The sequence below is a fragment of the Desulfoluna sp. genome (genome assembly GCF_030145185.1).
Classification (GTDB): Bacteria; Desulfobacterota; Desulfobacteria; order Desulfobacterales; family Desulfolunaceae; genus Desulfoluna.
On the sequence record NZ_JAQYWB010000021.1, the window covers coordinates 1 to 57,671 of the forward strand.

Genomic DNA, 57,671 nt, shown 5'->3' on the forward strand with positions numbered 1-57,671 from the left:
GATCCTTGAGTTTGCCCCCTTTGGTGTGTTTGCGCTTATCGCTGTGGTCTTCGGCAAGCAGGGAGCCCAGGCCTTCGGCCCGCTGGCCATGGTTACCCTCACGGTGTATGTCGCCTTTCTTTGCCATGCGGTCTTTATTTATGGCGGTCTCCTCACTTTTTACGGCATTAATTTCTTCGAGTTCATGTCACGGGCCCGTGCCGCGATCGTCACCGCTTTTGTCACACGAAGCAGCGGCGGCACCCTTCCTGTCTCCATGGAAGTGGCTGAAAAGAACCTCGGTGTGTCCCGCGGTGTTTACTCTTTCACTCTTCCCCTGGGAGCCACCATCAACATGGATGGTAACGCCATCTATCAGGGGGTCTGCGCGATCTTCGTCAGTCTTGCCATCGGGGCGCCCCTCGGTATTGACATGCAGCTCACCGTCATTGCGACGGCTGTTCTTATCTCCATCGGTTCTGCGGGAGTCCCCGGTGCCGGTGCGATCATGTTGCTGATGGTCCTCGATTCTGTGGGCCTTAAAGTGGAGCCGGGTTCTGCCGTGGCCGCCGCTTATGCCATGATCTTCGGGATTGATGCCCTTCTCGATATGGGCCGTACCGCTTTGAACGTGACCGGTGACCTGGCCGTCACCTGTTGTGTCGCCAAGTCCGAAGGGGAACTGGACCAGGACACCTGGGATAATTTCACAGGGGCCGTGGTTGAGATGTAAGACGTTATGGATTATGACGGGGCGGCTTGCCGCCCCGGAGTGACCCGTACGGGCCGGGAGGTCTTTCTCCGTTGGGGGGAGGGTTTGTCGGCCCGTTTTTTTATGGCAGCGGCGTGGGGCCGGGTTGTTTCAGTTTCGAGAAATGTCTCGGGTTCCCTGGCGTGCCCGGGGTTTTGGAGACGTTTTGATCCCCCCTGGATATTGACAGATCTCTCCGCCGGGGTCATAACGATGGGGACGAGAACACCAATGGTCAGGGACCGGAATGGATTGGGTATGATCGACTCTGGATGTATTGATTTTGCTGTTTCAGGCCTCACCCCCTCTCGGAAGATGCGGTGGGACGGCAGGCGGCCTGCGTCTGTCATCGCCTGTCTTCTGGCTTTTCTTATTTTCTCTCTGTTTTCCCCCCATCTCTCTTTTGCCCTCACCCCCGTCGACTCCAATCGGACCTATATCGTTGGGGGTGATTATTATTACCCCCCGTATGAGTTTCTGGATGAAGAGGGCAACCCCAGGGGCTATAACGTGGAGCTTACCCGGGCCATTGCTGAGGTGATGGGCCTGAAAATCGAGATTCGACTCGGCAACTGGAGTGAGATGCGAGCCGCCCTTGAAACAGGGGAGGTCGATGTGTTGCCCGGCACGGTGTTTACCGAGGAGCGACAGGCCGTCTTTGATTTTGTCCCCCACGCCATTATTCATCAGTCCATTTTTTACCGTAAAGGGTCGCCCCGTGCCCTGAGTATCGAGGATCTGGTCGGCTCTGAAGTGATCGTCCAGGAGGCCGGTACCATGCATGAGAACCTGGTCAGGCATGGGGGGATTACGGTCATTTTGACCGACACCCACGCCAACGCCTTGAGGCTTTTGGCGTCCGGTAAGCATGACTACGCGGCGGTGGCTAACCTTCCTGGGCTTTACCTGGGGCGAAAGCACCGGCTGTCAAATATTGTGACCTCCGGGAAGACGGCGGTGGGCTTCAAGTATTGCTATGCGGTGAAGAAGGGCGATGCCGAGCTTCAGGCCCGCCTCAACGAGGGGCTATCCATCTTGAAGAACACGGGTCGCTATGAGGAGATCTATGATAAATGGCTCGGGGTGCTTGAGCCGCGGACCCCTCCCTGGACCCGTATCGTCAAGCTCAGCATGATCGTGGTGATTCCCCTGCTTCTGATGATGGGGGGTATTTTGATGTGGAATCGGACCCTGAAGCGAGAGGTCGCCCATCGCACCCGGGAGCTTCACCTCCAGCAGCAGCAGCTGATCCAGGCGGATAAGATGGCTTCTTTGGGCATCCTCGTCTCGGGCGTCGCCCACGAGATCAACAACCCCAACAGCCTGGTCCTTCTCAACACACCCATGATCATGGACTCCTTTGAAGATCTGTGGCCCATTCTGGAATCGTATTATCGCGAGCATGGAGATTTTTTGGTGGGGGGGCTTGATTACACTCGGATGCGTGAAGAGATTCCCCATATGCTTACCGAAATGCATGCCGGGGGCAAGCGGATTAAGCATATCGTTGAGGATTTAAAAGACTTTTCCCGTATCGACAACTCTCGTCAGATGGAGTCCGTGGACTTAAATGAGGTGGTGCGAGCTGCCATCCGACTGGTGGACAACTCTATCAAAAAGGCGACCCATTGTTTCAAGGTCTCCTGTTCCGAATACGTCCGTCAGGTGTATGGCAATCCCCAGCGTATCGAGCAGGTGGTGGTGAATCTGATTTTAAACGCCTGCCAGGCCCTTTCGGCTCCGGAACAGTGCATCAGCGTCAGGATCTACAACCGTTTTGATCATCAGGCGGTGGTGCTGGAGGTGCGCGATGAAGGGACCGGGATAGACCCGGATCACCTGCCGCACCTCACCGATCCCTTTTTTACCACCAAACGGGACTCCGGTGGGACAGGGCTGGGCCTTTCGGTTTCAGCGAACATCATCAAGGAGCATGGCGGGCTGCTGACATTTGACTCCAAACCCGGAGTCGGAACCACTGTTTCCCTGGAACTCCCCATCTTGAAAAGGACGCGTGCGTGATGCCTCAGAAATTCTTGTACCCCTCGTTTAAGGTTCTGATTGTTGATGATGAGGAGCCCTTTATCCGAAGTCTTTCCATCGCCCTGGAGCGGTCGGCGGGGATCAATAATATCACGCGTTGCCAGGACAGCCGAGAGGTCATGGGGCTCCTGGCCGAAGGTGGGTTTGGGCTGGTGCTCCTGGATCTGAACATGCCCTGGGTGTCCGGGGATGTGCTTCTGGAGAAGATCATTGAAGAGTATCCCGAGGTGGGGGTCATTATCATCAGCGGCATTAACCAGATTGAGCCGGCAGTCCGGTGCATGAAGCTTGGGGCCTACGACTATTTCGTCAAAACCAACGAGGAAGACCGTCTGGTTTTGGGGGTGAATCGAGCCATTCAGATGGTGGAGATGTCCAAGGAGCACAAGGAGATCCGAAGCCGGCTTCTCCATGACCGCCTGGAAAACCCCGACGCCTTTGAATCCATTCTCACCTGTGACAAGGCCATGCGCGCCATTTTTCAATATCTCGAGTCTGTGTCCAAAAGTGCCATGCCCATTCTTATCACCGGGGAGAGCGGGGTGGGAAAAGATCTCATCGCCCACACGGCCCATTGTCTCAGTGGTGCCGAGGGGCCTCTGGTCTCCATCAACGTGGCAGGGCTCGATGACAACGTTTTTTCCGATACCCTCTTCGGGCACGCCCCCGGCGCCTTTACCAGCGCCCATGAGGTGCGCAAAGGGATGATTGAACAGGCGGCCCACGGCACCCTGTTTCTGGATGAGATCGGGGACTTGAGCGTCACCTCCCAGGTGAAGCTGCTTCGCCTGATTCAAAATGGCGAGTACTACCCCCTGGGCAGTGATCGGCCCAAGCGGATGAACGCCCGGATTGTGGTGGCCACCAACCAGGATCTTGATCGAAAGCAGGCGAAGGGAGAGTTCCGAAAGGATCTCTACTACCGCCTCTGCGCTCACCACGTTCACATTCCCCCCTTGCGGGAGCGAAAAGACGACATTGCTCTGCTGCTCAACCATTTTCTGGGTGAAGCGGCCGAGTCCCTGGGTAAAAAGCGGCCCACCTACCCCCGTGAGCTGGAGGTCCTTCTGGCCAATTACGCGTTTCCCGGCAATATCCGGGAGCTGCAGGCCATGGTGTATGACGCCGTGAGCACCCACAAATCAAAAATGCTTTCTCTGGATGCCTTTAAACGGAAGATTGGCGCCATGACCCTTTCACCCGAGCCAAGCGAGCCCAGCGATACGCATGAGGACGAGAGCATTTTCGTCACCTCCAAATCCCTTCCCTCTATCCATGACGTGACGGATCTTCTGGTGGGCGAAGCCATGAAGCGCGCCGATGGCAATCAGTCCATCGCCAGCCGTCTCATCGGGATCTCCCAGCCCGCCTTAAGCAAACGACTCAAAAAATTGAAACTGAATGAGTAAAGCATGCCTCCGGCGGCCAGGGGATGATCCCCTGGACCCCAGGTAGCAAAGGCTCCCGACCTTCGTCCTCCAGGGACGTCACCTTTGTTGACGGGCTTGGCCCGTGGGATGGATAAACGTCAACCGGCCGTGTGCCATCCGATGGGATGATACACGGCCGGTTGTGTTTTTCGCTGTATTGGTTTTGCCTGCTCTCGCCGTTGGAGGTGCCTCGATTAAAACCAATTTCGATAAAGTGACGACACCGCTTTCATATCTTTACGGAGCTTGCGGACGCATTTCAGCACGGAGTTTCGCCTTCCGAAGCGCATTCGCAAACCCGCTTTCAAGGTGGCGCCACCTTGCCGCCGGAGGCATGCTTTATTCTTTGTCTTAAAACACGCTGAGCAGCATGCGGGTGGCCACCACGAAGAGGAGGATGGCGAAGATGCGTTTGAGCTTGTCCACGGGGAGGCTGTGGGCGAGTCGGGCGCCCAAAGGGGCGGTCAGTACGCTGAAGCAGATGATGCCGAGAAGGGCCGGAAGGTAAACGTAGCCGACGGAGAGCTCGGGGAGGTTCGGCGTGTTCAGGCCGTTGACGATGTAGCCGAAGGCACCGGCCAGGGCGATGGGGAGACCGATGGCCGATGAGGTCCCGATGGCGTGGTGGACAGGGATGTTGCACCAGGTGAGGAAGGGGACGGAGAGGGTGCCGCCTCCAATGCCCACGAGGCTGGAGAAGGATCCAATGATGCCCCCGGCACCGAAGATTCCCGTGGTTCCCGGAATTTGTCGTGTGGCGGGGGGCTTTTTGCCGAGGATCATCTGGGTGGCCACGTAGTAGAGGAAGGCCACAAAAATCCCTTTGAGGATGTGGGTGGGGAGCTGTGAGGCCACGCAGGAGCCTGCGAAGGTGCCCACGAGAATCCCGGGGGTGATCCGCTTGAAGATATCCCAGCGTACGGCACCGCGCTTGTGATGGGCCCGGAAGCTGGAGATGGAGGTGAAGATGATGCTTGCCAGGGAGGTGCCCAGGGCCAGGTGCATCATGAGCTCCTGGGGAATGTTTTGAAGCGTGAAGCTGAAGACGAGCATGGGCACGATCACCAGGCCGCCTCCGATTCCGAGGAGTCCTGCCAGAATGCCTGCAATGGCACCCACCGCAGCGTAAATCATAAACGATGTCAACATATCTTGATTCCATCCTTATTTTGAATTCAAACGCGTCTCCGGCGTCCTGCCGGAGCCCATATATGAAAACGGGACAAACAGAAGGGTGGGACGGCCGACGGCCCCTTATTCCATCTTTTCCCCAAACACGGTCTTTTCCACGGATTCAAGGTGAGTGCGCATGGCGGTCTCGGCGGCCAGGCTGTCTCGTCGCTCCAGGGCATCGATGATCGCCACGTGGGTGATGACGGAGAGACGGCTCCGCTCCGGGGTCTGGAGGGCCTGAGTCCGTGATTCCGTGAGAATGGTGGTGAGGTTTTTGACCACGTTTAACAAGAGGGTGTTTCCTGAGGCTTCGGCGAGGCAGAGGTGGAAGGCCTGGTCAATATCCTCGGTGGTCTCCCCGGCCAGGGCCCTTTTCTCCTGCTCATACACCAGAAGTTTCAGGCGGATGAGCTGCTCTTCGGTGATGTGGCGTGCCGCCCGGGCGGCGAGCTGCGGCTCGATGATGCATCGGACATCAAAGATCTCGACAAGGCGCTCCGTTTGCAAAGGAATCACCCGGGCGAGATGGGCCGAGAGGGCCGAGTCATCCGGTTCGGACACATAGGTGCCGGCCCCTCTGCGTGTCTCCACGATCTGTTGTTCGGAGAGGGTGCGGATGGCCTCCCGGATGCAGCTTCGCGAGACGGCAAAGTGCTCGGCAAGGGTGCGCTCAGAGGGGAGCCGGGTGCCCGGTGGCCACTCTTTTTGGTGGACACGTTTTCCGATCTCTCGGGCCACCGTTTCAAAGAGGCGAGTCTCTGATTCCATTTTGGTCATACCAATTCTCCATATAGTAAAATTTGGTAAGACCAATATCACGGTGAGAGACAGAGCGCAAACGGTAAAAATGAGGAGATAGGGAGACGGCTGGGGGAAAGTTATGAACAATGGGCATGGTTTGGCATTGTATAGACGAAAAAAAATCATTATGTGTGCGTTTATGGTGAGAAAGATGGCTTTATGATTTTAATGGGGTATGTTATCTGGGGATAATCAAGGGGATAATAGCCTTGAATTGGAAGAGTATGCGAAGTTTGATGCGTTTTATCTGACGCCCTCACGTGGTTTTGGCCTAAAATCAAGCGCGAGGAGAATTTGGTCGCCTGGGGGGTCTCCAGTGGGCCGCCGGGGGCACTCACTGAATCGCTGCTTTTATTTTTGTTCCGGCTCGGACTCGTTGTCGGTTGGGTTTGAGAGGTCGATTCCCGGGTAAAGACGCTTTGCGCAGTCGTTGCAGATGCCGTGGGTGAAGTCCAGGTCCGAGTGGGAGGAGATGTATTTTTCGATCTGGTGCCAGTATCCGCCGTCATCACGTACTTTTTTGCAGGAGGCACAGATGGGGAGGAGACCTCTCAGCGTTTTGACCAGGGTGAGGGCGTTCTGGAGCTCTTCGATGAGTTTTGTCTGGGTACGAATCAACTGGCGTATGCGGATATGGGTGCGAATGCGGGAGAGGACCTCTTCTTTTCGGAAGGGCTTGGGGATGTAGTCTATACCACCGCATTGAAAGCCTTTCACAATGGCTTTGGTTTCATTTTTTGCGGTGACAAAGACCACGGGGATGTCGGCGGTGGCGGGGTCGCTTTTGAGGCGGGCGCAGGCTTCAAATCCGTCAATGCCGGGGGGCATCATCACATCCATGAGGATCAGGTCGGGTTGGAAATGCCGGGTAGACTCGATGGCCTTTTCTCCGTTGGCTGCCGTGGCGAAGGTGTACCCTTCCGACGCCAGGAGTTTCATGGCGAGCGCGAGATTTTCCGGTCTGTCATCGACGATGAGGACTTTGGCAGCACGTTCGGGAGTCTCTTCGGGGGATTTCATGGGGAATCTCCTGTGTGGGGCGTTCTGTCTCCAGGTGAGGATGGTGTCCCGGGTGTTGTGCTGGGGGAGGGATGCTTTCAGTGAGGGGTATGTCTTTTAAAATTATCATACCCCCTTTGAAAGGTCAATTTACCCCGAGGGGCGAGGGGGTGGGCGTGCGTTGCTGAGGCGGTTGCCTTTTTGTACAGAACACCCGGAAAGTTATGAACAATTGGGGCCTTTGAGTACAGTGCGAGGGGGGACGGGGTGTTTTTTTTCCATCGATTAAGGGTTGGTGGGCGGAATGTGTATTTTTTTTGAGTGTTTTGGGCTGTTATTGAATGGCTTTCGTGCTGTTTAGAAGGTCTTGGGGCTGTTTAGGCGCGGTATTGGCTTTTTTTGACCGATAAAGGGGGCGGATGAGATCCTGAGCCTGGAGCCAGCTCATCCTGCGGTGGTTTTTCGTCTCTGCTGTGATATAAACGGCCCATGGAAATGAAACTAACCGCTGTAAATTATCATATTGCCGGTGATGCCTGGCTTCGAGATATCGATTTGACCCTGTCCCGTGGGGAGGTCTGGGCGATTATCGGAGCCAATGGCTCCGGTAAATCGGCCCTGGGAAAACTTCTGGCCGGTCAGGCCGCCCCCTCCTCTGGAAGATTGACCGGTCGGCCGGAAACCGTGGGGCACCTCTCCTTTGAGGAGCACCTGGCCACCATTGAACGGGAACTCCGGGACGACGACACCGATTTTATGGATCGTATCGATCCGGGGCGTTCTGCCCTGGGTTTTATCATGGAGGCGGTTCGGGATGAGCCGAAGGCCCGTCAGCTCGGTGAGTCTTTTGGTCTGGCCCCTTTGTTTGATCGGGGCCTGCGTTTTCTCTCCACCGGGGAGATTCGAAAGACACTCATGTGCCGGGCGCTGATGAAGGACCCCGTCCTTTTTGTGTTGGATGACCCCTTTTCCGGGCTCGACAAGGGGGCGGTGGCCTCCCTTGGGGAGCGGATTCACGGCCTCTCCCGGACCGGGATCACCCCGGTGTTGATCCTGGGGCGTCAAGGGGAGGTGGCTCCCTGGGTGACCCATGTGGCGGAGATGGACGAAGGGCGCCTTGTTTTCTGCGGGACCCAAAGTGCGTGGAGGACGAAAGTCCAAGGGGGGCAGCCACTTCGCTCGAGCCGAATAGAGCTTCCCGATGCCTGTTTTGTCCCGGGCAGTGAGGGCCGGACCTTTTCTTCCGGGGAGTCCCTGGTCTGTTTTCAAGAGGTCTCGGTGGCCTACAACGGCCGCTGCGTGCTGGATAACATCAGCTTTATCCTTCGGCAGGGGGACCATCTGATGATCACCGGTCCCAACGGTTCAGGAAAATCCACCCTGCTCTCCATGATCAACGGCGATAATCCCAAAGCCTACGGCAACGATATCTCGCTTTTTGGTCAACAACGCGGGACAGGGGAGAGCATCTGGGACATCAAAAAACAGATCGGCTACCTCTCCGCTGAATTTCAGATCGGCTATCGCGCCGCTGCCACACCCTTTTCCACGATTCTTTCCGGCCTCTCCGATTCCATCGGGACCTACCGTAAATTCTCGACCCAAGAAAAAGAGGCGGCCCTCGCCTGGCTTGGGGTGATCGGCCTCTCCGACAAAGCGGAGCGACCCCTTCGCCGGCTCTCCTCGGGGGAGCAGCGCATGGTCCTCATCGCCCGGGCCATGATCAAGGCCCCACCTCTGTTGATTCTGGATGAACCCTGCCAGGGCCTGGACGACGCCAACAGCCGCTTCGTTTTAGGCCTGGCCGATAAGGTGGGTTACAGCGGAAAAACCACGTTGATCTATGTCACCCATACCGAGGCCGATACCCTCTCCTGCATCACCCATCACCTGCAGCTCACCCCCAACCGGGAGACCGGGAGCAAGGCAAGGTTAAAAACCGTGCCTCCGGCGGCCCTGCCGGGGGCTAAACTTTTGCCTGATTTTATAAAGACGGGTTTAACAAACAGGTCTTAAATATATATTTCAGATTTACATCGGCCGGAGGCTTTTTTTGGAGCTGAATATTTAATCAGCCGCCAAAAACGTGTCCCCAAGATGGGTTTTGAGGGTGGTGGTGAGGTGCTGCACCTCGGCCTTTGTGTAGGGGGTGCCACCGGGGGCGCCCCAGACGGGGGCCGGCCAGCAGTAGTCGGTGGTGAAGCGGCCCACCACATGGATGTGGAGCTGAGAGACCAGATTGCCGATGGCGGCGACGTTTATTTTTTCTGCGTTTAAGGTCTCTTTTGTGACTCGCGAGAGGGCGCAGACGGCCTGGCCTGTCGCTTTTTGCAGGGAGGGCGACAGCGCGAAGAGTTCTGTCTCGCTGGTTTCCGGCACGAGGATGAACCAGGGGATCTGGTTGTTGTTCATCAGAAGAAGACGAAGTCCGCAGAGGGTGCCCAGGGTGAAGCAGTCGTGGGCAAGGCGAGGGTCGAGGGTGAAATCGGTCATGGGAGGCTCCCGGGTGTGAGGGTGAACAGATGTGCAAAAGGTAGATCAGCTTGCATCAAAGCGCAACCGCGGCCTGTGGGGTGAGTAAAAAACCATGAAAGGGAACAAGGCGGTTTCCACTGGCCGTCCCTTGTCTATGAAGGGTAAGGTGGGGAACGTCGTCCAAAAAGTGAGGTGACCCCTGTCGGGTTGTCAGATGTTTTTTTGGAGGGCGACGGATCGTAATCACGTGGTGAGGGAGAGATGCAATGGCACGACCCGGGTGGACCTGGCTTCGGTGGGGATTTTTTCTTGTTGGAACAACTTTTTTGATGTCCTGTATGGCGCGTGTTGAACCGGTGGACCGAAGGGCCCTTTATGCCCGAGCCTACAAGGCCCCGAGGGAGGAACAGCTCGTGGATGTTCGTCCTTACCTGTCCCAGTTTGGCGACATCCCCATTCCCGGTGAGCTCTATGAGGTCGCCGAGCACACCATGATCATGGAGACCCGGGGAGAGCGGACCGGGTTTATTGTGTATTCAGGCCGGGTGCTGAAAACATCTTTAGAAATTTTTTTCCGGGGGGAGCTTAAGAAAAAAGGGTGGGAGATGGTCACGGCCTTTGCGTCTGAGGCCTCAACAGTTCTTCTTTTTAACAAGACCTCCCGCTGGTGCGTGATCATCCTCGACGCACGGGGCCCCGCCACCGATGTGCGTCTCGGCGTCTCCCAGGACCTCGGCCTTGCCGCGAGGCTCCTGGGGCACTAAAGGGGGTTTGCGCTATCGGTAATCTTTGTAGTGGACGTCGTATTTCTGAGCCTTGTAGGAAAATTTTCTGACCGTGGTGCCCAGCATCTGCGCGGCAAAAGTGATGTTGCCCCGGGTGTTTTTCAGGGTGTCGATGATCATCTCCCGTTCCAGATTGGCTGTGGCCTCCTCCAGGGTTTTGGCGGGCAGGGTGCCGGATTCGGTGCCCGTCTGAAGGGTCGGCGGAAGGTGGTATCCGTGGATCACCCCTTCGTTGCAGAGGAGGACGGCCCGCTCGATGCTGTTCTCTAACTCCCGGACGTTTCCGGGCCAGTGGTAGCTCATCAGCATATCGATCCCCGGGGTGGAGATGCGCCGGATCTCTTTGTCGTTTTCTTTGGCGTATTTTTCCAGGAAATAGTCGGCGAGAAGAAGAATATCGGTTTTTCGTTCTTTCAAGGGAGGCAAAAAGATGGGGAAGACGTTGAGCCGGTAGTACAGGTCGCCGCGAAAGCTCCCATCATCCACGGCCTGCTCCAGGTTTTTGTTGGTGGCCGTGATGATTCGGACGTCGCTTTTGAAGGTGCGATGTCCCCCCACCCGCTCAAATTCTTTTTCCTGCAAGGCCCGCAGCAATTTCACCTGAACGTCCAGGCTGATGGAGCCGATCTCGTCTAAAAAGAGGGTGCCCTTGTGGGCCAGCTCGAATTTTCCATGCTTCTGGTTGATCGCCCCGGTAAAGGACCCCTTTTCGTGGCCGAAGAGCTCGCTTTCAATGAGGTTTTCCGGCAGGGCCGCGCAGTTGACTTTGATAAAAGGGTGTTTGGCACGGTTGGAGTTGTAGTGGATGGAGTTGGCCACCAGCTCTTTGCCCGTGCCGCTTTGTCCCCTCACCAGGACGGTGGCGTTGCTTTTGCACACCTGGGAGATCATCTGGTACACCTCCCGCATTTTGTTGGAGTTGCCGATGATGTTGGTGAACCGGTATTTGTTCTCCAGCTCGGTGCGCAGGCGGCTGTTTTCCTCTTTGAGTTTCTCTTTTTCCCGGTTGATCTTCTCTAAATTAATCACGTGGGTGGCGATCATGGTGGCCACCACCGAGAGGATCTCGGTTCCCTCCGTGAGGGAAAACCCCTCTTCAAACGGACGGTCCACGCTTAAGGCCCCGATGACGTTTTTGCCCTTGATTACCGGGACACAGAAGAAGGAGTACTCGACCCCGTTGTACTTGCGGGAGGCGGTGCGATCCAGAAAGAGGGGTTCTTCACTGATCTTGGGGATGGCCACGGGTTCGCCTTTTTCAAAGACGCTGCCGGTAATGCCCTCGCCTGGCCTGTACTTGCCTTTGCGCATGGCCGTCTTGGAGAGGCCGTGGGCCACCTCGATGCTGATTTCATTTCGTCTGAGGTTTAAAAGCGTGATGGTGCCTCGTTCCATCTCCATCCCCTCTTCGAGGATGTTCAGGACATTGTAGAGGGCATTTTTCAGGTCAAGGTGTGCGTGAAGGGCTTTGCTGATTTCGAAGAAGAGTCTCGTCTCGTTCAGGCGTTTCATGCCATCTCCCACAGGCTCTGAAAGGGCACCGAAATCCTGGGATTTGTCAGGAGGTCTGCCTTTTTAATAAAGAAGTTCGGGTGTCTGCCGGACGGTGAATCCTGTTCACGGATGTCGCCTTGGCTAAGTGATAAGGAAAAACCGAGGTGAAGGCAACAAATTTGTAATATTTGCTGCCTAAAATAAAAAAAGCATGTTCGCGTCTTTGCATCATTTTCTGGCTGTTGGATCTGTGGCGAAAGAATGTCGTGTAATTATAGCCTGTTTGGTGCGTGAGACCTCCTTTTGCAGGTCCATCAGCCTGTCAGTCAAGGGCTCCGGTTTGAGGGAATGCCTGAATTGTTAGAGGATGAAAACGCCCTTCGTGATGATTTTGGTTCCTTTTTGGTGGCAGATATAAAGTATCTGATATATTAAATATCACAGACGAACAGGGCTCTCTTTCGTGCCCGTTGAAAAGAGCGCAGGCCGGTGTTACCCTGCGTTCGGTACGTCTTTTTTTTAATCGTCGAATTCTCCATAAGGTTGCCATGATTCTTCATCTTGATATGGATGCCTTTTTTGCTGCCGTTGAACAGCTGGACAACCCCGCACTCCGAGGGAAGCCAGTGGTGGTCTCCGGCCACTCGGCGCGGTCGGTGGTTTCCACGGCCAGCTATGAGGCCCGGCAGTACGGGGTGCATTCGGCGATGCCTCTCTTCCAGGCCTTGAAACTCTGTCCCCACGCCTGCGTGGTGCCGGGGAACCGGAGGCGATACCAAGAGATCTCAGCCCAGGTTTTTGCCATCTGCCGGGAGTATTCTCCCTTGGTGGAGCAGGTCTCCATTGACGAGGGCTACCTTGACGTCACGGGGTGCGAAGGCCTTTTTGGCTCTCCGGTGGACATGGCCCAGACCCTTCGGCAGCGGGTAGCAAAGGAGACGGGGCTCACCTGCAGTGTGGGGGTGGCCCCGGTGAAATTCGTGGCCAAGGTCGCTTCGGATCTCAACAAGCCCAACGGGGTGTATGTGGTGACCCCGGAATCTCTGGACGCCTTTCTGGTGGCGCTGCCTGTTAAAAAAGTACCGGGCGCCGGCAAACGGACCGTGGCTCTGCTTGACGAGCTGGGGATCCGGACCTTAGGCGACATGAGGCGTTTTCCCCTGTCCACCTTTACCCAGAAGCTGGGGCAGGCCGGAGAGCGCCTTTATGCCCTTGCCTATGGTCGGGATGCCGCCGGGGTCTCCGGAGAACCCGAGGAGGCCAAGAGTATCAGCTGTGAGTCCACCCTCGAAAAAGACACCACCGATCCCGCCTTTGTGTACGCCCGGCTTCTGGCCCAGGCCGACGAAGTCGCCGGTGAGCTCCGGCGCAAAGGGCTCTTTGCAAAGCGGGTGACCCTGAAGCTGACCTTTGCCGATTTTCGTCGCATCACCCGACAAACCACCCTGACCCGTCCCACCCATCTTTCCGGGCACCTCTACGCGGAAGCCGTGACCCTCTTTGACAGGGAGTGGACCGGCCAGCGCATTCGCCTCGTGGGCTTGGGGTGTTCCCAAATCAGCCATGATGAGGCAACGCCCCCCAGCCAGCTGGATCTCTTTGGCCAGGTGGCGCGCCAAGAGGTCCGCGACGAGGGGTGGGAAAAAGTGGAACAAAGTGTCGATGCCATTCGTGAAAAATTCGGAAAATATGCCGTGACCCGCGCCCGGGTGAAAAAATAAAGGGAAAATGGCAAGGCCTCCGGCGGCGAGGTGTGCCACCTCGAAAGCGGGTTTGCGAATGCGCATCGGGTGTCGTCACTCCGGGTTGAAATGCGTCCGCATTCGCGTGACGTGTAAGGAAACGTCCAGGGCGTCGTCAATACATGAGCGGTAGGTGGGCAGAATCCACCCCAGCCCTTGACTTTAGCCGGAATCACTCCGGCGGGGGCCGCATTTTTTCTTGGTCCTTTTCTTTTACCTATCGTACAAATAGTGGGTACGCGGTGTGATCCATATTTTTTAACACAGGTGGAATTTATGAGACGGTATATTCGATTCGTCATTGCCCATCCCCTGATTGTCCTGGGGATTCTTGCTGCCATTACGGCCTACCTGGCCCCCGGGCTGGGGCTGCTTACCTTTAATAACGCCCTCGACGCCTTCATGCCCCGGGATGACCCTGATTACCTTCAAAACGAGGTGGCCAAGGAGATCTACGGAGACAACAGCCGGTTTTTTATTATTGAGGTGTCGGGAGAGTCCATGTCCCCCGATTTTTTTCGTCGCGTGGAGACGCTGGTTCAGGATCTTGAGGTGTATCGGGATTACCCGGCCGATGAGATGGACGCCGGCATGGCTCGTTTGAAAGCCTTTTCAACGGAGCCGCTTCCTTCGAAGGCGCAGCTTTTGGATGGACTGTCCCCATGGCCCCGGTTTCAGCGTCTGGTGGGGCGTGCTTTATCCACGGCGGCCTTAGATGCCGAGGGTCTGACAGCCCTTGAAGAGGCCGTGAAAGAGAAGCTTGAGTTGATGGCTTCGGCCCCGGTGAAGCGTGTGGTGTCCCCCATGAGTGTCTCGGATATCCGGGCCGAGGGCGATGATATCTTTACCGGAAAACTGCTGGAAGAAGACGATGACGGCAGGCGGGTGATACCGACCACCGATGGGGAGGTCGCCACCATTCTGGAACGATTGCGGGCCAATCCGGCCTTTCGGCATGGGATCTATGCCGAAGGTGAGGACGGCGCGATTTCGGATTTCGGCCTCCTGGTGACCTTCAGCAAGCGGCCCCGGGTGGATCGGATCTCCCGGGAAGTGATCGCCATCTGTGAGAGCCGGGACGACCTGAACATTCTGCCCCAGGGCTCGCCAGTGGTCAATGTCCGGTTCAACGACTACATGCAAAAAGACCTCCGCCATTTTTTGCCCCTGGTGATCTTCGTCATGGGGGTGACCTTTTTTCTTAACTTCCGCTCTCCTCTGGGGCTTTTGCTGCCCTTGTCTTCCCTGATTCTTTCCACGGTGTGGATCATGGGGTTCATGGGGCGTTTCGGGTATTCCATCACCCCGCTGGGGATCTCCCTGCCGCCGTTGATGGTCTCGGTGGGCAGCTCCTACGCCATTCATATTTACAACCAGTTTCTCTCGGACTCCCGGCTGATGCGAGAGAAGGGGTTTGCCACCGGCTTGGCCCTGGCCATGGAGCAGATCAGTCACACGGTAATCTTTGCCGGGGCCACCACCATGATCGCCTTCGCCACCCTGGCCACGAGTCGTTTGTCTGCCGTTCGGGAGTGGGGGCTTCTCTCGGCCCTTGGGGTGATTTTTTCCATGGTCCTGGCCTCTTCGTTGATTCCGGCTGTTCTGGTTCTGGTGGGACATATGCCCAAGGACGTGCCGCATAAACAGGGGCGCCATCCCGTGGATCGGTGTATCCATCTTTTTTCCTGGCTGGTGACCCGTCACGCCTGGGGGGTGGTGGTCGCGACCGGGTTGCTGATCGGGTTTTGTGTCGTGGGCATGTGCCGCCTTCAAGTGGAGTCCGATTTTCTCCTTTATTTCAAGAAAACCGATGATATCCGCATCAGCGCGCGGGTGGTGGGAGAAAAGTTCAAAGGGCGATCCGGGTTTAACCTGCTCATCGACAGCGGCACACCAGGCGGGGTCCTGGAGCCCTCCTTCCTTCGCAGGATGGAATCGATTCGCCGGGAGCTGACCCGGGAGGACCGAAAGGGATGGTGTATCGGTCGGACCGATGCCATCACCGACTTTCTCATGGTGATGCACCGGGCCATGAATGAAGACGACCCCTCGTTTTATGCCCTTCCAGAGACCCGTGAGGAGGTGGTGGATTATTTCGAGATCTATGGAGGGGAAGACGACAACGACGATGGACGCCCCGACGAGTTCGAGTCCTATGTGGACCCGCAGTGGCGGGTGATGAACCTGATTTGCCGGTTGCACACGGGGGATGGGGCCTCGGTGGGGACCACCCGGACCGGCCGGATCATGAACGAGATCGAGGTCTGGCTTGCCCGCACCCTTCCGGAAGGGGTCACCGCCCAGATCACCGGGTTTCCGAAAATTGACGTGAAAGTCACTGACTATATTGTTCGGGGCCAGCTCTCCAGCCTGGCCCTGAGCCTGGCCGTTATTTTTGGGATCGTCCTCGTGCGGTTTCGCTCCTTTCACGCCGCCCTTCTCTCCATGGTGCCCATGGTCACGGCGGTGGTGATTAACTTCGGGGTGATGGGGTGGTTCGGCATTCACCTCGACATGCTCACCAGTATCATTGCCTCCATCACCATTGGGATTGGGGTGGACGACACCATCCATTTCCTCCTGGCCTACCGGCACCATGCCCGGAGCCATCTCCCCCAGGAAGAGGCCGTGCTGCGCACCCTGGCCGTCTCAGGGCGGGCCATCAGTTATACCTCCCTGGCCCTGATCGTCGGGTTCCTCGTGCTGACGACCTCCAATTTTGTGGCCGTGGATCTCTTTGGGATGCTCATGGCCCTCACCATGACCGCCACCACCATTGGCGCCCTGTTGGTGCTGCCGTCCATGATTCTTTTGACCGGGTTTTATCCGCAGGCCGCAGGCCAGGCCCCTCTCCAAGAAGGCATGGCACCCAGCCGGGTGGCGGCCCTGGTCGCCCTGTTTCGATCCCTTGAAAACCGTCCCCAAAACAAGATGAGGGAAGAGCCCCGCCACCTCGCCGACCAAACCGAAGAGGCGTACCAGAAAGACCAGGCCGAGTGGCTGGCCGAAGTGAAAAAAAAACAGGGGAAAAAAAGGCAGGGGAAAAAGACGCAGGGGAAAAAGACGCAGGGGGAAAAGACGCAGGGCAAAAAAGGGACATAGCCTCCGGCGGCAAGGTGGCGCCACCTTGAAAGCGGGTATGCGAATGCGCATTGGGCGTCGTTACTTCGGGCTGACATGCGTCCGCATTCGCGCGGGAGTGCAAGAAAATGCACCGTGCGTCGCAAGTGCATGAGTTGCAGGTGGATAGCATTCAACTCAGCCGTTGACTTTAACCTGAGGCGGGGCGTCATTTTATTAAAACGCCCCTTTTAAAAAAACAAAAAGGGCGCATCGAAAACTCGATGCACCCTTTTTTTATTCAGGTCTTAAGAGCGGGGGAAAACCCCGCGACTCTCTTAGAGGTCGTTGACCGCTTCGGTGAGTTCGGGAAGGAACTCAAGGATGTCGGCAACAATCCCTACGTCCGCCACCTGGAAGATGGGGGCGTTTTCATTTTTGTTGATGGCGATCATGAAGCCACCCTTGATGCCGCCCAGGTGCTGGAAGGAGCCGCTGATGCCGCAGGCCATGTAGACCTTGGGCTTGACGGTGCACCCGGAGGTACCCACCTGACGTGAAGGCTCGAGCCATTTGGCGTCGACGATGGGGCGGGAGCAGGAAACTTCAGCACCTGCGCCAAGGGCCTCAGCCAGCTCATGAGCGATTTCAATGTTGTCTTCGTCTTCGATACCGCGACCGATGGAGACGAGCAGGTCGGCTTTGGTGATGTCTACATCACCTGCTTCGGGCTCAACAATCTCGATGAACGTGCGCTTGGCAGAGATATCGCCAGCGGCTGCGGCTTCAACGCTGCCGCCCGCAGACTTGGACTCGTCCGCTGCGAAGGTTCCGGGACGAAGGGCAATCACCGCACCGTTTGATGCGTCCACGTTGACGTGGGTGTTGACCTCGCCGCCGAATTCCTGGCGTACGGTCTTGAGGGTGGTGCCGTCGACTTCAAGGGAGATGATGTCGGAGACGTAAGCGGCGTCCATCTTAATGGAGAGGCCGGGGGCGCAATCCATGGCGAAGGTGTTGTTGGTGAAAAGAACAACAGAGCCTGCGGGGATGACGTTGATCAGAGCTTTTCTGACCACTTCCGCGTTGGGATAGGCCAGGCCTGCGTCATCAATTTTGATGACTTTCGGGAAAATCTTGGCGGCGTCGTCGGCCACGGCATCAATGCCGGATCCGGTGACGATGGCGGTGACGTCATCGCCAACGGCCTTTGCAGCCACAACCAGTTCCATCGCGGAATCATCAAGAACGCCATCGTTATGTACCAAATATGCAAATACCTGTGCCATTACTGCAGCCCTCCATTCGCTTTAAGGATTTCGATGAGTTTTTCGATGATCTGGTCGTTGCTTCCTTCGAGCATTTCAGCGCCGTCACCAGACTCGGGAACGAAGTAGTCGACCTTCTTGACTTTGGCACCGGCTTCGCCAACGGCGGCGGCGTCAAGGCCCAGATCGGCTGCGCCGAGCTCGGGGATTTCAACACCAGAGACCTGACGAATACCACGGATACCCACGTAGCGGGGCTCATTGATACCGGTCTGGATGGAAAGCACGCAGGGAAGATCGATTTCGTTCATCTCCTGGTTGCCGCCTTCGATTTCACGACCGATGGTGAGCTTGCCGTCACCGGCTTCAATTTTATTGACCAGAGAGGCGTAGGGGTAGTCCATCATGGCAGCAAGCATGCCGCCGACAGCGCCGGCCCCTTCATCGGCCTGAGCACCGGTGAAGATCAGGTCGTAGTTGCCTTTGTCCACGCAGCCTTTGAGGATCGTGGCCACGCCTTTGCAGTCGGAGCCTTCGAAGGCGTCGTCGGTCAGGAGGATGCCTTTGGCGGCGCCCATGGCCATTTCACGACGGAGCACTTCGTCAGACTCGTCATCGCCTACGGTCACAACAGTGACGGTGCCGCCGACGTTGTCAACAATCTGAATCGCTTCTTCGACAGCGTAGTTGTCCCATTCGTTCACGGAAAAAACCAGATCGTCACGCTCGATGTCGTTGCCTTCGGCGTTCATTTCGATCTCGTTTTCAGCCGAGTCGGGAACTCTTTTGACACATACTAAGATTTCCATGTTATTCCTCCCAAAAAGTTAATATACACCCGGATCCTAAATCTTGTATCTGACGCGCCGGCCGGGGTTATGGCAGGTCCTGCCGGCGGATAGAGGCACACGATTCACAGGAATATACATGGGGCCGCACATGCGGCCCCATTTTGGTTGACTACTTTTCCATGTGTTGTTCGATGAGCTCGGTCAGCTCAATAGCTTCCAACTGATCGTCAAGGCCGGCGACCTTGATGGCGTCTTCCATATTGACCATACAGAAGGGGCAGGCGCAGACGATGACGTTGGCGCCGGCGTCATGGGCCATCTGGACGCGAAGAACAGCCATGCGCTCATTCTCTTCGGGCTCGTAGAAGAGGTTGAGGCCGCCGCCGCTGCAGCAGAGAGCCCGGTCACGGTTCTTTTCCATCTCGACCAGTTTCAGGCCGGGGATGGCGGTCATGGCGTTACGGGGTGCCTCGTAGAGGCCGTTGTGGCGACCGAGGTAGCAGGGGTCGTGGTAGGTGTAGACCTTGGTGGGATCTTCCACCGACTTGAGCTTGAGGGTGCCGTCCTTGACCTTTTTGACGATGACCTCGGAGATGTGCTCCACGGGGAGCTCCAGTTCGGGATAATCGTTTTTCAGGGCGTTGTAGGCGTGGGGGTCGGAGGTGACGACCTTCTTGGCACCGGACTCATTGATGGCGTCAATGTTTTCGGATTTCAGCTGCTGGAAGAGCATCTCTTCACCGAAACGCACCACCTCGTTGCCACTGTCTTTTTCCTGTTTGCCGAGGATGCAGAAGTCTTCCTGGACGGTATCCAGAATTTTAGAGGTGCATCTGGCGATGTTGATCATGCGGTCGTCGTAGCTGGTGATGGAGTCGACAAAGTAGAGGGTGTCGGAGGTGTCCCCGTTCTCCACAATTTTTACGTTGCACTCGGCGGCGAACTCTTTGTCCTTGGCCCAGTCTGCACGTTTTTTCTCGACTTTACCCCAGGGGTTGCCTCGTTTGCCGAGGGCCTTCAAGGGTTTCTGGAGGGTCTGGGGCACTTCGCCTTCGTCCACCAGGCCGCGACGCAAGTCGACAATTTTGTCGATGTATTCAATGCCCAGGGGGCACTCCTGCTCACAGGCACCGCAGGTGGTGCAGGACCAGATCTCTTCCGCAGTAAAGATGGAGCCGATGAGGGGCTCGCTTTTCTTCATCTCGCCCCGGAGGGGATAGTTCTTGAACATGAGGTCCCTGGCTTTAATGGTAATAAAGCGCGGGGAGAGGGGACGACCCACCAGGTTGGCGGGGCACTGGTCAGAACACCGGCCACAGTCGGCACAGGTGTAAAAGTCCAGCATGTGCTTCCAGGTGAAGTCCTCTATTTTCTTGACACCAAAGGATTTCAAGTCGTCCAGGCCTTCGGCCGTGATGCCGTAAACCATGGGCTTGATATTTCCGCGCTGCACCCGCATGAAAGCCACGTTAAACAGCGAGGTGATGACGTGGAAATGTTTCCCCATAGGCAGGAAGCAGAGGAAGAAAAAGAAGAGCGTGTCGTGGCAGTAGTAGGACACGATGTGAAGCACCTGAAGCAGGCCATGGGGAGCACCGGCGAAGAGGTGTGCGAAGGCCCAGGCCAAGGTCAGGGGAGGCAGGAAGGCGTCGTGGCCGGCGGCGACGAGGACGGCTTCAAAAAGGCTCTCCGTGACCATCAGACCCATGATGATGCAGCAGACGAAGACCGCCTCGGCGGTGTGGTCATGGCCCAACTCTTTGGGCACCGCGTAGCGGGCGGGTTTAAAAACACCCCTGCGGATGGCGGCCACCAGACAGGCGAAGAACACGATGGTGGCTGCGTAGTCTTTCAGCACGTTGTAGACAGCGCCGACGGGTTGATCCGCGGCCAGGCCGGGAAGGGCAAAATCCGGAAACATGCCGATGACCACCAGGGAACAGGTCCGAAGCGCCAGGGTCAGGAAGCCGAAAAAGATCATCATGTGGAGCACACCGGCAAACATGTAACGGGGCTGCTTGATCTGGCCCAGCCAGACGACGGCTATGTTCTTAAGTCGTGCTGGAATGTTAGCAAATCGGCTGTTGTCCGGCGCCGCTTTGACGAGGGGGGCCAGACGTTTTGCGATAATGTAAGCAAAAAGACCCACACCGACAACCACATAGAGAAACGAAATCAGCCATCCCGGGATAAATCCCAAAATCATTGAATGGGCAGGTGAAATAAGATGTTCCATACTTAGCTTTCCCTCTCTCCCTTAGTTGAAATGATACAATATCCTCAAACAGCACGTAGTAATAGTGCCATTTTACTCCATAATTAAAATGAATAACCCTTCAAATGTAAATGACAAACGCAGTTCCGTCAAGTAAAAAAGCTTTATCACTCCCAATCGTGAGTCTTATTGGATGATTATGACCATTGCTGTCAGCGTTTTATGGTGCACCTCCTTTCACTTTTTAAGTGTAGGAGAGTGAGGCAAAAGTTCCTTGCCTGTTCCTGAAACAAGACAATTAAGTGTCTGTTATTGAACGTTTCAGGAGAGAGATATTCAAGAAAAGCATGGGCCCATTGCTTTTCCGTGGATCCATAAAATTTGTCTTAATATACGCAGCTTAAGCCACTCTGGGTGGATGCTTTGCTACGGGACGTTAAACAGGAAGGGGTCGACAATGCCGCCGACCCCTTCCTCTAACCCTCGCGTTCCGGCCTTCAGGCCGTAAGAGTGATCAGCAGATGAAGGAATCTTCAGAAATGTCCACAATGGCCGTGTTCGTGGCCTTGATCATCTCCATCTTGCCGAGGGTAACGGGGAGCACGCAGCCGGTGAAGAAGTCGAGGCTCTTGATCTGCCCTTCGTAGAAGGGGAGATCCTTCTTCTTGGCCTTTTCGAGGCCCTTGGCTGCTGTCACACCGCGCCAGAGCAGCATCCACGCCATCACCACGTCACCGGTTACTTCCAGGAAGGGGTGGGCGTAGGAGAAGGCGCTCAGCACCTTCTCGCTCATGGCGGTTTTGCCCATGTGCATGGCCAGCTCGCCCAGCTTCATGAGGGCGGTCTCCATCTTGGCGGCGAAGGGGGCCACGGCGGGCACCTCTTTGGCTTCCGCGATGGTCTTGCTGATCTCTGCCATGAGATCCATGAAGACTTTACCCTTCTTCATGCCGAGTTTACGGCCGAGGAGGTCCATGGCCTGGATGCCGTTGGTGCCTTCGTAGATCATGGTGATGCGGCAGTCCCGAAGGAGCTGGGCCACGGGGTACTCTTCGATGAAGCCATACCCGCCGTACACCTGGATGGCGTGGCTGCAGACCTCAAAGGCGCGGTCGGTGACGTAGCCTTTGGCCACCGGGGTGAGGATCTCAATGAGGCCGGCGTACTTCTCTTTGGTCTCCGCGTCTTCGGCCACGTGGACGTAGTCCTGGCAGAGGCCCACGTAGTAGAGGGTGCTTCGCATGGCCTCGACATAGGCTTTCATGGTGAGGAGCTGACGTTTCACGTCGGGGTGCTGGATGATGGCGACGCCGCCCTCTTTGGGCTTGACCAGGTTGGCGCCCTGGACGCGCTGCTTGGCGTAATCCACGGCGTACATGTAGGCGGCGGAGGCGCAGGAGAAACCCTGCATGCCGACGAGGAGGCGGGCTTCATTCATCATCAGGAACATATGCCCCATGCCCTTGTTCTCTTCGCCGATGAGGGTGCCGATGCAGGCCCCTTTGCCGCCGAGGGTGAGGGAGCAGGTGCAGTTGCCGTGGATGCCCATTTTGTGCTCGATACCGGTGCAGACCACGTCGTTGAAAGCACCCAGGGTGCCGTCGTCATTGACGAGGTACTTGGGCACGAGGAAGAGGCTGATGCCGCGGGTTCCGGCCGGAGCGCCTTCGATGCGGGCAAGGACAGGGTGGACGATGTTGTCCACCATCTCATGCTCCCCACCGGAGATGAAGATCTTGGAGCCGCTGATGGAGTAAGTGCCGTCGTCATTTTTCTTGGCGATGGTCTCCAGGGCGCCCACGTCGGAGCCGGCGCAGGCCTCGGTGAGGAGCATGGTGCCGCCCCATTCGCCGGAGTAGAGTTTTTTGAGGTAGACGGCTTTCTGGGCTTCGGTGCCGAAGGACTCCACGAGTTTTCCGGCGCCGTGGGTGAGGCCGGCGTACATCATGAAGGGGTAGTTGGCGCCATTGAAATATTCGCTGGCCGCCTGGCCCACCACATGGGGCATGCCCTGGCCGCCCCACTGGGGTTCTTCGGTCATGGCCAGCCATTCACCGGCATTGAAGAGGTCGTAGACCCGTTTGAAAGACTCGGGAACGATCACCTTGCCGGCGTCGAAGGTACAGCCCTGTTCATCCCCTTCTTTACAGATGGGGAGCAGCTCTTTGACCGCCAGGTTCCGCGCTTCGTTAACGATCATATCCACGGTTTTTTTGTTGAACTCGGCATACCGATCGTTTTTGCTTAAGGTGCCCACTTCGAACTGTTCGTGCAGGACAAACTCCACGTCCCTGCGCTCTGAAATGACTTGAGCCATGATATCTTCTCTCCTAGAACCTATGTTGTTAAAGGCGCGGCCGGGGTGGCCGTGCCGTTTCCTTTATTTCGGGGGTTCCCCGGACTTCTTCGGGAAGCCGATGCCGTGCATGTAAAGATCCACCAGGGGGTCGGCCATGGAGGCCAGGTCGTAGCGTCCTCCGGCGAGCACCCAGGTGTTGATCACCTCTTCCACGGCCCCTAAGATGAAGCGTTTCACCAGGCCAATGTAGAGGTCTTTGCGCATACAACCCTCTTCCTGGCCCTTCTCCACGATCTCTCCCACCAGGTTGCGGTACTGCTTGGAAATCTGGTTGATCTGGTCGGTGAGGGCGTCGGATTTTCGGACCTGGCGGGATTCGGATTGGAAGACCACGGCCAGGCCTTTATCGGCTTGAAAGGCGGTCAATTGATTTCGGATCAGGCTGCGAAGCTTCTCTTCGGAGTGGTCGCAATGGGCCACCGCGTCATAAAACTGATCAAAGATCTGTTTGGCACGAAAGGAGAAGATTTGGAGCAGGATGTCCTCTTTGTTTTTGAAGTAGAGGTAGATGGTGCCGTCGGCGACACCGGCTTCCCGGGCGATCTGTGCCACGGTGGTCTGGTGGTATCCCTGCTTGGCAAAGACGGTGATGGCCGCCTCAATAATAAGATGATATTTGTCTGATTTCATACGGTTCCGGTCGATACACCTGGGATTTAAAGGGGACGGGTGGGCCCCGGTTGATAATGAATGAATACCCATTCAATACTATGAGAATTTGAATATTTTTGTCAAGTTAATTTCTTAAAGATAAGGTGTGTCCGTTGTTATATCAGAGTGATAGAGGACGTGAGTATTTATGCTTGCGGCACGAATATTGCTTTTGACACCCGGTCCGGAAAGGGAACCTTTTGCTGGGTCGCCGGGGGTGGAGAGGTCCTTCGAGAATGGATGGGGCACAGGCAGGGGCACCGGCGAACCGGATCCGGGTTCTGGAAAAACGACGGGAAGGAAGGTATACTCGAAAAAAACCTCACGGTGAGGCCATCATCAACCCACGGAGACACAGGATGAAACAGTTTGCGGTGATCGGTATTGGAAGCTACGGCTGGTATCTGGCCTGCCACTTGTATGAGAAGGGGCACGAGGTGCTGGCCATTGATGCGGATGCGGGCCTGATCCAGAAGATCAAGGGGCGGGTGAGCCGTGCCCTGGTCGCCGATACCACCGATCCAGACGCCATCTCCGGTCTGGCGCTGGCCGAGATGGACCGGGTGGTGGTCTGCATCGGGTCGATTTTAAGCAACTCTATTCTGACTGTTTTAAACCTCCAGGAGCTGGGGGTCACCTCCCTCATGGCCAAGTCCATCAGTGAACCCCACGCCCGGATCCTTCATAAGATCGGGGTGGAGGAGGTCTTTTTCCCCGAAAAGGACCGGGCGATCTCCATGGCGGAGAAACTTCATACCCCGGACATGCTGGATTACCTGCCCTTTATCGAGGGGTATGGCATCGTTCAGATGACGGTTCCCTCCACCTTTATTGGCAAGCGACTCAAGGAGCTGAACCTCATCAACCGTTTCGGGGTCCAGATCGTGGCCATCAAGGCGTTCGTTCCAGAGAAGATGCACATGATCCCCACCGCGGACTTTTGCCTTAAGGAGAGCGATATGATGGTGCTTCTGGGGCCGGACAAGAGCATTGATAAGATTCGGAAGGTCTCGTGAGGGGAGGCGGCGTTGATGCGCCGCCTGGCCCGGAAGGCTGCGGATTTCCCGTCTTGTTTTATTGCTATTTCAGGTAGATATGGTAAAATTAACCCTTGGTTTGATCGCGGGTTCTTTCTGACCGACCCCTCCCCCTGTTTTTTTCTCTGCCCTATTTATTGGGCCCCTCCCCTTTGATCTGTTGCCCTTCGATGGGATCCGCCTTTTTGGGTCGACGTTGGCCCCACCCCTTACCGTTGGGAGGTTGATCATGACAGAGGTTCCCCGAGTGTCTCCGGCAGAAACGCGCGGCAAGCTGATCCAGAAAAAAGCGATGCTGGTCTGCGCCTATGCATCGGATGACCAATTCAAGCAGATGCAGCTGGATGGGGCCATCCCCCTCTCCCGCTTTGAAGCGCGCCTGCCCATGCTGCCCCGAACCCAGGAGATTATCTTTTACTGCGCCTGAGGGAAGGAGCACAGCGCCGCAGGTCTTGCGGCCAAATTGATTGAAGGGGGGTTTCCCAACGCCAAAGCCCTGAAAGGAGGGGTGGCCGGGTGGAAAGAGGCCGGGTTTTCCGTGGCCTCACCCTGAGAGCGGCAAAGAAAAAAAGTATGCCTTCTATGGTTAAGGTATGGGGCAAAACGCGTCTCCGGCGGCAAGGTGTGCCACCTTGAAAGCAGCTTGCGGATGTGCTTTGCCCCTCATTCCTCGGGTCAAATCACATCCGCCTTTAAAATAAAATTCATTCAAGAAGAATTTTTTAAGACCTGTTTGTTAAACTTTTCAAAAGTTTAGCCCCCGGCAGGGCCGCCGGAGGCATGTTATCGTTCGACAAGTTTCAGGCTGCGCCAGGGGCCGCGGACGTAGCGCAGGACCGTGGCGATGCAGAGGCCGGCGATGTAGACGGTGGGGCAGCACCAGGCGAGGGTGAGGCCCCAGCCCAGGAAGAGGACCCCGACACCGGCGGGCAGGATCATGAGGAAAAGGGCGCAGGCCAGGGTGATCCACATGATGTAGCGGGTGTCTCCGGCGCCCGCCAGGGCCCCTGAGTGGATAAATCCCACGGTATCGAACAACAGATAAACCACCACGAACCGGAGGCAGATGACTCCGGCGTCCCGGACGGGGGCAAAATCGGCGGGGGTTCCGGCGCCGGGGGCAAAGAGGTTGATCAGGGGCTCAGGGACAAAAAGAAAGAGAGCCCCCAGGGGGAGCACGTAGGCCAGGGCGAGGTGGAGAGAGGCGCCGGTGGCAGATTCGGCCTGGGGGATCTCTCCGGCCCCTAAGTGGTTGCCCACGAGGACGCTGGCGCCGCTTGCGAAGGCGTGCAGGGGCATGAACGCCAGGGAGTTGATGGAGAGGGCGATGTTGGTGGCGGCCAGGGCGGTCTGGCCCAGGCGGCCCACAAGGAAGATAAAGAAGGTAAAGGCAAAGATATCGAGAAAGAGGTGCAGGCCGCCGGGCAGGCCGTATTGGAGAAGCTTTTTAAAGAGCTCCGGGACCGGTTCCCAGTGGGTGAGGCCGATCGAGTCGCGGTCTTCCCGGGTGATGAGGAGCCGGGCAAAGAGGACAAAGATCAGGGCAGAGGAAGCCACCGTGGCCAGGCCGGCCCCGAAGATGCCCAGCTCGGGGAAAGGGCCGATGCCGTTGATCAGGCAATAGTCCAGAGGGATGTTGACGCCCATGCCGACGAGGTTGACGAGCATCACGGGCCGGGTGCGGCCCATGCCGGAGAAGTAGCCGGAGAGGGCGGTGCTTGCCAGGCTGAAGAAGGCGCCCAGGCAGAGGGTTCGAAAATAGATGCGTTCAAAGGCGGCGATGGTCTCCCCGTGGCCCGCCAGCTCGAAGAGGGGGGTGGCGCAGAGGGCGAAGGCGGCCATGAAGAGGGTGCCGACAAGGGCGAGCCAGAGACCTTGCCAGAGGCAGCTTCCGATGCGCTCGGTCATCTTGGCCCCCCGGTACTGGGAGATGAAGACGCTGACGTAGCCCACGGTCCCCAGAAAGAGGGAGAGGGGGAGAAAGTAGGCGATGCCCGCCGGTGTGGCAGCGGCGACTTCTGCCACCGAGTGGTTCGAAACGAAGATGCGGTCGGTGAACTCCATGACGGTGGTGGAGGCCATACCGGCCACCAGGGGCAGGCTGATGGTGAGGACGCGACGGTAATCGTCGCCGTGGGCCGATGGCCCTTTAAACCAGAGTTTCACAAGACCTCGATCTGCGATGCGGCGGCAAGGTGAGCCACCGTCAATGCGGGTGGCCGCCGCACCTTAACCCTCGTGTCTCGGGTCAAAGCGCGGCGGCATTTTTATGAAAGGTGTGCCGTAACCGTTCATGATCAATCATGACGAAAAAGCGTTGGCGGCCCTGCCGCCGGAGGCTTTTTTTTATCGGAGAATACCCGACTCCACCCGGTTGACATTGTCGGTGCCGGTGAGCACCATGGCTTGAATCAATTGGGTTTTGAGGGTCTCGATGGTGGTCTCCACCCCTTGCTGCAGGCCGCCGACCGCGGCGATGGCGAAGGGTCGGCCGATCATGACCCCATGGGCGCCCAGGGCGAGCATTTTCAGGATGTCCCCCCCGCTGCGGATGCCGCCATCCACCAGGATGGTCATCTCTCCGCCCACGGCCTCAGCGATCTCGGGAAGCACCTCGGCGGTGCCCGGTGTGGAGTCCAGCACCCTGCCGCCGTGGTTGGAGACCACGATGGCGTCTGCCCCGGCTTCCTTGGCACAGAGGGCATCATGGACCGTCATCACCCCTTTGAGGATGAACTTCATGGGGGTGCTTTTGACCACCTTGGCGATGTCCTTAACGGTCATGGGGGTAACGGGGCGTCCCATCTTGGCCAGGGTGACCAGGCCGGCGGCGTCGATGTCCACGCCAAAGACGGAGGCACCTGTGGCTTCGGCTTTCTCCAATTTTTCGTAGAACTCTTTCTCTTCCCAGGGCTTGATAAAGGGGATGCCGTGTCCGCCGGCTTTTTTAATGGCGGAATACCCGGAGGCGTGAATGACTTCCGGCACGCCGTCTCCGGTGCAGCCGATGAGTCCTTTGTTTTGGCACCCGCTGACGATGGCGTCGATGTACGCCTCTTCGGAGACATCGCCCCCGCCCATATTGAAAGAGACCCCGCCGATGGGGGCAGCCATGAGCGGCATGGAGAGGGAGAGGCCAAGAAGCTCGGTTTCGGTGACGGGGGCTTTCACTCCGTGGACCAGTTTCATGTTAAATCGTACCGAATCCAGGGCCTCCATATTGGCGTGAAAGGCCGAACCGGTTCCGAGGCCTCCCATGCCCGGCACTTCACCGGCACAGGCTTTGCCGTTGCATACGGGGCAGACCCGGCAGTATCCCTTCATTTTTTCTCTGGCTGATTTCCTGATCTCTTGCATAGCTACTCCCTTGATGAAAAAGATGGTCGTGTCGTCCCTGGCAGTGCCTTGAAAACGCCTTTTGGGCGAGGTCACACAAGGGGGACCGCCCTTTGTATCCCTGGCTTCTCAGGCCCGGGCTGGGCTTTTCTTTTCTACACCTTTTGGCTTGGAATGACAACGGGATGGGCTGAGATGTCTGGAAGGGGGCCGGGCGCCTCCGGCCCCCCTCCAGCCCTCAGTGTGCTGCTGCTCAAGGAATAAAAAGGGTGGGTCGGGTCGTGATCAGAGCGATGGCCCCTTGGGGGCAGGCGGACGCGAAGAGTCCGCAGTGGATGCAGAGTTCGGGATTGACTTGGGCCGACGGGGGGCCTGTAAGCAAAAATTTGTCGGTGAGTTGCTGATAGGAGATGTCGGTGGTCATGGGGTGCTCCGTGTCATCGTCGAAGGGGGATGGCCTCGAAGGAAACTTATATCGCTGATACCGTCAATGAACATTGTTATACCAAGGGTTTCAAAAAAGCAACCCCGATTCATCCGGTGACGTAACAACACAGGAGAAATCGGGGTGTGTGCGATGTCTATGAGGGTGCCTGTCAGGCGTTGTGGGCCTTTGTCCTCTCTTTGAGCCAGGCCACCCAGGCATCGATCCCTTCGCCGGTGCGGCAGGAGATGTCAAAGAGGGTGCAGGAGGGGTTGACCTTTTTCACCCCCTCTTCAAAGCGGGCACGGTCGAAGTCGAAGTGTTCACAGGTGTCGATCTTGTTGATGAGAACCACCTCGCAGACGGAGAACATCAAGGGGTATTTCAGGGGCTTGTCGTCTCCTTCGGGGACCGACAGGATCATGGCGTTGAGGGCCGAGCCTGTGTCGAACTCCGCCGGGCAGACGAGGTTGCCGACGTTTTCCAGGAGGATGAGGTCAAAGTCCTGGGATCCGATGGCGTCCAGGCCGTCGCCTACCATGCTGGCGTCGAGATGGCAGAACCCTCCGGTGCGCATTTGAATGGCGGTGATGCCGGTGGCGGCCACTTTTTCGGCGTCCACCATGGAGTCGATGTCCGCCTCCAGAACGCCGATGTTAAAGGCCTCCTTCAGGCGAGCGGTGGTTTGAATGACGGTGCTGGTCTTTCCTGCGCCGGGCGATGCCATGAGGTTGACCAGGAAGGTTTTCTCCTCTTTCAGGCGAGCCCGAAGCGCCGCGGCGACCTTCTCGTTATCGTCGAGGATGTTCTCTTTGACTTCGATGAGCCTGACGTTGTCGCTCATAGTGTCTCCTTTTTGATTTTCAGCATTTCGGGTGCTTACAGTGCCACCATATTTTTTACATAATACTCTTTGCCGGAGAGAATTTTCCCCCCCTTGCCCTTGCAGTGGGGGCAGATGCCGAAGGCTTCGGTGTGGGGCTCCGTGGTAAACTCCCGGTCGCACCCGGCGCAACGCATCACCACATCCCCCCACTCGATCTCAAGTTTGGCTCCGTCGGCCACGGTGCCCTGGGTGAGGTAGTCGAAGTAATGCTGCATCCATTTTTCTTCCAGGTCGCTGAGTTTTCCCACCCGAAGCTGGATGGCCGCCACCTTGGTGACCCGGTTCATGGCCGCATGTTTCATCACCACCCGTAAGATGCCGTTCATCACTGGCAGTTCGTGCATAGGGTGCTCCTGTTTTTTATTCCCAGGTGACCTTGGGGGTGTTGCGGGGAGGCATGCGGGGGTAGGCGAATTTCGGGTGTCCCACCATCATGGCGCCGTAGTTGCCGGTTTTCTCGTCCAGGTTCAGGGCCTTCTGCAAGGGGGGCCAGAAGATGGCCGCAGCGTTGAAGAACCCGTTCCAGCAGCCCCCGAGCCCCAGGGAGGGGAGCATGAGTTCGAGGTAGCTCATCCCAATGGTGCAGGCGGCCTGTCCCATGGGGTTTCGTTTGTCGGCGTGGACGAGGATCAGGTGGGGGGCGTTGCGGTTGATGGTGTCCATGCCGAAATCCCACCCGGCCACCACGAGGTCGAGGTGGAGTTTTTTGGCGGTCTCGGGCTGCTCTTTGATCATCCAGCGCATCCAGTCGATGACGTGGCCGCAGAGCTCTTTGACCTTGTCGGTGTCGTAGATGACCTGCCAGCGTACGGGCTGAATGTTATGGCCGGAGGGGGCATGACTCGCCACCCGGATCGCCTCTTCGAGGAGGGCCTTGTCCACCGGGGCTTTTTTGTAGTTTCGTATGGAGCGGCGGCTTCTTAAAAACTGTTCGGCCTGGGCCGGGGAGAGGCTCAGCTCTTTTTTCACCTCCAGGCAGTCTGAAGGGGCCAGGGAGGCCAGGGTGAGGGCGCCCGTGGGGCAAACCGAGACGCAGTGGCCACAGTGGATGCACATCTTCTCCGCCCCGCGGGCCGGGGTGGGGGTGCCCTCTGTCATCTGAACGATCATCATGGGGCACTCCGCTGCGCAGAGGCCGTCTCCGTTACATAACGCCTGATCCACCGTAAACAATGCCATGCTCTCTCTCCTTATCTTTTGTTTTTGCTTGCCGGCGGCCAGGGCTGCCACCTTGAAAGCGGGGTTGCGAATGCGATTCGAGGGCCGTTTCTCTGGGCTAAAATGTGTCCGCATTCGCGTAGCGTGCGGCGGGATGCGGTGAGCGTCACAAGCGCATGGGTGTGGTCGCTTTGGGCCCAATTTAGTTTGTGTACGTGGTAATAAAAAGCATATCCCATGGCGTTGAGCAACCTTTTTCATGAGATAGAACAGAGCATCATGGGGGCTGATCACGGATTGAGGGGGACAGTTAAGTGCCGTAATTGGTTTGCAGACAAACGATTTTCTGATGGGCTTCGGCGGTCATAAAAAAAGGGCCGGAGGGAGTGCCTCCAGCCCTTGAGGCTTCAAAAAGAGCGAGAGGCCCCTACTTCATGGCGACCATCTTTTGCACGGCGGAGAGAGCCGGGAGACGGATCTCTTCCGGGACCTTCACCTCGCCGGAGAGGTTTGTCAGGCAGGTGACGATATCGTCTAAGCGGATGCGTTTCATGTCTGTGCAGCACATCTCCAGGGAGGCCGGAATAAATGTTTTTTCCGGGTTCTGCTGGGAGAGGGGGTAGAGGATGCCCACCTCGGTGCCCACGATGAAGGTGTCCGCAGAAGACTCTTGGGCGTAGCCTAGCATCCCGGAGGTGGAGGTCACCACGTCTGCCACCGCCAGCACTTCCGGGGAGCATTCGGGGTGGGCCATGAAGATGGCCCCGGGGTACTTGGCCTTGACGGCCAGGGCGGTCTGGGCGGTGAGGGTGTTGTGAAAGGGGCAGTAGCCTTCCCAGAGGTGAACGGTCTTGTCGGTTTTTGAGGCGGCGTATTGGGCGAGGTTGCGGTCCGGGGTCATGAGCACCTCCTTTTCGCTTAAGCTGCGGACTACCTTGATCACGTTGGCGCTGGTGCAGCAGACATCGGAGAGGGCCTTCACCGCGGCGGAGGAGTTGACGTAGGTCACCACCGGCACTCCGGGAAGCTCTGCCTTGCGGGCGGCCAGGCTCAAGGGGGTGACCATGTCGGCCATGGGACATCCGGCCGAGGTCACGGGAAGGAGGACGGTCTTCTCCGGGGAGAGAATGGAGGCGGTCTCAGCCATGAAGTGAACCCCGCAAAAGACGATCACCTCGGCTTCGGTGGCTGCGGCTTTGATGCTGAGTTCCAGGGAGTCGCCACAGAGGTCGGCCACATCCTGAACTTCCGGCAGTACGTAGTTGTGGGCCAGGAGGATGGCCTTTCTCTCTTTTAATAAGGTTCGGATCTTCGCTTTGGTTGCTTCCATGGACAGACTCCTTGCGTTGGGCTCGGCAGGCCAGCCCCTCTCTGGGTGTTTGATGATGGGGAGAGGGGGGCCGGATCTGGGTTTAGTCTCGGGGTCTCACTACTCAAGGGGGGAGACCACCGCCCCCTCGGGGATTTGAAAGATGAAACGGGTCAGGGCCGGCTTCTTCCGTACAAATTTGCTGAAGGAGAGGGTGGTCTCCTCGCCGGTTTTTGAGGTGGAGGCTACCCGGAGGATGTCAAAGCTGGCCGGATCGACGGAGAGAACCACCTGAGCCAGGGCATCTTCGGGGTTTTTTGGGGTGAGGACGAGGCGGTAGGTGCCATGGATCGATTCTGGAGCACCGGGGTTGAATCGTTCGGTCACGGTGGTGATATCCGCCAGAAATCGGGCGCCTCCTCCGCTGCCGAAGAAATCCGTGGCCGACCCGGTCCACACCTGGCCGTCGTCAAGGCTGTGGATCCAAAGGGTCTCTCCGTCGGTGACGTAATGGAGACGGTCCGGGGTTTCATATTCCCAGCGGATGCGGTCGGGCTTCCGGAACCAGACCTTGCCTTCGGCGGTTTCGACAATGCCGATGGCCTGTAAGGGGGATTCCTGGTAGAAACGGGCGGAAAATCCGTCGGCACCTGCGCGGGTCTCGATCTTTTTCAGCAGGGAGGCGGCATCGGGGAGGGGGGCTTCGGCCCGGAGCGAGGGCGCCCAGGCGAGGATAACCAGCAAAAAGAGCAGAAAAGGCGTTCGCCTCGGGTGGATAGGCTTCACAACACCCTCCATTAGGTTGGGGTAAGGGGTTTCAGATACAGGCCATCCCTTACCCAATTTTTTCAACCATAGCAAGGCCTTTTGGTGCCTTGCAATCTGTGGTTTGAACTCCGTTCAGGGGTGTGCTATCACATGTAAGGAACGCTGACCGCAGCGATATGCCGATGCCACGCCCCATCCGTTTACCCTATAAATTATGGAACGACCCTCTCATGATAGGTTTTTTTAACGTTTCAGATCTCGATACCGTCATGGCCCTGGTTGAGACCTTTCCCGTGACCGGGGTGGAGTCGGTGCCCCTGGCCTCTGCCCTGCATCGCACCCTCGCCGAGGCGATCTCATCGGATATTGATATCCCCGGTTTTGATCGGGCCACCATGGATGGGTATGCCGTTCGTGGGGCCGACACCTTTGGTGCCTCGGACGGGGCACCGGCCTGGCTCTCCCTTGCGGGGACCGTGGGGATGGGGGAGCAGCCTGTCTTTGCCCTCTCCCAGGGAGAGGCCGCAGCGATTTCCACCGGCGGGATGCTCCCCGAAGGCGCCGATGCCGTGGTGATGGTTGAGCACACCGATCGGGTGGATACGGAGACCATCGAGGTGTATCGCAGCGTGGCCCCCGGTCACCATGTGATCACCCGGGGCGAAGATTTTCAGCAGGGGCGGGTGATTTTGACCCCGGGCACTCCCTTGGGCCCCGCTGAAATCGGGCTGCTGGCCGCCGCGGGCTGCCCGACGGTGAGCGTGTATCGAAGGCCCCGGGTGGGGATTATCTCCACCGGTGACGAGGTGGTTTCGGTCACCGAGACCCCCCACATGGCCGAAATTCGTGATATCAACACCCACACCCTCTCGGCCATGGTGACCGAAGCGGGGGGGGAGCCTTTTGCCCTGGGCATCGCCCGGGATGGCGAGGGGGATCTGGAGCCTCTCCTGGCCGAAGCCCTGGTCACCTGTGACACGGTTTTGATCTCCGGGGGCAGCTCCGTGGGCATGAGGGACCGCACCCTGACGGTTATGCAGGGGGTTGCTGGCAGCGAGGTGCTGGTGCACGGCATCGCCATCAGCCCGGGAAAACCCACGATCCTTGCCCGTATCGGCGACAAATCGGTGTGGGGATTGCCCGGCCACGTGGCCTCGGCCATGGTGGTGTTTGAGGTGGTGGTCCGACCCTTCCTGCGGGCCGCGGCTGGCTCTGCGGCCATGGCCAGGCCCCGGGTGCCAGCGCGTCTTTCCCGCAATATCGCCTCGGCCCAGGGGCGGACGGATTTTGTCCGGGTTCGCCTGGTCGCAGAGGAAAAGGGGTATCGGGCCGAGCCGCTGCCCGGCAAATCCGGGCTCATCCACACCATGGTCCATGCCGATGGATTGCTCCGCATCGAAAAAGACACCGAGGGACTTTACCGTGACAGTGATGTGACGGTTCGTCTGCTTCCGTAAGACAACGCATGAAAGAGAGGGAACACCCCGATGGCCAGAAACGTCTACCTTGATATGATCTCCCTGGAAGAGGCCAAACAACGACTTGAAACCCGCTTTGGAGCCCGAAGGGTTCCGCAGACCCGGGTGGCTTCCGCCCAGTCCTCAGGCCGGGTCCTGGCCGAGCCGGTGTTTGCCCGAACCTCCTCACCGGGATATCACGCCGCCGCCATGGACGGGATCGCCGTGCTGGCGGAGACCACCTACGGGGCCTCGGAAGGGCGTCCGAAAACCCTGATTCTGGGAGAGACGGCCTTTCCGGTCAACACCGGGCACCGCCTGCCTGACGGGTGCGATGCGGTGATCATGATCGAGGCGGTGCATGAGGTCTCCGAGACCGAGCGGGAGATTGAAAGCCCCGCCTTTCCTTTTCAGCATGTTCGGAAAATGGGAGAGGACATCGTGGCCACGGAGCTGCTTTTCCCCACCGGGTATCGCCTGACCCCTTATTGTGTGGGCGCCCTGATCACCGCCGGTATTTTTGAAGTGGTCGTGCTCGGGCTCCCCCGGGTGCTGATTCTTCCCACCGGCTCCGAGCTGGTGGCGCTGACAGAGGAGGGCATGCCCCAGCCCGAGCCAGGGCGAATTTTTGAGTCCAACTCCCACATGCTGGCCGCTATGGTGGAGCGGGACGGCGGCATCGCCGTGAGGCATCCCATCTTGAAAGACGACCCCGAGGCGATTAAGGCGCGTGTCCGGCAGGCGGCGACCGAAGGGTTTGACCTCCTTCTGATCATCGGGGGCTCCTCGGCCGGGACCGAGGATTACGCCCGGCAGGTGGTCAGCGAGTGCGGCACCCTTCTTTTTCACGGGGTGACCATCATGCCGGGCAAGCCGGTACTGGCCGGGGAGGTCGACACCATGCCGGTGTTCGGTATGCCCGGGTATCCGGTGTCGACCATCGTCGCCTTTGAACAGTGCCTCTCCCCTTTGCTCGCCTCGTTGGCCGGGCGTCCTCAGGAACCCAAGGCCACCCTGGCCGTCACCCCCTCACGAAAGGTCGCCTCCAAGCTCGGGGTAGAGGAGTTTCTGCGGGTGAAGTTGGGGCGGGTGGGGGCGACAACCATCGCCACGCCCATCGCCGGGGGGGCCGGGACCCTGACCAGCATCACGGAAGCCGACGGCATGGTTCGCATCCCCGCCCACGTAGAGGGGCTTGCCGCCGGGGTGGAGGTCGCCTGCGAATTGCTTGGCCCCGCCTCTGACGTGGACCGGACCCTGGTTGTCGTGGGCAGCCATGACAACACCCTGGATGTGATCGCCGATGAGATCCGGCGGACAGGGGGGGGCGTCCGCCTCTCCTCAAGCCATGTGGGCAGCATGGGAGGGATCATGGCGCTCAAGCGCCGGGTCTGCCATCTGGCGGGGATCCATCTGCTGGATCCTTCGGACGGCAGTTACAATCGCTCCTATGTGAAAAAATACCTCCCGGGCCGTGCCCTGACCCTGGTGAATCTTGTCACCCGGCAGCAGGGGCTCATGGTCGCCAAGGGCAACCCCAAGGGGATCACCGGTATCGAAGATCTGACCCGGCAGGGGGTTCGTTTCATTAACCGTCAGGCCGGCTCCGGCACACGCATTCTTCTGGACTACAGACTTAAGGCGTTGGGAATGGACGATAAACTGATTGACGGGTACACCCGGGATGAGTATACACACATGTCAGTGGCCGTGGCCGTCCTCTCCGGAACCGCCGATGCCGGCCTTGGTATTTACGCCGCCGCCCGGGCCCTGGACCTTGATTTTATTCCTGTGGTCACCGAACAGTATGAATTATTGATTGATAATGACTACATAAAGAGCCCGATGGTGGACGCACTCTTCACCACCCTTCGCGCTCAGCATTTTAAAGAGCGTGTTCTGGCCCTGGGAGGGTACAGCACCGAGATGACCGGAGAGGTTGTCGCGACCTTTTAATGTCTCTGGACGAGACGGCTGTCGCAGGATGTTGTGTCCGCGCGATCGGTTTTTTACGGCAGCCGTCGGGGTGTCGGGAACTTCATAGAAAAAGGCAGGATTTTGGGACTTCTTCACTCTCTTTTCTTAGGCTTTATTCAAGGTCTCACCGAATTTTTACCCGTCAGCAGCTCTGGACATCTTGTTCTTTTTCAGCGTTTTTTCGGCCTTCACGAACCGGAACTCTTCTTTGATATCTGCCTGCACGTGGGCACCCTGGGGGCCGTCTGCCTTTTTTTTCGTCGAGATATCGCGGGCCTGGTCAAGGCGACCCTGGCCTGGATCGCCTGTCGCGGCCAGGTGGCCTCGATGTCTCCGGCGCAGCGGGAGGATTTGATCCTGGTGGGACTGATTCTGGCAGGGAGTGTGCCCACGGCCATTCTCGGGTTGGTGATCAAAGAGTTTTCCCAGATGATTTTTGCTTCCCTGGCCCTGGTGGGGGTGATGCTTTGCCTCACCGCCGGGTTGCTTGCGGCCACCGCCCTGATTCCCCAGGGACGGGATCAGAAGCTCACCCTGCCAAAAGCTCTTCTTATAGGGCTGATTCAGGGCGTGGCGGTCCTGCCGGGGCTCTCCCGGTCCGGGTCCACCATCGTCCTGGCCCTCTTTCTGGGGGTGAGCCGGGAGCGGGCCGCACGGTTCTCTTTTCTTCTCTCCATTCCCGCCATTGTCGGAGCGAGCCTTCTGTCGCTGCTGGACATCTCGGCGGTTTCAGGGCCAGGCTGGGGGGTGATCGCTGCCGGAACGGCTGTTTCAGCGGTCACAGGGTATCTGGCCCTGCGTTTACTTGTCTATATCGTGGGGCAGGGCAAACTGCATTTTTTTGCCCCCTATTGCCTTATCGTGGGTCTTATAGCCCTGGCGGTCGGATGGTGATCCGGTACGCGCATCGATGTGATTTCAATCAACGTCTTTTTTTATTTGAGGAGTGAGCATGAACCCAACCATTTTCAGAGAATACGATATTCGCGGTGTGGCTGGCGTGGATTTTACCGAAGAGGACGCCTGTCTGATCGGCAAGGCGGTGGGGACGTATCTTAAAGGCAAGGGGAAATCTCACATCGCCGTGGGCAAGGATTGCCGGATCACCTCCGATCTCTACGCCGAGCATCTCATCGCCGGCCTCCTCTCCACCGGCTGTGACGTCACCGAGCTGGGGGACTGCGCCACGCCCCTCCTGTACTTCTCGATCCAGCACCTTTCGCTGGGGGGCGGGGTCATGGTCACGGCCAGCCACAACCCGCCGGAGTACAACGGGTTTAAGCTCTGTTGCGGGTCCGATTCCATTCATGGGCAGGGGATCTTGGCCCTTCGAGATCTCATTGATTCCGGGGACTTTGCGCAAGGGCAAGGGCGTCGAACCGCCACCGATATCCTCACCCCCTATCTGGCTTATCTGAGAGAGAACATCACCTTGTCTCGTCCTCTGAGGGTGGGGATTGATGCGGGCAACGGCTCTGCCGGACCCATTGCCCTGCCCCTGCTGGCCCAGTTTGACCTGGAGGTCCACCCCCTCTACTGCGAGATGGATGGCAGCTTCCCCAACCATGAGGCCGATCCCACCGTGCTCTCCAACATGGCCGACCTCGTGGCCCTGGTGAAGGAGAAAAAGCTGGATCTGGGCATTGGTTACGATGGCGACGGCGATCGCATCGGGGTGGTGGATGAAACGGGGGCCATTATCTACGGGGATCAGCTGATGGTGCTGTTTGCCCGCGAAATATTGAGCCGTAAACCCGGGGCCACCTTTATCTCCGAAGTCAAATGCTCCCAGGTGATGTACGATGACATCCGGGCCCGGGGTGGCAACGCCATCATGTGGAAGACCGGTCATTCTCTCATCAAGGAGAAGATGAAGGAGACAAAGGCGGACCTGGCCGGTGAGATGAGCGGGCATATTTTCTTCGCCGATCGCTATCTGGGGTACGATGATGCCCTTTATGCCACCTTGCGTCTTCTTGAGATTGTGGCCGACGAAGGCAAGCCTGTCTCCTCTCTTCTTTCGGATCTTCCGAAGACCTTTACGACCCCGGAGATTCGGGTCACCTGCCCGGACACGGTAAAGTTTGCCATCGCCGGCAAATTGAAAGATCGTTTTGCCGCCACCCACACCGTGATCGATGTGGACGGGGCCCGGGTTCTCTTTGATGATGGGTGGGGGCTGGTGAGGGCTTCTAATACCCAGCCCGCCCTGGTCCTGAGGTTTGAAGCCTTAAGTGAAGCGCGCCTGGCCGAGATCCGGGGCGAGATCGAAGGGGTGCTGGAGGAGATTATCGCAGCCGTCTGATCGCCTTGTCCCTCACCTGCCTGAAGGTGGGTGGGGCTCCGGCGATATGCATTTCTTATGAGGATCCCATGCCTTATCCGAGGCATGAGATCCTTCCTTTCCTCTCTTTTCGCGAAACAATAATACCTATTTCGTCAATCGTTTAAAACCACAACATTTGACAAAAACTCACGATCTCGTCCCAAGATGCTGTGGGTTTTTATCGCCCATTGCTATCTGCTGTTGATTTTGTGAGATTTTTTGCTTGATTAATTTCGTTAACCCATGCTAAAGACACAATAAAGTAACGTAAAGAGGAATACCCGGACTCGCAATAAAAAAAATAACGTCATCTATCTGATTCTTTTCAAGGGAGATATCCCTTTTTTGACCCCCTTGCTTGACCCGATCATGCGACTTCGGAGCGAAATTTCACGATACCCGGCCATCAGCCCACTTCTGGTCATCGCAGTTTGCTGTTCGCCCAGCGCCTCTTTTCACAATATATTCCATCAACCACACCCAACTACCGACACCGCATACACATTCCCCTCGCTGATTTGATGACGGACTGCTTCATGCACGAGTTCCTTAAACGCTTCGGCAAGCGGGATAGATAGCAAAAGCGTCTTTTGGGGTTCTGGCCAAAGGCGTCGTGCGTCAAACCATAATAAGGAGGAAGGTGTTTTGGCAGAAGGAACAGTAAAATGGTTCAGCGACAAGAAGGGGTATGGATTCATTGAACGGGATGATGGATCCGATGTATTTGTTCACCACAGCTCCATTGATATGCCGGGTTTTCGAACCCTGTCGGAGGGGGAAAAGGTCTCCTTTGAACTTGAAGAGAGCGACAGAGGGTGTGCCGCAAAGAGCGTCATGCGCCTGTAGCACTTGACAGCATAGGGACATGAAATTCCGAAAAGGGGTCTGCACCGCGTTTGAGAGTGGTGGTGCAGGCCCCTTTTTTTTCGTGGGCTCGGCCTGGGGGCGTCAACGCTTGAAGGCTCTCTCCAGGCTGCCCGTGCTCCATCGGATCCAGGTGGGGCGACCATGGGGGCAGAAGGAAGGGTCGTCACAGGCATCCATCTGTGTGAGCAGGTGGGTGATCTCTTTGGGGGAGAGGGCCTGACCCGCGCGGATGGCCCCATGGCAGGCCATGAGGATGAGGCAGGCGTCCAGGCTTTGCTCCAGGGTGTCTGTTTTCCCCATGCGGACCCTTTGTTCCGCGATTTCACTGATCAACCCGGCCATGCTGTCGGTGGATAGAATCGAGGGCACAGATTTCACCACAAAGGTGGTGCCGCCAAAGGGCTCCACCTCCAGGCCGAAGTCCACGAGTTTGTCCAGGATACCTTCCAGGGCGTCGGTTTCCCGGTAGCCCAGTTCCACGGTCTCGGGAACGAGGAGCCGCTGGGAGTGAAGGGTGCCCCCGCGTTTCAGCTGTTCAAAAACCACCCGTTCATGGGCGGCGTGTTGGTCGATGACGATGAGTCCGTCACCGGCATCGCAGAGGATGTAGGTGTTGGCGTGTTGTCCGATGACGCGCAGATGGGCGAATTGCCCCGGGGGTTGGAAGGCGTCGGTGGAAAGGGGGGCGGCCTCCGGGGCCTTTTCATCCTCTGCGGTCAAGGGGCGTTCGGTCTCACCCGCCTCAGAGAGGCTCGGCGTGTCGGTCTCCTGCCAGGGCTGCAGGGGAAGGGGGGCAAAGGAGGTTTCGGGTTCCCCCGTCATCTCGGGGCCTTCATCAAACAGGGCCGTGGGTTCCGCCACGCGGCCCGCGAGTCCTTCCCGAGGCATCGGCATCGGGGAGAAGGACGGGGTGGCCGCGGTGAGGGGGCGTCCGCCTCCAAAACGGCGGGAGGCTTTCTCCGCAGACTCCAGGGCGAGGCGGACCCCCTCCTGCACGGCACTGCCTACGGACGAGGCGTCTCGGAAGCGGACTTCATTTTTGGCCGGATGGACGTTGACATCCACCCAGTCGAAGGGAAGGGTGAGGGTGAGGACGGCCATGGGGAAGCGTCCCTTCATCAGCCGGGGTCGGTACCCAGAGAGGAGGGTATTCAGGATCACCCGGTCTTTGACGGGGCGGCCGTTGACGAAGAGAAAAATTTTCTGGGTGGTGCTTCGGGTGATCTCAGGGGCGGTAATAAAACCGCTCACGGTGAGGTCTCCCCGGGAGATCGAGACGGGGGCGAGATGGCCTCGGACCTCTCGCCCGAGCACCTCCTCCACCCGCTGGCGGAGGTCGGTGGTCGCCGGCCAGCTTTTGACGACCTTGCCGTTGTGGGTGAGGCGGAAACGCACCTGGGGCCAGGCCAGGGCAATGGCGGAGACCGTGTCGGCGATGTGTCCCATCTCCGTGCCTTCCCCTTTTAAAAATTTGCGTCGGGCCGGGGTGTTGAAGAAGAGGTGAGCCACGGAGATGAGGGTCCCTCTGGGCGCTCCCGTTTCCGAGACCTGGGTGACCTTGCCTCCGGCCATTTCCAGGGTGCAGCCGATGTCCATATCCTCGGCGCGGGAGATGAGGGTGAACTTGGAGACCGAGGCAATGCTGGGCAGGGCCTCGCCCCGGAATCCCAGGGTTTGAATGTTGAAGAGGTCTTCATCGGTGTGGATTTTGCTCGTGGCGTACCGTTCAATGGCGAGCATGGCGTCGTCGGGGACCATGCCGCAGCCGTCATCGGCCACGCGGATGAGGCGGCGTCCCCCTTTTTCTATATCGATGGTGATGGAGCGGCTTTTCGCGTCCAGCGCGTTTTCTACCAGCTCCTTGACCACCGAGGCGGGACGTTCCACCACCTCGCCGGCGGCAATTTTGTTGGAGAGGATATCGGGGAGTATGCGAACCTTGGTCATGGATGTCTCCGGAAAGGAAAGGGGCTTCGCCCTCAACGGGGCGGGCCTTGGGCCCGTGCAAAACAGATCAGGCAGCCCCAAGGGAGGCGCCCGGGGGTTACTGCGGGTTCTCTTTTTCTCCTTCAAGGAGCCGAAGCAGGGCATCGGACTCCTTTGGAGAGAGGTTGAACTGCATGCCGGCGTGATCCACCAGGGTGAGGAGTTTTTTTTCCGGATGGTCCCTGCGTGCTTCCGTCACCCAGCAGAGGGCGTTTTTCAGACGGTCTCCCATAGATACAACGGTCATACTCACCTCCCAAGGGGGAAAGGGCCGGAGTCCGATGCGGCGTGCCGCAGGGGGCTCCGGCCAAAGTGGGGTCAAAGGGGCGGGCGTTGCCCCTGAAATCCGGCGGTCCGTTCAAAGTGCCAGGCCGCTTTTAAGAGGGTGGCCTCGTCAAAGTGGCGTCCGAGAAGCTGAAGCCCCACGGGCAGTCCCTGGCGGGTCAAGCCGCAGGGCACGCTCATGCCCGGGATGCCGGCGAGGTTGGCCGAGAGGGTGAAGAGGTCGGAGAGATACATCTTCAAGGGATCGTCGGCGCTCTCTCCCTTTTTACCCGCCGGGGACGGGGCCACCGGAGAGATGATGAAATCGCAGGATTGAAACGCCGTTTTAAAGTCTTCGACGATGAGGGTCCGCACCTGGGAGGCCTTTTTGTAGTAGGCGTCGTAGTAGCCGGAGGAGAGGGCGTAGGTGCCGATGATGATCCGGCGTTTGACCTCGTCTCCAAAGCCTTCGGACCGGGTGTTTTTGTAGAGAGAGAGGAGGCCGTCACCCCCGCGCTGGCTCATGCCGTAGCGGACCCCATCGTAGCGGGCGAGGTTGGAGCTCGCCTCGGAGGGGGCGATGACGTAGTAGGCGGCCACGGCGTATTCGGTGTGGGGCAGGGAGACGGACACACAGCGGGCTCCCAGGGACTCCAGGGTGGCTTTGGCCTGGGTGACGGCGGCCATCACCTCCGGGTCGACCCCGTCGGCTTGCCAGTACTCCACCGGAAGCCCCACGGTCATGCCGGCGAGCCCCTTGCCCTCCTCGTCTTTCATGAGACGACGGTAGTCGGGTACCTCTTTGGGCACAGAGGTGGAATCTCTGGGGTCATACCCGCTGATGGTCTCCATGAGCAGGGCGCTGTCTTCCACGCTCTTGGTCATGGGACCGATCTGGTCCAGGGAGGAGGCAAAGGCCACGAGACCGTATCGGGAGACCCGGCCATAGGTGGGCTTCATGCCGACGATGCCGCAGTGGGAGGCGGGCTGGCGGATGGAGCCGCCGGTGTCGCTGCCGAGGGCGGCCAGGCAGAGGTCGGCGGCCACGGCCGCGGCAGAGCCTCCGCTGGATCCACCGGGGACGCGGCTGAGGTCCCAGGGGTTCTGGGTGGTCTGAAGGGCCGAGTGCTCGGTGGTGGACCCCATGGCGAATTCATCCATGTTGAGCTTGCCGGGGAAGACCGCGCCGGCCTCCCTCAGCTGAGTGACCACCGTGGCGTCGTAGGGGGGGACAAAGTGTTCCAGCATTTTGGAGGCACAGGTGGTTTTGAGCCCCTGGGTGCAGAGCAGGTCTTTGAGGCCTACGGGGAGCCCGGTCAGGGTGCTTGCCTCCCCCTTGGCGAGGCGGGCGTCAGCGGCATCCGCTGCGGCCAGGGCCCCTGTTTGGTCCACGGTGATGTACGCGCCCACCTTGGGATCCACCTCATCAATCCGGGCCAGCACCGCTTCGGTGAGTTCCCGGGAACTGATTTTCTTATCACGAAGAAGCCCGTGGGCTTCGGTCAGGGTCATTGTGTGCAGTGACATCGCCTCTCCTTTCATCTACCCCACCACCTTGGGGACCACAAACATGTTCTCTTCTTCATCTGGCGCGTTGGCCAGGGTCTTTTCCGCGCCGAGGTGGGGGTGCACCACATCTTCCCTTAAGGCATTGGTGAGGTCGATGGCGTGGGTGGTGGGTTCCACCCCGTCGGTGTCGACTTTTTCCAGGGTATCCACATAGGAGAGGATGTCGCCAATCTGCGCGGCCAGCTTCTCCACCTCCACGTCGTCCACATTCAGCCGTGCCAGGTTGGCCACGTAGAGGATCTCTTCTTTCGTGATCTTCATATCGCATTCCTTTGTCCATCGCCTGGGGGGGACCCCCAAGATGGCCTTGTCATATCGGTGATGCCGTGAGGTTCCGTCAGAGTTTCACGACATAGGCTTTGCTTTTCAATCGGGCAAGGCGCGAGAGCGCTTTGGCGGCGTCGGCGTGCTTTGCAAAGTGTCCCACACGCACCCGGTACCAGGTCTGGCCCTTGCTGTTGGTCGCCGCCATGAAGTAGGCGGGGAAGCCTTGGTTGCGAAGGGCTTTGGCCTCGGCGTCGGCCGACTCTTCCTGGATGTGGGCCGCCACCTGGATGGTAAACCCCTCGGAAGGCGGGGTGATGGGGGGCGACACAGGCGCAGGGCGCTCGGTTCGGGCGACCACGGGAGCCGGGGAGGGCGAGGCCGAGGTCGCCTCGGGCTGTGCGGCTTGTCCCGGGGGGATCACCGGTTTTTGGGTCTTGGTCATCCGACTCGATTTGGTAATGGCCTCCTCGCTTTGCTTAACCTCCTTATAAAAAGAAAGTTCCACCGAAGGGGGGGGCGTTTTGGAATCGGGGCTTTTCTTATCAAGGCCCGGTACGGTCTGTTTGTCTGGCATCACGGCGAGTTCACGCTGCACGTCGGTGGGGATAAGATTCACCTCAATGCTGCCGCGGCCCACCAGAACCCCTAAAAAAAACAACCAGCCGAACAGGAGAAAAAGAGCCGTGCTCCAACCGAGGGTCTCCCGGCTGCTCCGGGTAATGAAAGGGGTCGGGGCCTTGGGGTTTGTCTTCGCAGCGTTTGCCATGAGTCCCTCAGGGGGTTGGCTCAAAGGCCCGGAATCTTCCGGGCCCTTGAAGTCGGTTTACATTTTTTCCGGAGCCGACACGCCCAGAAGGGCCAGGCCTGTTTTGATCACCTGTCGCACGGAGGCAACCAGTCGCAATCGGGCCGCCGAGAGGTGGGTATCCTCGGTGAGCACCTTGTGTTTGTTGTAGTAGCTGTGGAAGGCCGAAGCCAGATCCATCAGGTAGTATGAGATCCGGTGGGGCTCTAAGAGTCGGGCCGCCGTGTCCACCACGTCGGGAAAGCGAAGCATCGCTTTCATGAGGGTGATCTCTTCGGGTTCAGAGAGGAGCTCGGTGGGAACAGCCGAGACGGTTAAATTTCTCTCTGTTTTCGCTTTTTCCAGGATGCTGGTGATGCGGGCATGGACATACTGCACATAGAAGACCGGGTTGTCGTTGCTCTTCTTTTTGGCCAGGTCCAGGTCAAAGTCCAAGGGGCTGTCGTAGTGCCTGGAGAGAAAGATGAATCGGGCGGCATCGGCCCCCACTTCATCCACCACGTCTTTCAGGGTGACGAACTCGCCGGAGCGGGTGCTCATGGCCACCGGTTCTCCGCCCCGAAGCAGGTTGACCAGCTGGACGAGGATGACGTCAAAGTCCTCCGGGTTGTGCCCGGTGGCTTCGATGGAGGCGTTGATCCGGGGGATGTATCCGTGGTGATCGGCTCCCCAGACATCGATGAGACGCTGGTATCCCCGTTCAAATTTGTTCATGTGGTAGGCGATGTCGGAGGCGAAGTAGGTGGTCTGTCCATTGCTTCTCACCACCACCCGGTCTTTTTCGTCGTCGTAATCGGTGGCTTTAAACCAGAGGGCGCCCTCTTTTTCAAAGACAGTGCCTTTGGCTTTGAGCTCGTCAATGGTCTCCATCACACGGCCTTCGTCATAGAGGCTCTGCTCGCTGAACCAGTTGTCGAAGGGGACGCCGAAGGCCTCCAGGTCGTTTTTGATGCCGGACAGGATCTCGTCGGCGGCGATGCGGGCGCAGATCTGCACAGCCTCGTCCTGCTCCATGGCCAGCAGAGACTCCCCTTTGTCAGCTTGGACCTCTCGGGCCATCTCGATGATGTAGTCGCCCTGGTAGCAGTCTCCGGGGAACTCCACGGTTTGGCCGCAGAGCGCTTTGTAGCGAAGGAAGAGGGAGAGGCCCAGGGTTCGGATTTGGCGACCGGAGTCGTTGATATAGTACTCTTTGTCCACCTCAAATCCGGCAAAGTTCAGGATTCGGGCTGTGCTGTCGCCCACGGCGGCCCCACGTCCATGGCCCACATGCAGGGGGCCTGTGGGGTTGGCGCTGACAAATTCTACCTGAACTTTTTTGCCTGCCCCCAGCTGAGAGGCGCCGTAGGCCTCACCTCCGGCTTCCACGCGTGATATCGCCGTGAGCCAGGTGCTTTTTTTCAGAAAAAGGTTGATAAACCCGGGGCCGGCAATCTCCAGCCGTTCCACCAGGCCCTCGACGGGGATCTCGGCGACAATGGCTTCGGCGATCTTTCGGGGCGCCATCTTCTGGGCCTTGGCCATCACCATGGCGATGTTGGTGGCATAGTCCCCCTGGCTCTCTACCTTAGGCTCTTCCACGGTGACGGGGGGGAAGGTATCGGAGGGGAGGGCCCCTTTTTCATACGCCGCGAGGGCGGCGTTTTCGATCAATGCTTTGATTGTCTGCTTCATCTGATCTGCTTCACTTTAAGGTTCATGACGGTCTGGTACAGTCACTACGGTTCGGTCCAATCCCACGCAGACATGCGAAAAAACGCTTTTTTGGCACGCCTGTGCATCCAGGGTCGCCATGGGTGGGGGGGACTGCAAGGGCAGCCTTCACAAGCCGAAACGGAATCCGGCGCCGATAGGGTGCCGGCAAGGGGCCTTGTTTCGGTCGGGCGCGTTCGCCAGGCCAAAAGCCCCATTTTAAAAGAACATTATGTAATAAATAGTTTTGCCTCGCAAGTCAAGGCGCGGGGGTGTTTACACCTCCAGCCATAAAAAAAAGGCCGGGGGTTGTCCGACCCAGGGCGATTGCGCTGCATCACGGCGGTGAGAGTGCTTCCCACGCCCCGGGGTACATGGCAGGGCAACATCCCCCCCCCCTCCCCTGAGGGACAGGGGCAAAGGGGCGGTCTCCCAATGGGGTGCGCCCCTTTTTTTACATCATGTCTCTCGCGGATCAGGCCTTGGCGTCGGGGGCGGCGGTCTTGCTGTCACCCGCGTCATCGGCCTCCGTGTCATCGTCATCCAGAAGCTTGTCGATCTCCACCTGCTCTTTTTCATCGGTGGCCAGCGCTTCCTGGGCTTCTTCTCTGTGGCTCGCCAGGGAATCGTTGTCGGAGAAAATGATCTTGAGAGAGTTTTTGGGGTCATCGCCGAACATGGAACGGAGCCCCTCGGCCAGGACTCCTGCGGGGAATTCAGGGGGGAAGAAGTTGTTGTTGCGGAACAGGGCAATCAGGGCCTCGTTGCCTGCGGAGAGGGCTGCTTCTATGGCTTCCAGCTCAAAGCAGGCGTTGTGGAGGACACTGTATTTGCCCACATCGGTTTCCGCCATCTCTTTTAAGGTGAGGGTGCCTGCGTCAAGGTCTTTGTCAATGATGTACTTTTGCTCCATGATTTATCTCCGAATGATTGTTCCGCCCGGCTTTGGGATGCGGAAGGTACAGATTTTTTGGGGATCGACGTGGCCTGCCAACCCGTGAGCAGACCACAGAAAAAACGCCGGGCTTTCGCCCGCAGGGGTCTCCCCTGCGCACCGCCACGGCGATCTGGGAATCCAAAAGGCCGCTTGCCTGTTTGGATTTTATCAATTCATTATAATAAGCGAAAATCCTCCGATGTCAACACAGAGAAGGGATCATACGTGGGCGGCTCTTTTCCGTCTTGTTTTCAGACTTCATAAAATTAGGCCAACAAACCTGTTGACCTTGGCCAATTCAAATGGTAATTAGTCCGAGTAAATTTGAGTGGAGGAGTGGCCGAGTGGTCGAAGGCGGCGGTCTTGAAAACCGTTGAGCGCAAGTTCCGTGGGTTCGAATCCTACCTCCTCCGCCAAACGAAGCTCCGGAGAAATGGCCGAGTGGCTGAAGGCGCGCCCCTGCTAAGGGTGTATGGGTTAACGCCCATCGAGAGTTCGAATCTCTCTTTCTCCGCCAATTTGTTTTTAAGAGCCCCAACTTTGTTGGGGCTTTTTTGTTTTTACGGGGCTCCATTTCGCTGCTCGTCTACCGCCTGGTACACCTTTGGGTACAAAAAACGGCGGATTGGGTCCTCCGTGGACTGGCGGTCCCAGCGCATCCGCGACCAACGGACAAGGACATCTGCAGGACATTGAGTGAATCCATTGTGGGTCAGGGTGATTTTCGGCGTAACAAAAGCCCCCTCCCGATCAAGACGCCTGCTGAGCCTCGTACTCCGTATCAGGCACGAGCCCCTCTCCATCGCCCCGTGTTACCTCATTTACCAGCGCATCACACCGCTCGTTTTCCGGGTGCCCCGCATGGCCTTTCACCCACCTGAACGCCACGTGGCCACCCTCTGTCAGCTCAAGCAGCCGAGCCCAGAGGTCGGTGTTAAGAGCCGGTTTCCCGTCTGATTTCAGCCAACCACGATTTTTCCAACCCTTTGCCCAGCCCTTTGAGATGCCGTTCACCACGTAACTTGAATCTGTCGTGACCACGATGGGCCTGTCCGGTGGCGTGGGGTTGAGAACATCCGTCAGCCCCATGATGCAGCCCAACAGTTCCATGCGATTGTTCGTGGTATGCTGGAAGCCCCCTTTCAGTTCCCTTCGCCTCTCTCCATCGATGATGACCACCCCGTAGGCCCCCACACCCGGATTGCCAAGTGCCCCGCCGTCTGAGTAGATCCGCAGCGCGTCATCGGAGATGGGGGAGGCGGTTTGGGGTGTTGCCGATGTCGTCTTACTCTTTGCCTTCCCAGCCCCATACGAGGGGCTCAGTATCCACTGTTCCGCCTCTGATCGGGTCTTGAACCCCTTGTAGACGGCCCCTTGAAAGCCGCTCACCTGGGCTTGAGCCTCAGGCCAGTGGGTGTAGATGCCGGGCTTCCGGCCCTTTGCCACCGCATAAAACTTTTGACTTGCCACTCTGAAGCGTCCTTTTTCTCTTTGATTCTCTGTTTATGAAATGTCGGGGCTTGCCCCTGCCCAACAAAAAAACCTTTTCCCGGTGTGGGAAAAGGCTTTTTTGTTTTTTTAAGGGGGTTGCTTAGGAGGCCGGTTCGTCGGCCAGGTTGAGGACCCGATAGATCTCTTTTTTTTGGGGTGCCAGGGCCGTTACCTTTTCAAAGTAGGTGGCGACGTCGGGCAGGTGGCCCAGGCGTGCGGTGACGGCGGCCAGCTCGGCGGAGCCTAAGAAGACGTTGGCCCCATCCCCGATGCGGTGGGGGAAGTTGCGGGTTGAGGTGGAGAGCAGGGTGGTTCCAGGGGCGACCCGCGCCTGGTTGCCCATGCACAGGGAACATCCGGGAACCTCGAGGCGGGCGCCGGTTCGACCGAGGCGGTTGTAGATCCCTTCGCGTCTCAGTTGGGCCTGGTCCATCATCGTGGGGGGGGTCATCCAGAGGCGCACCGGGACCTCGCCCTCGCCGTCGAGAAGGGCGGCGGCGGCTCTAAAGTGGCCGATGTGGGTCATGCAGGAGCCGATGAAGACTTCCTCCACCTGGGTCCCGGCGACTTCGGAGAGGGGTTTGACGTCGTCGGGGTCGTTGGGGCAGGCGAGGATGGGCTCGGTGAGGGTACCCAGGTCAATCTCGATCACCTCGGCGTACTCGGCATCGCCATCGGCGCAGAGAAGTTCAGGCGTGGCGAGCCAGGCTTCCATGGCGGCGATGCGCCGCTCAAGGGTGGCTTTTGTGGCGTAGTCCTTTGCCACCAGCTCTTTTAAGAGGGCGATGTTGGAGCGAAGGAAGGCGGAGACCTGGCTCTCGGAGAGGCGGATGGTGGCCGCGGCGGCCGAGCGCTCGGCCGAGGCGTCGGTGAGCTCGAAGGCCTCATCTACGGAGAGGTGGTCCAGCCCTTCCATCTCCAGGATGCGTCCGGAAAAGATATTTTTCTTGCCCTCTTTTTCCACGGTGAGGAGCCCTCGGTGGATGGCCGAAAGGGGAATGGCATTGACGATGTCCCGGAGGGTGATGCCGGGCTTGGGGGTCCCTGTGAAGCGGACCAGTACGGATTCAGGCATGTCCAGGGGCATGGACCCCATGGCGGCGGCAAAGGCCACCAGGCCGGAGCCCGCAGGGAAACTCAGGCCCATGGGAAAACGGGTGTGGGAGTCTCCGCCGGTGCCCACCGTGTCGGGCAGAATCATGCGGTTTAAAAAGGAGTGGATCACCCCGTCGCCGGGTTTTAAGGCGATGCCCCCCCGGCTCTCCATAAATCCGGGCAGGGAGTCATGCATGGCGATGTCCACCAGGCGGGGGTAGGCAGCGGTGTGGCAGAAGGACTGCATGACCAGATCCGCGTCAAAGCTCAGGCAGGCCAGCTCTGTCAGTTCATCCCGGGTCATGGGGCCGGTGGTGTCCTGGGAGCCCACGGTGGTCATCCTGGGCTCGCAGTAGGTGCCGGGTCGGACGCCCTCACAGCCGCAGGCGCGGCCCACGATCTTCTGGGCCAGGGTGTACCCTTTTCCGGTTTCTGCTGCGATCGGGGTGGGGCGGAAGAGGGCGTTGTCGGCCAGGCCCTTGGCCTCCCTGGCCTGACGGGTGAGCGTGCGCCCGATGATAAGGGGAATGCGGCCTCCGGCCTGGACCTCGTCAAAGAGCACCTCGGTTTTTAAGGCAAAGCGAGCCAAAAGGGTGCCGTCCTCTCCGACCAGGGTGCCCTCATAGGGATGGATGGTGATCACCTGGCCTGTGGAGAGCGCCGAGACATCGCATTCGATGGGCAGGGCGCCGGCGTCTTCCAGGGTGTTAAAGAAAATGGGGGCGATCTTGCCGCCGATCACCACCCCGCCTGCGCGTTTGTTGGGGACAAAGGGGATCTCTTCCCCGATGTGCCAGAGCAGGGAGTTGACGGCGGATTTTCGGGAGGAGCCGGTCCCCACCACGTCGCCGACAAAGGCCACGGGGTGGCCTTTGGTTTTCAGTGTTTCTATCGTGTTCAAGGCGTTTTTATCCCGGCTTTTCAGCATGGACAGGGCGTGCAAGGGGATGTCGGGCCGGCTCCACGCCTCAGATGCGGGGGAAAAATCGTCGGTGTTGCTCTCACCCTCTACCTTAAAGATGGTGACGGTGAGGCTTTCAGGCAGGGCGGCTCTCTCTGTGAACCAGAGGCCCTCGGCCCAGGCAGAGAGCACTGTCTCGGCGGTGGGCTGGGTCGGTGCGTCTGCCACCACCCGGTCAAACACGTCGGGAACGATGAGGAGCCTGGAGAGCGCCTCTGCGGCCTTCTCGCCCAGGGTCTTGTGGCTTAAAAGGGCAAAGAGGGCGCCCGTGTTGTAGCCGCCGCCCATGGTGCCGAGCAGGCGAACCGCCTCGTTCGGGGCGATGAGGGGGCTGGTTGTCTCCCCCTGGGCCAGGGCGGTGAGAAACCGGGCTTTGATTTGGGCTGCCGGGTCCACGCCGGGGGGAACCCGTTGGGAGAGAAGGGTGGTGAGTTCGGCTTCTTCCCCTTGGGGGGGTGCCTGCAAACGTTCACAAAGGGCCGTCACCTGCATCTCGGTGAGCGGTTTCGGGGGAATTCCCATCTCTTGCCTTTTGGCAGCGTCTTGCTTGTATGTGGTAAGCATCGTCACACTCCTGATTGTCTTGTTGCACATCGTTGTCGTCTTCAGGGCTTCCTTTGCCGCCAAAAGGGCGGGTCCGACGGTGTTTTTTGATTTGACCGCCGGCTTTTTCATGGTGTATAGGTTTCTTTCCTTTAAAAAACCATGTGGGCGCTGGGGGTTAGCCACCCGGGGTCTTCAGTCACGCAAATCAAAAATGACCAAGGAGCATCCACCCATGATCATGGACACGTTTCGGTCTCTGTTTACTGCCGACGTTCTCGCGGAGTTATTTCCGACCGATTTTTCCGACCAGTTTTTTGAAGCGCTCTACGGGGATGCCGATGATGGAGCCTATGATATCTCCCTGGCTCTTGCCGGGGGCGATGAGAAGACCCTTGAGTTTGAGCTGCGCCTCGCACAGAGGCCGGGCAAGTGCCTGGTTTGCAGCCTGACGTATGGCCTTCCCGAGGTTTTTTCCCGCCACCCCCTGATCAATATTGCAGGGCTGGTGGAGAAGATTAATGCCGTTCTGGGGGAGACCGCTCACTGCACGGGCTGGCAGATGGGCCGAACTCGGGAGCTCTCCCGGGCTCTGCATGTGGTGCCCCTTTCCCTCTCCCTTGCCTGAGAGCCCTCTTTTGTCCTCGTCATGCACTCCCTTCCGAAGGGACACCGCCGGGTGTCCCTCGATTACCCTCTCGGCTCCGGGGCTCCTCTCAGGATAACCCCCGGGCACTCTTTGGCCGCTTCGTCCGGCCGCTCTTTGAAGTAGTCCCAGAAAGGAAAAGAGCGGCATTGGGCCGGGCGGGCCTCGTAGACCGAACACCCCCCTTTTTGATCATCGTAGAGAAGGCAGGCATAATTGCCGGCCTCATATCGCTCTGCGATGGAGGTACGGTATCCTACTTTTTTCAGGTAGTTGTCGGCCAGGGTGGGCACATCCACGCCCAGGGTCTCAGCCAGGATCTCGATCTCCCCCCGGGTGATCCAGATGTTGCCGGATTCGCCGTTGCAGCAGCGCCCTTTGCAGGTATCGCAGGCAGAGGGGTCAAAGGAGAAGGGGTATCCAGGCTGGGTTAAAAGCGTCGGTTGAGTCATGGTGGCCTCGCAAAACGTCCCTCGAGTGAGCTCGACAGACAGGCTGTTGCAACGTATTCACCTGCAAGAGCCCCGGATGGTTTGAGGCGCTTCTGGCGGCGACTTGGGACGAACGGATCACCCTTCGTGTGGATCGTCTTTTTGTGTTGCGGTTGCGGTAAGAAAGGTCCCTTTCTACGTGAAAGGGGTGCCTGTCTCCTACCACAGATTTGGCGGAGATGGAAAGACCCTTCATCCGGTGACGTCTGCAAGGCGTGTTTGCGCTCCCTGGAAGTCGTAGGCCTCAATGAGGGCTTCGACTTCCTGCATGGCAACCAGCGCGCTTTCTTCACGTTCCTGCCTGAGAAGACGGATCAGATCTTCCACCGCCTCCACCGCCCCCACGGGATCCGCCGCTGCCAGCTCGGCTTTCAGGCGGTTCACCATGGCTTCATGCCCTGCGCCTTCCGAGTGGGCCGGGGGCTCCGTCTCTTTTTTCACCTCCCCCTCTTCCACCTGATGATCCGTTTCCGTCGAGGCCTCGGTGCGTCCCAGGGTTTCAATGGCGGCCAGGACGTGGGAGAGAGCCTTGTCCAGCGAGGGAAAGAGCTCCCGGGCACTGGCCAGGTCTTCTCGACGGGCCATCTCCTCCATGGCGGCTGCCTCCGCAGACAGGGGGTCGGCGGCGATATTGGCCGCCACCCCTTTAAGGGAGTGGGCCTCTAAGCGCACGGCGTTGAGATCGCAGTCCTCCAGCAGGGAGGACAGCTTCGAAGGAAAGGTCAGGTATTCCTCTTGAAACCGGGAGAGCACCCGGTCGTAAAGATCGACGGATCCCAGTCGCTCGATTCCGGCATCGAAATCGAGGACGCATCCTCCGACCAGGGTGGGTTCCGAGGCATGTGGAGCGGCCCCCCCCACGGTGTGGCGGGCGATGACCTCAAAGAGGCGCTCCCGATGGATGGGTTTGGAGACGTAGTCGTCCATGCCGGCGTGGAGGCAGCGTTCCCGGTCCCCCTGCATGGCGTGGGCGGTCATGGCGATGATGGGCAGATCGGTCATGGCCAGGTTGTCCCGGATCATGGCGGTGGCCTCCAGGCCATCCATGACCGGCATTTGAAGGTCCATCAGCACCAGGTCGTAGGTCTTTGTCTCCACCTGTTTGACCGCCTCCAGGCCATTGGCCGCCGTCTCTACGTTCAGGTCCCACCCCTTGAGCACCTCGCAGGCCACCATCTGGTTGATGGGGTTGTCCTCCACCAGCAGGATGGAAAGGCCCCTCAGGTCTTGGATGCTGACGGGGGGGGGTGATGGTTTTTTTTGGGTGCGGGGCGCACCGAAGAGTTCCATGATGGTGTCGAAAAGAGCCGACTGCTTGACGGGTTTGATGAGAAAATGGGCAAACCCGAGACGCCGGGCCCGGACCACCTCTTCTTCCCGGCCAAAGGGACCGGTGAGCATGATCCGGGGGCTGGAGGCCCCTCCGCTTCGGCAGAGGTCTGTTGCCGTGTCAATGCCGTTGATGCCGGGCAGCTGCAGGTCGATGACGGCCAGGCTTAAAGGGGGGTAGCTCCCCTTTCGAAAGTGTTTGAGGGCCTCTTCCCCGGTTTGGGCCTCCACCACGGTGAAGCCGAAGCCCGTTAAGTAGCGGGTAAGCACCGTGCGTGTGGTGGCGTTGTCTTCCACCAGAAGCACCGCGCCTGTGCGCATCTCATCGGGGACCAGGGCGCGTGGGGTCTCCTGATCCATAAACCGGATGCGGGCGGTGAAGCAAAAACGGCTGCCCCCTCCCAGTGCCCGTTCCACCCAGATGGCCCCTTTCATGCGCTCGACGATGTTTCGGCAGATGGCCAGCCCCAGCCCTGTGCCCCCGTATTTGCGGGTGGTGGATCCGTCGGCCTGGCTGAACACCTCAAAGAGGCGGTCGGAGCGCTTGGGGTCCACCCCCACCCCCGTATCCCGCACGGCCACAAAGAGCTCCACGTGGTGTTCTTCCCTTCGGACGCAGGTGGCGGTGATGGAGATTTCACCGGATTCGGTGAACTTGAAGGCGTTGGAGAGCAGGTTGGCAAGCACCTGGCGAACGCGTAAGGGGTCTCCGACCAGCTCGTCGGGAACCTCCGGGTCGATGTCCACCACCAGCTCGATGTCTTTTCGCACGCAGCTCTCGATGAAGAGGTCGGTGACATCGTCCACCACCTCGGCCAGGCGAAAGGGGATCTCTTCAAACCGGAGCTTGCCGGCATCCATTTTAGAGAAATCGAGGATGTCGTTGATGATTTGAAGCAGGGAGCGGGAGGAGGAGCGGATGATGCCCAGGTACTCGCGCTGCCGGGGGGAGAGGTCGGTGCGCATCACCAGGTCGCTCATGCCGATGATGGCGTTCATGGGGGTGCGGATTTCATGGCTCATGTTGGCGAGAAAGGTGCTTTTGGTGATGGCCGCCTCCTGGGCCTCTTCAACGGCCAGCTCGGATCGTCCGATGGCCTTCTCCAGCTGATCGGTGCGCTCGGCCACCAACTCCTCCAGGCGGTTGCGGTGGTCGGTGAGCTCTTCGTTTTGCTGGTTGATCTTCTCTTCCGCCTGCTTTTGCCGGGTGATGTTGGTGATGATGGAGAGGATCGCCCCTTTTCCCCCAATGACAATGGCGGTTTCGGAGAGGATGACATCCACGGCGCCCCCCTCTTTCTGGAGGATGCGGGCCTCGTATTGTCCGGGCTCTGCCCGTCCCTTTCGGCGGGCAGAAAGCCGCTCATCGGTCATGCCCCGTCCTTTGTCGGCGTCGGCAAAGACCTCGCCCACGGGCAGTCCGAGGAAGGTCTCTGGGTCATACCCGCACATGGTCACGATGGCGTCGTTGGCGTAAGAGATCTTTCCGTCTATCTCCACCATGATGCCGTCGTTGGCGTTGTCCACCAGGCAGCGATACTTCTCTTCCGACTCTTTCAAGGCCGTGAGCGCCTCGTTGCGCTCTTTTTCAAGGTTGTGCATTTTGTCCCGCACCCCCAGGGAGAGGAGGAGGATCAAGAGGCCGTAGCCCATCTCCACGCCCCACCTTGAGAGCGGGGTGATGGGAACCATGCCGTAGAGACTGCCCACGGAAAGCGCGCAGCCGGCGAGAAAAAAGAACCAGGCCACAATGTAAAATCGTGCGCTGAGGATTCCCTTGCGGTACATCACCACCCCTCCCCCCAGCATCACGGCAATGGTGGTGATGCCGAAGACGGCGACCCATTGGCTGAGGAGGTGGTAGTCCAGAAAAGGGGACCCCACGGCGAACCCCAAAGAGAGGGCCAGCCCGCCCTTGACCAGACGATCCAGGTCGGGGCAGAGGGATCGGGTCCCCAGAAATCCTCGGGAGAAGAGCAGGGCAAAAAAGGTCGAGGAGGCCAGCAGCAGGGGATTGACCATATTGGCCCAGGCCGGCGATTCCGGCCAGAGGTACTGGAAGGCGTGGCCGGAGTGGACCATGGAGTGCAGGGTCATGGAGAGAGTGAAGAGAAGCAGATAGAGATGGGTGCTTTCTCGCGTGGTTAAAAAAACAAAGAGGTTGTAGAACGCCAGGGCCAGCATGATGCCGTAAAAGATCCATTCCAGGGGCAAGCGGGCATGATCGGCTTCCTGAAAAGCCTCGGCGGACCAGACCTGAACGGGCAGGGTCATGGCGCCCCGGGTGGCGATGCGCAGGTACACGGTGGTTTCCCCGGGGGGCAAGGTGATGGGGAAGGCGATGGTGCGGTGCGCCAGGGGGCGCATGGCAAAGGGGTGGGTGTCTCCGCTGACCTCGTGGATGAACCCGGTGGGGCCGGGGTGGTAAAAAATCACCTCATCCAAGGGAGGGTAGTTGATGGAGAGCACCGCCCGAAAGGGCTGGCCCCCCTGGTTGGCCAGGGTCAGTCTGCCCCAGAGGGGGTAATCCATAAAGCCAAAGGAGTACCGGAGTGTGGCTAAAGACTTGAAGGGGGCCGCGGGTTGGGCCGCCTTTTCGACGGTGAGGTCCCCTTCCGCGTCGGCCATCCAGAGGAGGGTTTGGCCGGGGGGCAGGCTCCCGTCAAGGTGCGTCACGTCCAGGGCGGCTCCCCGGGCGTCCATGGCGAAGAGGAGGAGAAGTCCCAGGACCAGCAGAGCGCCTTTTTTTTCAGCTCCCCTGAAGGGGCGGATTGGTTCAGTATCCATGGCGGTCTCTCTCTCCGGGGGGGCCCAGAAGGGCCACCACACGGCTCGGTCCTGCAGAGCCGCCTTTGACCTTCAGGGGGAAACAGCAGACGGTAAAGCCCGTGGTTGGGAGTTGGTCAAGACCCGCCAGCCTCTCCAGATGGCAGTAGGGGGTGTCGGCTCCCTCGTAGTGGGATTCCCAGAACGTCCCATCGCCTTGTCTTGCTCGTTGGGCCATATGGGAGAGGGGACCGTCCCATCCCCAGGCGTCGATGCCCGTGATCTTGACGCCCCGTTTCAGGAGAGCACGCGTGGCTCCCCGGGTGACCCAGGGGCCGGTGGTGAAATAGGCCGGGTCCCCGATCCATTGGTCCATGCCAGTTCGGATGAGCACAATGGTTCCGGCGGTGATGGAATGCCCTTCGGTTTTTTCCCAGGCCGTGATGTCGGCTTCGTTGATGGCCTCTCCATCTTTTTTATGGCTCATGTCGATGCAGACCCCCGGGGAAAAACACCAGGAGAGGGGAACCTCATCGATGGTCAGGGCCCGTTTTCCCCCAGAGTCGGGGGCGTAGTGCCAGGGAGCGTCTAAGTGGGTGGTGCCGTGGGATGAGAGGGAGAGGGTCTCGTTGGCCCAGCCGAGGCGGTGGCGCAAAAAACGAGGGGTGAGGCCGGTGAGAAGGAAGACCGCCAGGGCACCGAAGCGGTGCCCCTGGCGTTTGACACGGGTGCGGGCCCACCAGGGAGCCCAGGCTTTGTCGGTGTCCAGGGGGGCGGATAGATCAAGGATCTCCATGGCATCTCCTGTGGGTGGGGTGCCCCCTTATACAAAAGGGGGGCCGCTGCGCATGAGGGCTATCGCTTGAAAAAACGTCCCAGAAGCCCTTTTTTCGGGGGCGGTGTGGTCTCTTGTCCGGCGTATTCCTGGGCCAGCTCTTTGGCGGCTTCGGCGTTGGCCGCTCCGGGAAATCCCCCGGAATGGGTGTGGATTCGCATGACCTGGCCGTCGGTCAGGGGCAACTCGTCGGTATAACCGGCCGAACGCAGGCGCCCGGCGAGGTAGGTCTTCATTTCGTCAAGGGTCATGGGGGGCAGGGGCACTTCCTGAATGCCGTCGTGTCCCGGAACCAGGTGGCGCAGGGTATCCAGAATCGCGGCCGTGTGGGGCAGGCCCGTGAGGATCACCTGTTTGAACTGGCGCGGTTCCCCCTCATCGGTGGTCAGTTTGATCAGGGCGGCCAGGGCTTCGGGTTCGAGGCAGTGGGCGT

At 58.7% G+C, this 57,671-nt stretch carries 46 protein-coding genes and 2 tRNA genes (1 of these 48 running past the window's edge); 17 read left to right on the forward strand and 31 right to left on the reverse strand.

Going from position 1 to position 57,671, the window contains the following annotated elements; translation table 11 throughout:
• The 3 genes from Q1Q75_RS08600 to Q1Q75_RS08610 form a co-directional block, all read left to right on the forward strand.
• Positions 1–712 (forward strand): dicarboxylate/amino acid:cation symporter (locus tag Q1Q75_RS08600; protein WP_300669318.1); only part of this gene is annotated, 712 nt, incomplete at its 5' end.
• A 276-nt stretch (positions 713–988) separates the two neighbouring features.
• Positions 989–2,752: a transporter substrate-binding domain-containing protein gene (locus Q1Q75_RS08605; RefSeq protein WP_300669321.1), complete on the forward strand. Its 1,764-nt coding sequence runs from the start codon at positions 989–991 to the stop codon at positions 2,750–2,752.
• Entirely contained in the window at positions 2,752–4,182 is a 1,431-nt protein-coding gene (locus Q1Q75_RS08610) for a sigma-54 dependent transcriptional regulator (protein ID WP_300669324.1), read from the forward strand. The genes Q1Q75_RS08605 and Q1Q75_RS08610 overlap by 1 nt, the downstream gene beginning before the upstream one ends.
• Before the next feature lie 372 nt (positions 4,183–4,554).
• Here the strand turns inward: Q1Q75_RS08610 and Q1Q75_RS08615 are convergent, their stop codons facing one another.
• From Q1Q75_RS08615 to Q1Q75_RS08625, 3 genes are all read right to left on the reverse strand, one after another.
• Positions 4,555–5,352 (reverse strand): sulfite exporter TauE/SafE family protein, encoded by a 798-nt coding sequence (locus Q1Q75_RS08615; RefSeq protein ID WP_300669327.1) that lies wholly within the window; start codon positions 5,350–5,352, stop codon positions 4,555–4,557.
• A gap of 105 nt (positions 5,353–5,457) precedes the next feature.
• The gene (locus Q1Q75_RS08620) at positions 5,458–6,153 is read right to left on the reverse strand and encodes a FadR/GntR family transcriptional regulator (protein WP_300669332.1); all 696 of its coding nucleotides are present in this window, start codon (positions 6,151–6,153) and stop codon (positions 5,458–5,460) included.
• A 375-nt stretch (positions 6,154–6,528) separates the two neighbouring features.
• Positions 6,529–7,197 (reverse strand): response regulator, encoded by a 669-nt coding sequence (locus Q1Q75_RS08625; RefSeq protein WP_300669335.1) that lies wholly within the window; start codon positions 7,195–7,197, stop codon positions 6,529–6,531.
• Positions 7,198–7,665: 468 nt separating this feature from the next.
• Here Q1Q75_RS08625 and Q1Q75_RS08630 point away from each other — a divergent pair, with 468 nt between their 5' ends.
• A complete protein-coding gene (locus tag Q1Q75_RS08630) occupies positions 7,666–9,192 on the forward strand; it encodes an ATP-binding cassette domain-containing protein (protein WP_300669337.1) in 1,527 nt (508 codons plus the stop codon).
• Positions 9,193–9,243: 51 nt separating this feature from the next.
• On the opposite strand, the gene Q1Q75_RS08635 is transcribed toward Q1Q75_RS08630, so the two are convergent.
• Positions 9,244–9,669: an HIT family protein gene (locus Q1Q75_RS08635; RefSeq protein WP_300669339.1), complete on the reverse strand. Its 426-nt coding sequence runs from the start codon at positions 9,667–9,669 to the stop codon at positions 9,244–9,246.
• Positions 9,670–9,989: 320 nt separating this feature from the next.
• On the opposite strand from Q1Q75_RS08635, the gene Q1Q75_RS08640 reads away from it, so the two are divergent.
• Positions 9,990–10,415 carry a hypothetical protein gene (locus Q1Q75_RS08640; protein ID WP_300669341.1) on the forward strand — a complete coding sequence of 142 codons (426 nt, stop codon included), beginning with the start codon at positions 9,990–9,992 and terminating at the stop codon, positions 10,413–10,415.
• A 12-nt stretch (positions 10,416–10,427) separates the two neighbouring features.
• Here Q1Q75_RS08640 and Q1Q75_RS08645 read toward each other — a convergent pair whose 3' ends face one another.
• Positions 10,428–11,948: a sigma 54-interacting transcriptional regulator gene (locus Q1Q75_RS08645; protein ID WP_300669344.1), complete on the reverse strand. Its 1,521-nt coding sequence runs from the start codon at positions 11,946–11,948 to the stop codon at positions 10,428–10,430.
• A gap of 530 nt (positions 11,949–12,478) precedes the next feature.
• On the opposite strand from Q1Q75_RS08645, the gene dinB reads away from it, so the two are divergent.
• Both dinB and Q1Q75_RS08655 read left to right on the forward strand, forming a co-directional pair.
• On the forward strand, positions 12,479–13,651 hold the full coding sequence (gene dinB, locus Q1Q75_RS08650) for a DNA polymerase IV (RefSeq protein ID WP_300669346.1): 1,173 nt from the start codon (positions 12,479–12,481) through the stop codon (positions 13,649–13,651).
• Between the two features lie 297 nt (positions 13,652–13,948).
• A complete protein-coding gene (locus Q1Q75_RS08655; RefSeq protein ID WP_300669349.1) occupies positions 13,949–16,774 on the forward strand; it encodes an MMPL family transporter in 2,826 nt (941 codons plus the stop codon).
• Between the two features lie 296 nt (positions 16,775–17,070).
• Here the strand turns inward: Q1Q75_RS08655 and Q1Q75_RS08660 are convergent, their stop codons facing one another.
• The 5 genes from Q1Q75_RS08660 to Q1Q75_RS08680 all read right to left on the reverse strand — a co-directional run bounded on the left by Q1Q75_RS08660 (position 17,071) and on the right by Q1Q75_RS08680 (position 23,995).
• Positions 17,071–18,021: an electron transfer flavoprotein subunit alpha/FixB family protein gene (locus tag Q1Q75_RS08660; protein ID WP_300669351.1), complete on the reverse strand. Its 951-nt coding sequence runs from the start codon at positions 18,019–18,021 to the stop codon at positions 17,071–17,073.
• Positions 18,021–18,809 carry an electron transfer flavoprotein subunit beta/FixA family protein gene (locus tag Q1Q75_RS08665; RefSeq protein ID WP_300669353.1) on the reverse strand — a complete coding sequence of 263 codons (789 nt, stop codon included), beginning with the start codon at positions 18,807–18,809 and terminating at the stop codon, positions 18,021–18,023. The genes Q1Q75_RS08660 and Q1Q75_RS08665 overlap by 1 nt, the downstream gene beginning before the upstream one ends.
• 151 nt (positions 18,810–18,960) lie before the next feature.
• Positions 18,961–21,027 (reverse strand): (Fe-S)-binding protein, encoded by a 2,067-nt coding sequence (locus tag Q1Q75_RS08670; protein WP_300669356.1) that lies wholly within the window; start codon positions 21,025–21,027, stop codon positions 18,961–18,963.
• 493 nt (positions 21,028–21,520) lie between these two features.
• Complete coding sequence (locus Q1Q75_RS08675) at positions 21,521–23,323, reverse strand: acyl-CoA dehydrogenase (protein WP_300669359.1); 1,803 nt, start codon at positions 23,321–23,323, stop codon at positions 21,521–21,523.
• A gap of 63 nt (positions 23,324–23,386) precedes the next feature.
• Entirely contained in the window at positions 23,387–23,995 is a 609-nt protein-coding gene (locus Q1Q75_RS08680; RefSeq protein ID WP_300669362.1) for a TetR/AcrR family transcriptional regulator, read from the reverse strand.
• Between the two features lie 380 nt (positions 23,996–24,375).
• Between Q1Q75_RS08680 and Q1Q75_RS08685 the strand changes: the two genes are divergently transcribed.
• Positions 24,376–25,032: a TrkA family potassium uptake protein gene (locus tag Q1Q75_RS08685; RefSeq protein WP_300669365.1), complete on the forward strand. Its 657-nt coding sequence runs from the start codon at positions 24,376–24,378 to the stop codon at positions 25,030–25,032.
• A 250-nt stretch (positions 25,033–25,282) separates the two neighbouring features.
• A complete protein-coding gene (locus tag Q1Q75_RS08690) occupies positions 25,283–25,480 on the forward strand; it encodes a hypothetical protein (protein ID WP_300669367.1) in 198 nt (65 codons plus the stop codon).
• A 356-nt stretch (positions 25,481–25,836) separates the two neighbouring features.
• Here Q1Q75_RS08690 and Q1Q75_RS08695 read toward each other — a convergent pair whose 3' ends face one another.
• The 8 genes from Q1Q75_RS08695 to Q1Q75_RS08730 form a co-directional block, all read right to left on the reverse strand.
• Positions 25,837–27,219 (reverse strand): MATE family efflux transporter, encoded by a 1,383-nt coding sequence (locus Q1Q75_RS08695; protein ID WP_300669369.1) that lies wholly within the window; start codon positions 27,217–27,219, stop codon positions 25,837–25,839.
• Positions 27,220–27,399: 180 nt separating this feature from the next.
• Positions 27,400–28,410, reverse strand: a complete 1,011-nt coding sequence (locus Q1Q75_RS08700; protein WP_300669373.1) for an alpha-hydroxy-acid oxidizing protein — start codon at positions 28,408–28,410, stop codon at positions 27,400–27,402.
• A 232-nt stretch (positions 28,411–28,642) separates the two neighbouring features.
• Positions 28,643–28,813, reverse strand: a complete 171-nt coding sequence (locus Q1Q75_RS08705) for a 4Fe-4S binding protein (protein WP_300669376.1) — start codon at positions 28,811–28,813, stop codon at positions 28,643–28,645.
• Positions 28,814–28,985: 172 nt separating this feature from the next.
• Positions 28,986–29,657 (reverse strand): hydrogenase nickel incorporation protein HypB, encoded by a 672-nt coding sequence (gene hypB, locus Q1Q75_RS08710; RefSeq protein ID WP_300669379.1) that lies wholly within the window; start codon positions 29,655–29,657, stop codon positions 28,986–28,988.
• Between the two features lie 35 nt (positions 29,658–29,692).
• The gene (gene hypA / locus Q1Q75_RS08715; RefSeq protein ID WP_300669381.1) at positions 29,693–30,043 is read right to left on the reverse strand and encodes a hydrogenase maturation nickel metallochaperone HypA; all 351 of its coding nucleotides are present in this window, start codon (positions 30,041–30,043) and stop codon (positions 29,693–29,695) included.
• A gap of 16 nt (positions 30,044–30,059) precedes the next feature.
• Positions 30,060–30,878: a nitroreductase family protein gene (locus Q1Q75_RS08720; protein WP_300669384.1), complete on the reverse strand. Its 819-nt coding sequence runs from the start codon at positions 30,876–30,878 to the stop codon at positions 30,060–30,062.
• Positions 30,879–31,284: 406 nt separating this feature from the next.
• Positions 31,285–32,187, reverse strand: coding sequence for a quinolinate synthase NadA (gene nadA, locus Q1Q75_RS08725; protein WP_300669387.1), 903 nt, complete (start codon positions 32,185–32,187; stop codon positions 31,285–31,287).
• Positions 32,188–32,286: 99 nt separating this feature from the next.
• Complete coding sequence (locus Q1Q75_RS08730; RefSeq protein WP_300669390.1) at positions 32,287–32,952, reverse strand: outer membrane lipoprotein carrier protein LolA; 666 nt, start codon at positions 32,950–32,952, stop codon at positions 32,287–32,289.
• A gap of 212 nt (positions 32,953–33,164) precedes the next feature.
• On the opposite strand from Q1Q75_RS08730, the gene glp reads away from it, so the two are divergent.
• The 5 genes from glp (at position 33,165) to Q1Q75_RS08755 (ending at position 39,540) form a co-directional block, all read left to right on the forward strand.
• The gene (gene glp, locus Q1Q75_RS08735) at positions 33,165–34,391 is read left to right on the forward strand and encodes a gephyrin-like molybdotransferase Glp (protein WP_300669393.1); all 1,227 of its coding nucleotides are present in this window, start codon (positions 33,165–33,167) and stop codon (positions 34,389–34,391) included.
• Positions 34,392–34,421: 30 nt separating this feature from the next.
• A complete protein-coding gene (locus Q1Q75_RS08740; RefSeq protein ID WP_300669395.1) occupies positions 34,422–36,347 on the forward strand; it encodes a molybdopterin biosynthesis protein in 1,926 nt (641 codons plus the stop codon).
• A 33-nt stretch (positions 36,348–36,380) separates the two neighbouring features.
• Positions 36,381–37,262, forward strand: coding sequence for an undecaprenyl-diphosphate phosphatase (locus tag Q1Q75_RS08745; RefSeq protein ID WP_300669398.1), 882 nt, complete (start codon positions 36,381–36,383; stop codon positions 37,260–37,262).
• Between the two features lie 58 nt (positions 37,263–37,320).
• Positions 37,321–38,673, forward strand: coding sequence for a phosphomannomutase/phosphoglucomutase (locus tag Q1Q75_RS08750; RefSeq protein WP_300669401.1), 1,353 nt, complete (start codon positions 37,321–37,323; stop codon positions 38,671–38,673).
• Between the two features lie 666 nt (positions 38,674–39,339).
• Positions 39,340–39,540, forward strand: coding sequence for a cold-shock protein (locus Q1Q75_RS08755; RefSeq protein WP_236889636.1), 201 nt, complete (start codon positions 39,340–39,342; stop codon positions 39,538–39,540).
• Positions 39,541–39,642: 102 nt separating this feature from the next.
• On the opposite strand, the gene mutL is transcribed toward Q1Q75_RS08755, so the two are convergent.
• The 7 genes from mutL to Q1Q75_RS08790 form a co-directional block, all read right to left on the reverse strand.
• Complete coding sequence (gene mutL / locus Q1Q75_RS08760; protein WP_300669407.1) at positions 39,643–41,508, reverse strand: DNA mismatch repair endonuclease MutL; 1,866 nt, start codon at positions 41,506–41,508, stop codon at positions 39,643–39,645.
• A 97-nt stretch (positions 41,509–41,605) separates the two neighbouring features.
• The gene (locus tag Q1Q75_RS08765) at positions 41,606–41,794 is read right to left on the reverse strand and encodes a hypothetical protein (protein ID WP_300669410.1); all 189 of its coding nucleotides are present in this window, start codon (positions 41,792–41,794) and stop codon (positions 41,606–41,608) included.
• Between the two features lie 71 nt (positions 41,795–41,865).
• Positions 41,866–43,338: an Asp-tRNA(Asn)/Glu-tRNA(Gln) amidotransferase subunit GatA gene (gatA, locus tag Q1Q75_RS08770; RefSeq protein WP_300669413.1), complete on the reverse strand. Its 1,473-nt coding sequence runs from the start codon at positions 43,336–43,338 to the stop codon at positions 41,866–41,868.
• 15 nt (positions 43,339–43,353) lie between these two features.
• Positions 43,354–43,641, reverse strand: coding sequence for an Asp-tRNA(Asn)/Glu-tRNA(Gln) amidotransferase subunit GatC (gene gatC / locus Q1Q75_RS08775; RefSeq protein WP_300669416.1), 288 nt, complete (start codon positions 43,639–43,641; stop codon positions 43,354–43,356).
• A gap of 76 nt (positions 43,642–43,717) precedes the next feature.
• Positions 43,718–44,413, reverse strand: a complete 696-nt coding sequence (locus Q1Q75_RS08780; RefSeq protein WP_300669418.1) for an SPOR domain-containing protein — start codon at positions 44,411–44,413, stop codon at positions 43,718–43,720.
• A 57-nt stretch (positions 44,414–44,470) separates the two neighbouring features.
• Positions 44,471–46,126, reverse strand: a complete 1,656-nt coding sequence (argS, locus tag Q1Q75_RS08785) for an arginine--tRNA ligase (protein WP_300669420.1) — start codon at positions 46,124–46,126, stop codon at positions 44,471–44,473.
• A 493-nt stretch (positions 46,127–46,619) separates the two neighbouring features.
• Positions 46,620–47,057, reverse strand: coding sequence for a hypothetical protein (locus Q1Q75_RS08790; RefSeq protein WP_300669423.1), 438 nt, complete (start codon positions 47,055–47,057; stop codon positions 46,620–46,622).
• A 354-nt stretch (positions 47,058–47,411) separates the two neighbouring features.
• Between Q1Q75_RS08790 and Q1Q75_RS08795 the strand changes: the two genes are divergently transcribed.
• A tRNA-Ser gene (locus tag Q1Q75_RS08795) sits at positions 47,412–47,497 on the forward strand.
• Positions 47,498–47,508: 11 nt separating this feature from the next.
• Positions 47,509–47,598, forward strand: a tRNA-Ser gene (locus tag Q1Q75_RS08800).
• A gap of 233 nt (positions 47,599–47,831) precedes the next feature.
• On the opposite strand, the gene Q1Q75_RS08805 is transcribed toward Q1Q75_RS08800, so the two are convergent.
• Positions 47,832–48,551: a ribonuclease H family protein gene (locus Q1Q75_RS08805; protein ID WP_300669426.1), complete on the reverse strand. Its 720-nt coding sequence runs from the start codon at positions 48,549–48,551 to the stop codon at positions 47,832–47,834.
• A gap of 121 nt (positions 48,552–48,672) precedes the next feature.
• Positions 48,673–51,192 carry a bifunctional aconitate hydratase 2/2-methylisocitrate dehydratase gene (acnB, locus tag Q1Q75_RS08810; protein ID WP_300669429.1) on the reverse strand — a complete coding sequence of 840 codons (2,520 nt, stop codon included), beginning with the start codon at positions 51,190–51,192 and terminating at the stop codon, positions 48,673–48,675.
• A 214-nt stretch (positions 51,193–51,406) separates the two neighbouring features.
• Between acnB and Q1Q75_RS08815 the strand changes: the two genes are divergently transcribed.
• On the forward strand, positions 51,407–51,799 hold the full coding sequence (locus Q1Q75_RS08815; RefSeq protein ID WP_300669432.1) for a pancreas/duodenum homeobox protein 1: 393 nt from the start codon (positions 51,407–51,409) through the stop codon (positions 51,797–51,799).
• A gap of 62 nt (positions 51,800–51,861) precedes the next feature.
• Here Q1Q75_RS08815 and Q1Q75_RS08820 read toward each other — a convergent pair whose 3' ends face one another.
• The 4 genes from Q1Q75_RS08820 to Q1Q75_RS08835 all read right to left on the reverse strand — a co-directional run.
• The gene (locus Q1Q75_RS08820) at positions 51,862–52,269 is read right to left on the reverse strand and encodes a YkgJ family cysteine cluster protein (RefSeq protein ID WP_300669435.1); all 408 of its coding nucleotides are present in this window, start codon (positions 52,267–52,269) and stop codon (positions 51,862–51,864) included.
• A gap of 231 nt (positions 52,270–52,500) precedes the next feature.
• Positions 52,501–56,424 carry a response regulator gene (locus Q1Q75_RS08825; RefSeq protein ID WP_300669438.1) on the reverse strand — a complete coding sequence of 1,308 codons (3,924 nt, stop codon included), beginning with the start codon at positions 56,422–56,424 and terminating at the stop codon, positions 52,501–52,503.
• A complete protein-coding gene (locus tag Q1Q75_RS08830) occupies positions 56,414–57,199 on the reverse strand; it encodes a cyclase family protein (protein WP_300669441.1) in 786 nt (261 codons plus the stop codon). The genes Q1Q75_RS08825 and Q1Q75_RS08830 overlap by 11 nt, the downstream gene beginning before the upstream one ends.
• A 59-nt stretch (positions 57,200–57,258) precedes the next feature.
• Positions 57,259–57,671: the 3' portion of a hypothetical protein gene (locus Q1Q75_RS08835; RefSeq protein WP_300669444.1), read on the reverse strand. The gene runs 307 nt beyond the window's last position; the window shows 413 of its 720 coding nt (coding positions 308–720); the start codon falls outside the window, past its right edge — the gene reads right to left on this strand; its stop codon occupies positions 57,259–57,261.

What these genes read in the sequence shown, in the direction of transcription:
- gatC (WP_300669416.1), bottom strand. Translation starts at nt 43,641, where the DNA reads ATGAAGATCACGAAAGAAGAGATCCTCTACGTGGCCAACCTGGCACGG.
- Q1Q75_RS08615 (WP_300669327.1), bottom strand. Translation starts at nt 5,352, where the DNA reads ATGTTGACATCGTTTATGATTTACGCTGCGGTGGGTGCCATTGCAGGC.
- hypB (WP_300669379.1), bottom strand. Translation starts at nt 29,657, where the DNA reads ATGAGCGACAACGTCAGGCTCATCGAAGTCAAAGAGAACATCCTCGAC.
- glp (WP_300669393.1), top strand. Translation starts at nt 33,165, where the DNA reads ATGATAGGTTTTTTTAACGTTTCAGATCTCGATACCGTCATGGCCCTG.
- Q1Q75_RS08700 (WP_300669373.1), bottom strand. Translation starts at nt 28,410, where the DNA reads ATGCAAGAGATCAGGAAATCAGCCAGAGAAAAAATGAAGGGATACTGC.
- Q1Q75_RS08680 (WP_300669362.1), bottom strand. Translation starts at nt 23,995, where the DNA reads ATGAAATCAGACAAATATCATCTTATTATTGAGGCGGCCATCACCGTC.
- Q1Q75_RS08630 (WP_300669337.1), top strand. Translation starts at nt 7,666, where the DNA reads ATGGAAATGAAACTAACCGCTGTAAATTATCATATTGCCGGTGATGCC.
- Q1Q75_RS08625 (WP_300669335.1), bottom strand. Translation starts at nt 7,197, where the DNA reads ATGAAATCCCCCGAAGAGACTCCCGAACGTGCTGCCAAAGTCCTCATC.
- Q1Q75_RS08660 (WP_300669351.1), bottom strand. Translation starts at nt 18,021, where the DNA reads ATGGCACAGGTATTTGCATATTTGGTACATAACGATGGCGTTCTTGAT.
- Q1Q75_RS08820 (WP_300669435.1), bottom strand. Translation starts at nt 52,269, where the DNA reads ATGACTCAACCGACGCTTTTAACCCAGCCTGGATACCCCTTCTCCTTT.
- Q1Q75_RS08690 (WP_300669367.1), top strand. Translation starts at nt 25,283, where the DNA reads ATGACAGAGGTTCCCCGAGTGTCTCCGGCAGAAACGCGCGGCAAGCTG.
- Q1Q75_RS08825 (WP_300669438.1), bottom strand. Translation starts at nt 56,424, where the DNA reads ATGGATACTGAACCAATCCGCCCCTTCAGGGGAGCTGAAAAAAAAGGC.
- Q1Q75_RS08635 (WP_300669339.1), bottom strand. Translation starts at nt 9,669, where the DNA reads ATGACCGATTTCACCCTCGACCCTCGCCTTGCCCACGACTGCTTCACC.
- Q1Q75_RS08610 (WP_300669324.1), top strand. Translation starts at nt 2,752, where the DNA reads ATGCCTCAGAAATTCTTGTACCCCTCGTTTAAGGTTCTGATTGTTGAT.
- nadA (WP_300669387.1), bottom strand. Translation starts at nt 32,187, where the DNA reads ATGGAAGCAACCAAAGCGAAGATCCGAACCTTATTAAAAGAGAGAAAG.
- Q1Q75_RS08720 (WP_300669384.1), bottom strand. Translation starts at nt 30,878, where the DNA reads ATGGCATTGTTTACGGTGGATCAGGCGTTATGTAACGGAGACGGCCTC.
- Q1Q75_RS08665 (WP_300669353.1), bottom strand. Translation starts at nt 18,809, where the DNA reads ATGGAAATCTTAGTATGTGTCAAAAGAGTTCCCGACTCGGCTGAAAAC.
- Q1Q75_RS08790 (WP_300669423.1), bottom strand. Translation starts at nt 47,057, where the DNA reads ATGGAGCAAAAGTACATCATTGACAAAGACCTTGACGCAGGCACCCTC.
- dinB (WP_300669346.1), top strand. Translation starts at nt 12,479, where the DNA reads ATGATTCTTCATCTTGATATGGATGCCTTTTTTGCTGCCGTTGAACAG.
- Q1Q75_RS08655 (WP_300669349.1), top strand. Translation starts at nt 13,949, where the DNA reads ATGAGACGGTATATTCGATTCGTCATTGCCCATCCCCTGATTGTCCTG.
- Q1Q75_RS08670 (WP_300669356.1), bottom strand. Translation starts at nt 21,027, where the DNA reads ATGGAACATCTTATTTCACCTGCCCATTCAATGATTTTGGGATTTATC.
- hypA (WP_300669381.1), bottom strand. Translation starts at nt 30,043, where the DNA reads ATGCACGAACTGCCAGTGATGAACGGCATCTTACGGGTGGTGATGAAA.
- Q1Q75_RS08605 (WP_300669321.1), top strand. Translation starts at nt 989, where the DNA reads ATGATCGACTCTGGATGTATTGATTTTGCTGTTTCAGGCCTCACCCCC.
- argS (WP_300669420.1), bottom strand. Translation starts at nt 46,126, where the DNA reads ATGAAGCAGACAATCAAAGCATTGATCGAAAACGCCGCCCTCGCGGCG.
- Q1Q75_RS08740 (WP_300669395.1), top strand. Translation starts at nt 34,422, where the DNA reads ATGGCCAGAAACGTCTACCTTGATATGATCTCCCTGGAAGAGGCCAAA.
- Q1Q75_RS08675 (WP_300669359.1), bottom strand. Translation starts at nt 23,323, where the DNA reads ATGGCTCAAGTCATTTCAGAGCGCAGGGACGTGGAGTTTGTCCTGCAC.
- Q1Q75_RS08640 (WP_300669341.1), top strand. Translation starts at nt 9,990, where the DNA reads ATGGCGCGTGTTGAACCGGTGGACCGAAGGGCCCTTTATGCCCGAGCC.
- Q1Q75_RS08780 (WP_300669418.1), bottom strand. Translation starts at nt 44,413, where the DNA reads ATGGCAAACGCTGCGAAGACAAACCCCAAGGCCCCGACCCCTTTCATT.
- acnB (WP_300669429.1), bottom strand. Translation starts at nt 51,192, where the DNA reads ATGCTTACCACATACAAGCAAGACGCTGCCAAAAGGCAAGAGATGGGA.
- gatA (WP_300669413.1), bottom strand. Translation starts at nt 43,338, where the DNA reads ATGTCACTGCACACAATGACCCTGACCGAAGCCCACGGGCTTCTTCGT.
- mutL (WP_300669407.1), bottom strand. Translation starts at nt 41,508, where the DNA reads ATGACCAAGGTTCGCATACTCCCCGATATCCTCTCCAACAAAATTGCC.
- Q1Q75_RS08830 (WP_300669441.1), bottom strand. Translation starts at nt 57,199, where the DNA reads ATGGAGATCCTTGATCTATCCGCCCCCCTGGACACCGACAAAGCCTGG.
- Q1Q75_RS08620 (WP_300669332.1), bottom strand. Translation starts at nt 6,153, where the DNA reads ATGACCAAAATGGAATCAGAGACTCGCCTCTTTGAAACGGTGGCCCGA.
- Q1Q75_RS08750 (WP_300669401.1), top strand. Translation starts at nt 37,321, where the DNA reads ATGAACCCAACCATTTTCAGAGAATACGATATTCGCGGTGTGGCTGGC.
- Q1Q75_RS08815 (WP_300669432.1), top strand. Translation starts at nt 51,407, where the DNA reads ATGATCATGGACACGTTTCGGTCTCTGTTTACTGCCGACGTTCTCGCG.
- Q1Q75_RS08765 (WP_300669410.1), bottom strand. Translation starts at nt 41,794, where the DNA reads ATGACCGTTGTATCTATGGGAGACCGTCTGAAAAACGCCCTCTGCTGG.
- Q1Q75_RS08645 (WP_300669344.1), bottom strand. Translation starts at nt 11,948, where the DNA reads ATGAAACGCCTGAACGAGACGAGACTCTTCTTCGAAATCAGCAAAGCC.
- Q1Q75_RS08685 (WP_300669365.1), top strand. Translation starts at nt 24,376, where the DNA reads ATGAAACAGTTTGCGGTGATCGGTATTGGAAGCTACGGCTGGTATCTG.
- Q1Q75_RS08705 (WP_300669376.1), bottom strand. Translation starts at nt 28,813, where the DNA reads ATGACCACCGACATCTCCTATCAGCAACTCACCGACAAATTTTTGCTT.